Origin of the sequence: Acuticoccus sp. MNP-M23 (assembly GCF_031195445.1) — a bacterium.
GTDB lineage: Bacteria > Pseudomonadota > Alphaproteobacteria > Rhizobiales > Amorphaceae > Acuticoccus.
Genome location: NZ_CP133480.1, coordinates 1,916,523 through 1,974,193, shown reverse-complemented (window position 1 = coordinate 1,974,193; position 57,671 = coordinate 1,916,523). Strand labels below are relative to the sequence as shown.

Annotated in this window: 42 protein-coding genes and 8 pseudogenes (2 of these 50 cut by a window edge); 21 read left to right on the top strand and 29 right to left on the bottom strand. The window is 65.3% G+C overall.

The window, feature by feature from the left end; all coding sequences use genetic code 11:
- The 7 genes and pseudogenes from RDV64_RS09315 to RDV64_RS09285 all read right to left on the bottom strand — a co-directional run.
- A pseudogene (locus RDV64_RS09315) lies at positions 1-89 on the bottom strand (IS3 family transposase) (its annotated part extends 866 nt beyond the left edge of the window); the annotation flags it as partial.
- Between the two features lie 68 nt (positions 90-157).
- A pseudogene (locus tag RDV64_RS09310) lies at positions 158-1,028 on the bottom strand (integrase core domain-containing protein).
- A gap of 232 nt (positions 1,029-1,260) precedes the next feature.
- Positions 1,261-2,343, bottom strand: coding sequence for a formylglycine-generating enzyme family protein (locus tag RDV64_RS09305; protein ID WP_309198980.1), 1,083 nt, complete (start codon positions 2,341-2,343; stop codon positions 1,261-1,263).
- Positions 2,344-2,398: 55 nt separating this feature from the next.
- The gene (locus RDV64_RS09300; RefSeq protein ID WP_309198979.1) at positions 2,399-3,373 is read right to left on the bottom strand and encodes an HAD family hydrolase; all 975 of its coding nucleotides are present in this window, start codon (positions 3,371-3,373) and stop codon (positions 2,399-2,401) included.
- A 65-nt stretch (positions 3,374-3,438) separates the two neighbouring features.
- Entirely contained in the window at positions 3,439-5,025 is a 1,587-nt protein-coding gene (locus RDV64_RS09295) for an arylsulfatase (RefSeq protein WP_375143804.1), read from the bottom strand.
- Between the two features lie 421 nt (positions 5,026-5,446).
- Positions 5,447-6,073 (bottom strand): TetR/AcrR family transcriptional regulator, encoded by a 627-nt coding sequence (locus RDV64_RS09290; protein WP_309198978.1) that lies wholly within the window; start codon positions 6,071-6,073, stop codon positions 5,447-5,449.
- A gap of 37 nt (positions 6,074-6,110) precedes the next feature.
- The gene (locus RDV64_RS09285; RefSeq protein ID WP_309198977.1) at positions 6,111-8,093 is read right to left on the bottom strand and encodes an oleate hydratase; all 1,983 of its coding nucleotides are present in this window, start codon (positions 8,091-8,093) and stop codon (positions 6,111-6,113) included.
- Between the two features lie 175 nt (positions 8,094-8,268).
- On the opposite strand from RDV64_RS09285, the pseudogene RDV64_RS09280 reads away from it, so the two are divergent.
- Positions 8,269-8,406: pseudogene (locus RDV64_RS09280) on the top strand (IS5/IS1182 family transposase); the annotation flags it as partial.
- A 498-nt stretch (positions 8,407-8,904) separates the two neighbouring features.
- Positions 8,905-11,847: a hypothetical protein gene (locus tag RDV64_RS09275; protein WP_309198976.1), complete on the top strand. Its 2,943-nt coding sequence runs from the start codon at positions 8,905-8,907 to the stop codon at positions 11,845-11,847.
- Positions 11,848-12,098: 251 nt separating this feature from the next.
- Here RDV64_RS09275 and RDV64_RS09270 read toward each other — a convergent pair whose 3' ends face one another.
- Both RDV64_RS09270 and RDV64_RS09265 read right to left on the bottom strand, forming a co-directional pair.
- Positions 12,099-13,259 carry an amidase family protein gene (locus RDV64_RS09270; protein WP_309198975.1) on the bottom strand — a complete coding sequence of 387 codons (1,161 nt, stop codon included), beginning with the start codon at positions 13,257-13,259 and terminating at the stop codon, positions 12,099-12,101.
- A 1-nt stretch (position 13,260) separates the two neighbouring features.
- A complete protein-coding gene (locus RDV64_RS09265; RefSeq protein WP_309198974.1) occupies positions 13,261-14,073 on the bottom strand; it encodes a cysteine hydrolase in 813 nt (270 codons plus the stop codon).
- A gap of 170 nt (positions 14,074-14,243) precedes the next feature.
- On the opposite strand from RDV64_RS09265, the gene RDV64_RS09260 reads away from it, so the two are divergent.
- Genes RDV64_RS09260 through RDV64_RS09245 form a run of 4 tightly spaced genes read left to right on the top strand, consistent with a single transcriptional unit; the run spans position 14,244 to position 18,797 of the window.
- Positions 14,244-15,206 carry a BMP family protein gene (locus RDV64_RS09260; RefSeq protein ID WP_309198973.1) on the top strand — a complete coding sequence of 321 codons (963 nt, stop codon included), beginning with the start codon at positions 14,244-14,246 and terminating at the stop codon, positions 15,204-15,206.
- The gene (locus RDV64_RS09255; protein ID WP_309198972.1) at positions 15,203-16,840 is read left to right on the top strand and encodes an ABC transporter ATP-binding protein; all 1,638 of its coding nucleotides are present in this window, start codon (positions 15,203-15,205) and stop codon (positions 16,838-16,840) included. Before RDV64_RS09260 ends, RDV64_RS09255 begins: the two co-directional genes overlap by 4 nt.
- Positions 16,837-17,886, top strand: a complete 1,050-nt coding sequence (locus tag RDV64_RS09250; RefSeq protein ID WP_309198971.1) for an ABC transporter permease — start codon at positions 16,837-16,839, stop codon at positions 17,884-17,886. Before RDV64_RS09255 ends, RDV64_RS09250 begins: the two co-directional genes overlap by 4 nt.
- On the top strand, positions 17,883-18,797 hold the full coding sequence (locus tag RDV64_RS09245) for an ABC transporter permease (RefSeq protein ID WP_309198970.1): 915 nt from the start codon (positions 17,883-17,885) through the stop codon (positions 18,795-18,797). Before RDV64_RS09250 ends, RDV64_RS09245 begins: the two co-directional genes overlap by 4 nt.
- Positions 18,798-18,877: 80 nt before the next feature.
- On the opposite strand, the pseudogene RDV64_RS09240 reads toward RDV64_RS09245, so the two are convergent.
- From RDV64_RS09240 to RDV64_RS09230, 3 genes and pseudogenes are all read right to left on the bottom strand, one after another.
- Positions 18,878-19,412: pseudogene (locus RDV64_RS09240) on the bottom strand (LysR family transcriptional regulator).
- 287 nt (positions 19,413-19,699) lie between these two features.
- Positions 19,700-20,350, bottom strand: a pseudogene (istA, locus tag RDV64_RS09235) (IS21 family transposase); the annotation flags it as partial.
- Positions 20,351-20,831: 481 nt separating this feature from the next.
- On the bottom strand, positions 20,832-21,140 hold the full coding sequence (locus tag RDV64_RS09230) for an HWE histidine kinase domain-containing protein (protein ID WP_309198969.1): 309 nt from the start codon (positions 21,138-21,140) through the stop codon (positions 20,832-20,834).
- 54 nt (positions 21,141-21,194) lie between these two features.
- On the opposite strand from RDV64_RS09230, the pseudogene RDV64_RS09225 reads away from it, so the two are divergent.
- Positions 21,195-21,537, top strand: a pseudogene (locus tag RDV64_RS09225) (IS5 family transposase); the annotation flags it as partial.
- 337 nt (positions 21,538-21,874) lie between these two features.
- Here RDV64_RS09225 and RDV64_RS09220 read toward each other — a convergent pair.
- Positions 21,875-23,242 (bottom strand): annotated as a pseudogene (locus RDV64_RS09220) (PAS domain-containing protein); the annotation flags it as partial.
- Positions 23,243-23,683: 441 nt separating this feature from the next.
- Between RDV64_RS09220 and RDV64_RS09215 the strand changes: the two are divergent.
- The gene (locus RDV64_RS09215; protein WP_309198968.1) at positions 23,684-24,853 is read left to right on the top strand and encodes a glycosyltransferase family A protein; all 1,170 of its coding nucleotides are present in this window, start codon (positions 23,684-23,686) and stop codon (positions 24,851-24,853) included.
- On the opposite strand, the gene RDV64_RS09210 is transcribed toward RDV64_RS09215, so the two are convergent.
- Entirely contained in the window at positions 24,786-26,108 is a 1,323-nt protein-coding gene (locus tag RDV64_RS09210) for a bifunctional PIG-L family deacetylase/class I SAM-dependent methyltransferase (protein ID WP_309198967.1), read from the bottom strand. The genes RDV64_RS09215 and RDV64_RS09210 overlap by 68 nt on opposite strands.
- A gap of 181 nt (positions 26,109-26,289) precedes the next feature.
- Between RDV64_RS09210 and RDV64_RS09205 the strand changes: the two genes are divergently transcribed.
- The gene (locus RDV64_RS09205) at positions 26,290-27,465 is read left to right on the top strand and encodes a glycosyltransferase family 4 protein (RefSeq protein WP_309198966.1); all 1,176 of its coding nucleotides are present in this window, start codon (positions 26,290-26,292) and stop codon (positions 27,463-27,465) included.
- Here RDV64_RS09205 and RDV64_RS09200 read toward each other — a convergent pair.
- From RDV64_RS09200 to RDV64_RS09190, 3 genes are all read right to left on the bottom strand, one after another.
- On the bottom strand, positions 27,450-28,055 hold the full coding sequence (locus RDV64_RS09200; protein ID WP_309198965.1) for a hypothetical protein: 606 nt from the start codon (positions 28,053-28,055) through the stop codon (positions 27,450-27,452). The genes RDV64_RS09205 and RDV64_RS09200 overlap by 16 nt on opposite strands.
- 16 nt (positions 28,056-28,071) lie before the next feature.
- Positions 28,072-28,965: a hypothetical protein gene (locus RDV64_RS09195; RefSeq protein WP_309198964.1), complete on the bottom strand. Its 894-nt coding sequence runs from the start codon at positions 28,963-28,965 to the stop codon at positions 28,072-28,074.
- 62 nt (positions 28,966-29,027) lie between these two features.
- Entirely contained in the window at positions 29,028-30,074 is a 1,047-nt protein-coding gene (locus RDV64_RS09190; RefSeq protein ID WP_309198963.1) for a glycosyltransferase family 4 protein, read from the bottom strand.
- Positions 30,075-30,383: 309 nt separating this feature from the next.
- Between RDV64_RS09190 and RDV64_RS09185 the strand changes: the two genes are divergently transcribed.
- Both RDV64_RS09185 and RDV64_RS09180 read left to right on the top strand, forming a co-directional pair.
- Positions 30,384-32,372: an HAD family hydrolase gene (locus RDV64_RS09185; RefSeq protein WP_309198962.1), complete on the top strand. Its 1,989-nt coding sequence runs from the start codon at positions 30,384-30,386 to the stop codon at positions 32,370-32,372.
- A 3-nt stretch (positions 32,373-32,375) separates the two neighbouring features.
- Positions 32,376-33,230 carry a galactosyltransferase-related protein gene (locus RDV64_RS09180; protein ID WP_309198961.1) on the top strand — a complete coding sequence of 285 codons (855 nt, stop codon included), beginning with the start codon at positions 32,376-32,378 and terminating at the stop codon, positions 33,228-33,230.
- Positions 33,231-33,242: 12 nt separating this feature from the next.
- On the opposite strand, the gene RDV64_RS09175 is transcribed toward RDV64_RS09180, so the two are convergent.
- A complete protein-coding gene (locus tag RDV64_RS09175) occupies positions 33,243-34,412 on the bottom strand; it encodes a glycosyltransferase (RefSeq protein ID WP_309198960.1) in 1,170 nt (389 codons plus the stop codon).
- Between the two features lie 268 nt (positions 34,413-34,680).
- Between RDV64_RS09175 and RDV64_RS09170 the strand changes: the two genes are divergently transcribed.
- Complete coding sequence (locus RDV64_RS09170; RefSeq protein ID WP_309198959.1) at positions 34,681-35,853, top strand: zinc-dependent alcohol dehydrogenase; 1,173 nt, start codon at positions 34,681-34,683, stop codon at positions 35,851-35,853.
- A 331-nt stretch (positions 35,854-36,184) separates the two neighbouring features.
- Here the strand turns inward: RDV64_RS09170 and RDV64_RS09165 are convergent, their stop codons facing one another.
- The 3 genes from RDV64_RS09165 to RDV64_RS09155 form a co-directional block, all read right to left on the bottom strand.
- Complete coding sequence (locus RDV64_RS09165; RefSeq protein WP_309198958.1) at positions 36,185-36,592, bottom strand: NAD(P)H-dependent oxidoreductase; 408 nt, start codon at positions 36,590-36,592, stop codon at positions 36,185-36,187.
- A 419-nt stretch (positions 36,593-37,011) separates the two neighbouring features.
- A protein-coding gene (locus RDV64_RS09160) for an IS3 family transposase (protein ID WP_309195819.1) occupies positions 37,012-38,123 on the bottom strand; the annotation gives its coding sequence in 2 pieces (ribosomal slippage) (positions 37,012-37,874 and positions 37,874-38,123; 1,113 coding nt in all).
- A 27-nt stretch (positions 38,124-38,150) separates the two neighbouring features.
- Positions 38,151-38,564 (bottom strand): hypothetical protein, encoded by a 414-nt coding sequence (locus tag RDV64_RS09155; RefSeq protein ID WP_309198957.1) that lies wholly within the window; start codon positions 38,562-38,564, stop codon positions 38,151-38,153.
- Between the two features lie 289 nt (positions 38,565-38,853).
- Between RDV64_RS09155 and RDV64_RS09150 the strand changes: the two genes are divergently transcribed.
- A complete protein-coding gene (locus tag RDV64_RS09150) occupies positions 38,854-39,483 on the top strand; it encodes a trimeric intracellular cation channel family protein (RefSeq protein WP_309198956.1) in 630 nt (209 codons plus the stop codon).
- Positions 39,484-40,052: 569 nt separating this feature from the next.
- Here RDV64_RS09150 and RDV64_RS09145 read toward each other — a convergent pair.
- Together RDV64_RS09145 and RDV64_RS09140 are read right to left on the bottom strand one after the other, a co-directional pair.
- Complete coding sequence (locus RDV64_RS09145; RefSeq protein WP_309198955.1) at positions 40,053-41,426, bottom strand: amidase; 1,374 nt, start codon at positions 41,424-41,426, stop codon at positions 40,053-40,055.
- A gap of 1 nt (position 41,427) precedes the next feature.
- Complete coding sequence (locus RDV64_RS09140) at positions 41,428-42,609, bottom strand: serine hydrolase (RefSeq protein ID WP_309198953.1); 1,182 nt, start codon at positions 42,607-42,609, stop codon at positions 41,428-41,430.
- Between RDV64_RS09140 and RDV64_RS09135 the strand changes: the two genes are divergently transcribed.
- The 5 genes from RDV64_RS09135 to RDV64_RS09115 all read left to right on the top strand — a co-directional run bounded on the left by RDV64_RS09135 (position 42,608) and on the right by RDV64_RS09115 (position 47,321).
- Positions 42,608-42,856: a hypothetical protein gene (locus RDV64_RS09135; RefSeq protein ID WP_309198952.1), complete on the top strand. Its 249-nt coding sequence runs from the start codon at positions 42,608-42,610 to the stop codon at positions 42,854-42,856. The two genes, RDV64_RS09140 and RDV64_RS09135, sit on opposite strands and share 2 nt — an antisense overlap.
- Before the next feature lie 90 nt (positions 42,857-42,946).
- Entirely contained in the window at positions 42,947-44,008 is a 1,062-nt protein-coding gene (locus tag RDV64_RS09130; protein WP_309198951.1) for an ABC transporter substrate-binding protein, read from the top strand.
- On the top strand, positions 44,005-44,937 hold the full coding sequence (locus RDV64_RS09125) for an ABC transporter permease (protein WP_309198950.1): 933 nt from the start codon (positions 44,005-44,007) through the stop codon (positions 44,935-44,937). The genes RDV64_RS09130 and RDV64_RS09125 overlap by 4 nt, the downstream gene beginning before the upstream one ends.
- Positions 44,927-45,739 carry an ABC transporter ATP-binding protein gene (locus RDV64_RS09120; RefSeq protein WP_309198949.1) on the top strand — a complete coding sequence of 271 codons (813 nt, stop codon included), beginning with the start codon at positions 44,927-44,929 and terminating at the stop codon, positions 45,737-45,739. Before RDV64_RS09125 ends, RDV64_RS09120 begins: the two co-directional genes overlap by 11 nt.
- 40 nt (positions 45,740-45,779) lie before the next feature.
- Complete coding sequence (locus RDV64_RS09115; RefSeq protein ID WP_309198948.1) at positions 45,780-47,321, top strand: amidohydrolase family protein; 1,542 nt, start codon at positions 45,780-45,782, stop codon at positions 47,319-47,321.
- A gap of 73 nt (positions 47,322-47,394) precedes the next feature.
- Here the strand turns inward: RDV64_RS09115 and RDV64_RS09110 are convergent, their stop codons facing one another.
- From RDV64_RS09110 to RDV64_RS09095, 4 genes and pseudogenes are all read right to left on the bottom strand, one after another.
- Positions 47,395-48,147 (bottom strand): aspartate/glutamate racemase family protein, encoded by a 753-nt coding sequence (locus RDV64_RS09110; protein ID WP_309198947.1) that lies wholly within the window; start codon positions 48,145-48,147, stop codon positions 47,395-47,397.
- Positions 48,148-48,273: 126 nt separating this feature from the next.
- Positions 48,274-48,990: a GntR family transcriptional regulator gene (locus RDV64_RS09105; RefSeq protein ID WP_309198946.1), complete on the bottom strand. Its 717-nt coding sequence runs from the start codon at positions 48,988-48,990 to the stop codon at positions 48,274-48,276.
- A gap of 218 nt (positions 48,991-49,208) precedes the next feature.
- A complete protein-coding gene (locus tag RDV64_RS09100) occupies positions 49,209-49,469 on the bottom strand; it encodes a WGR domain-containing protein (protein WP_309198945.1) in 261 nt (86 codons plus the stop codon).
- Positions 49,466-50,046 (bottom strand): annotated as a pseudogene (locus tag RDV64_RS09095) (recombinase family protein). Before RDV64_RS09095 ends, RDV64_RS09100 begins: the two are co-directional and overlap by 4 nt.
- A 211-nt stretch (positions 50,047-50,257) precedes the next feature.
- On the opposite strand from RDV64_RS09095, the gene RDV64_RS09090 reads away from it, so the two are divergent.
- The gene (locus RDV64_RS09090) at positions 50,258-51,406 is read left to right on the top strand and encodes an alpha/beta fold hydrolase (RefSeq protein ID WP_309198944.1); all 1,149 of its coding nucleotides are present in this window, start codon (positions 50,258-50,260) and stop codon (positions 51,404-51,406) included.
- Positions 51,407-51,415: 9 nt separating this feature from the next.
- Here RDV64_RS09090 and RDV64_RS09085 read toward each other — a convergent pair whose 3' ends face one another.
- Together RDV64_RS09085 and RDV64_RS09080 are read right to left on the bottom strand one after the other, a co-directional pair.
- Complete coding sequence (locus tag RDV64_RS09085; RefSeq protein ID WP_309198943.1) at positions 51,416-51,958, bottom strand: IS5 family transposase; 543 nt, start codon at positions 51,956-51,958, stop codon at positions 51,416-51,418.
- Positions 51,959-52,043: 85 nt separating this feature from the next.
- Positions 52,044-52,643, bottom strand: a complete 600-nt coding sequence (locus tag RDV64_RS09080) for a TetR/AcrR family transcriptional regulator (protein WP_309198942.1) — start codon at positions 52,641-52,643, stop codon at positions 52,044-52,046.
- Positions 52,644-52,721: 78 nt separating this feature from the next.
- Here RDV64_RS09080 and RDV64_RS09075 point away from each other — a divergent pair, with 78 nt between their 5' ends.
- Both RDV64_RS09075 and RDV64_RS09070 read left to right on the top strand, forming a co-directional pair.
- Positions 52,722-54,239, top strand: a complete 1,518-nt coding sequence (locus RDV64_RS09075) for an MFS transporter (protein ID WP_309198941.1) — start codon at positions 52,722-52,724, stop codon at positions 54,237-54,239.
- Between the two features lie 562 nt (positions 54,240-54,801).
- A protein-coding gene (locus tag RDV64_RS09070) for a hypothetical protein (RefSeq protein ID WP_309198940.1) crosses the window boundary here: on the top strand, positions 54,802-57,671 show its 5' portion. 259 nt of this gene lie beyond the right edge of the window; the window shows 2,870 of its 3,129 coding nt (coding positions 1-2,870); it begins with the start codon at positions 54,802-54,804; its stop codon lies off the right edge, out of view.

Here is a 57,671-nt window from a genome sequence, read left to right as displayed (position 1 = left end):
TCCAGCGAGAGGTTCGCCACGAGCCGCTTCAGCTTCGTGTTCTCCTCCTCGAGCTGACGTAGCTTGCGCACCTCCCACGGCATCTGTCCGTCGTCAGAACATTCGGCGCAGGTCGGGGCGTAGATTGCGGAGTGTCGGCCTCGTCTGATGATTGATGTTAGGCGGCGAGCTTGCGGTGCTGCAAACGCCGATCTTCGATGGTCTGTCGCTTGATCCTCTCACGCTGTTTGATGATGGTAGCGGCCCTGCCGAAGTCGGCATCGGCGGGTGTCACGTTGTCCAGGCTCTCGTGGTGCCGCCGGTCATTGTAGTGCGCGACGAAGGCTGCGAACCGGCATTCGAGGTCGCCGGGCCGGAAGTCGTTTTCCAGCAGGATGCGGCTCTTCATGGTCTGGTGCCAGCGCTCGATCTTGCCCTGGGTCTTGGGGTGGAAGGGCGCACCGCGCACATGATTCATCTTGTGGGCCTCGATGTAATCGTCGAGATCGCTGGTGATGGAGCAAGGGCCATTATCTGGCAGCAGGCGTGGCCTGTGGTTCACGAGCGGCAGAAAGTTCGGCGCGGGATACCCAAATGCGCCAGCGTCTTGCGCGCCGGCAGGTGGGACTGCTCGACGATCCTGATAATCTCGAGTTTCTGGGTTCCGGGATACCTCATGCGTCGTCGCCCCCATCCGCGCTCCTGCTTTTGCGGAGCAGGCGGTTCTCGAGCGTCAGGTCGGCGACGCATTCCTTCAGCCCGCTGGCCTCGCGGCGCAGATCCTTCACCTCGCCGGTCGTGGCGGCACGGGCGGTGTCACCGGCAAGCCGGCGCATGCCCGCCTCCATGAATTCCTTCGACCAAGTGTAATACAGGCTCTGAGCAATGCATTCCTTGCGGCAGAGCTCGGCGATGCTGTCCTCGCCGCGCAGGCCATCCAGCAAGATCCGGATCTTGTCTTCCGCCGAGAAGTGCCGCCGGGTTGCCCGACAAATGTCTTTTACCACCTGCTCCGCAGGCTTTTTCGTGTTCGAGAGTTTGGATCTCATCTTCGTTCCTTCGTCAGGACGACGAGACCCAAACCCTCCTTAAATCACTATCTCAATTCTGGACCATAGGTGCTGACGGGGAACACTCACTAGCGGACGCCCCCGCTTCGACACCGACATCCCTCACCTCAATAATTGACCACGAGATGAGTAGTCTGGCGACGCATCTCAAATCTACTGAAGTGGGACAATACTAAACTGCTATTTCCGGCGCCGGACGCATAATGGGACGTTATGGGACATCGGTCGTTCGCACTCGACTGCCGGGGAGCCGCACGGTTCGAAAGCCGATGTGATTTGATCCGAGGGCGAGCTCCTGGGGCTGCCGGGCCGAGGGCCTGAAGCGCGCGCAATAGACGGGCGCACACAGCCATGAACCGCCCTTGACCGTCACCTGCGGGCCGAGCGCCGTGCCATGGGTCAAGGCTTCGCGAACGGTCGGGCCGAGGGGGTCGGTCGCAGCAACGGCAGGGTGGCCAGGCACCCACCAGTTCTGCGCATACTCCCAGACGTTGCCTGCCATGTCGTAAAGGCCATATCCGTTCGCCTCATAGCATCCGACCGCGGCCGTGCCGTGGGCACCGTCGATCTGCTCGTCGTTGGTCGGGAACGCGCCCTGCCATGTGTTCGCCTTGTCGGCGTCGGCCTCGTCGTAGGTGTTGCCCCAGGTGTAGCGCTTATCTTTCAGGCCGCCGCGCGCGGCGTATTCCCACTGCGCCTCGGTCGGCAGCGCGCGGCCGGCCCATTTGGCGTAGGCATACGCATCCTCAATCGAGACCTGCACGACCGGATGATGGTCCCGGTCCTCGATGGTGCTGCCGGGGCCCTCCGGATGGCGCCAGCTGGCCCCTTTCGCCCATCGCCACCACCTGGAAACGTCCGTGAAGTCGCCGACCGGCTCGGTGGGCGGGGCGAACACCATGCCGCCCGGCTGCAGCAGCGCGTCGGGCAGCTTTCCGCGACCGGCCGCGCCGATGCCGCGCTCGGCGATCGTGATGTAACCGGTTTCTTTCACGAACGCGGCGAATTCGGCGTTCGTCACCTCCGTCCGGTCAATGAAAAAGTCCGAGACCAGGACGTCGTGGGCCATTCGCTCCTCCGGCCGGTCGCTGTCGGAGCCCATGGTGAACGCGCCGCCCTTGATGAACACCTCTCCGGTGGCCTGGGGCCGTTCCGGGCAGGCGGCCGCGGCCAAGGCGACAGGAGCTGATTGCGCGAAGGGCACCGATGTCCCTTCGGTCGCGAATACGACCCCGGCGGCGAACCCCGTGGCACCGAGCGCGCAGAGAATAACGGCGGATCGTGTCAGTATCACTGCCCCTCCTTCGCGATTGCCTTGATCGCGCGAGTCTCTGGCGTATCCGGCAAGGTCAACGACTGCCGGGCCAGACTGTAGCCCAGTCGTCCTGCATGTCGACGAGGAGCCAGCCGCGCGTCCCGGCCTCGTCGAGACCGCGCGCGAGCTTGCCGACGGCGCCGTCGCGATCATAGGCGAACTCGCGCTCGGCATCGGTGTGGTGAACGATCAGGCCGAGCCGCGGTCCGTCCCCGGCGGTCGTCCATTCCAGCATCTGGAAATCGCCATCAGAATTGCCGGCAGCGAGGATCGGGCGCTTGCCGAGGCGGCTCTCGATTGCGACCGGCTTTCCCTCCTTGTCGTCGATGAAGAAGATGCCGGGGTCCTTCATGATCGCAGGCGTTCCATCGGCGACCTCGTAGCGCGCGTTGCCGGAGGTGCCGATAACCTGATCTGGCGGGATGTTGTAGGCCTCCTGCGAGAAGACGCGGATGAAGTCGATCCCGCCGCCCGAAACGATGAAGGTGCGGAAGTCCTCGTCGCGCAGGTAGGCGAGAAGCTCCAGCATCGGCTGGTAGATCATCCTGTCGTAGGCCATCCCGGTCTCGGGGTGGCGTGCGGTGTCGAGCCAGCTGCGGACGCTGGCCTTGAAGTCATCGGTTGCCATTCCCGAATGACTGACCATGGCAATTTCGAGCATCCCCTCCGTCCCGCTTGCGGCGATCGCCTTCATGTCGCCGGCGGCCGCCGATTTCAGCAGGTCCGATGTCAGGATCGAGGGGTCGGCGGCGGCCATCTCCTTCAGTTTGTCCAGCGCGTAGAGGAACTGGAAGTAGACCGGCTGCTCGGCCCACAATGTGCCGTCATTGTCGAAGACGGCGATCCGGTCGGCGGGGGTGACGTAGGTGTCGGCGGCGGCATCGGTGACGCTCTCGACGAATTCGACGATGGCGGCCTTGGCGTCCCCGTCGTTCCAGGAGGGAAGCGGATCCGCGTGGGCAAAGCCCGGCAGAGCGAACAGTGCAGCGAGGGCAAGGATGCGGCGCATTGCAGACTCCAACTGATGGGAGTGATCGGCCCGCGAGAAAAATTCCCCGCGGGCGCTCGGTGCTCTTACTGAACCATGCCGCTCAAAGTGTTCTCAAGCTGCTCCTGGATCTGGTCGACCGAGAAGCTCGCAGCCCGCTGCGACGGCGGATATTCCTCGAAGGTCGAGAAGAACCGCGCGACTTCCGCCTGAGCCGGCACCAGCAGGAAGGCGTGGTCCAGCACCCAGTCATAGTAGGTGTTCGAGGTCCGGTCGGCTCGCTCATAGGGATCCGAGCGCAGGTCGAAGATCTTCGGGACACGCAGCGGCGTGAACGGCTCGGCCCAGATGTTCAGCGTCCCCGTTTCGCGCTGCTCCTGGAACACGAACTTCCAGTTCTCGTATCTGAGGCCGACGATGACGCCATCGTCGTTGAAGTAAAAGAACTCGTTCCGGGCCGACTCGTCGGTTTCGCCGGTCAGGTATGGAAGCTGATTATAGCCGTCGAGGTGGACCTTGTACTCCTTGCCGTCGACAGTGGCGCCTTCGAGCAGTCGCTCCTTGATGTCGGCGTCGCCGGCGGCGGCAAGCAGCGTCGGGAACCAGTCGAGCCCCGAGAACATCCCGGTCTTGACGGTGCCGGGCTCGATGTGGCCGGGCCAGCGGAGCGCGGCAGGCACGCGGAAAGCACCTTCCCAGTTGGTGTTTTTCTCGCTGCGGAACGGGGTCGTGCCGGCGTCGGGCCAGGAGTTCTGGTGCGGCCCGTTGTCAGTTGAGTACATCACGATGGTGTTGTCCGCGATGCCAAGCTCATCGACTGCGTCGAGGATCGACCCGACCATCGCGTCATGCTCGATCATGCCGTCGGCATACTCGGTCAGCGCGGTCAGCCCGGGTTCGCTGCGATTTTCTTCCTTGACGTGGGTTCGGAAGTGCATTCGCGTGGCGTTCATCCAGACGAAAAACGGCGTGTCCTCGGCGACCTGGCGCTGCATGAACTCGATGGCGGCCGCCGAAGTTTCCTCGTCGACCGTCTCCATCCGCTCACGGGTCAGGGGACCCGTGTCCTCGATCTCGCCGTCTGCGGAGGCACGGATCACGCCGCGCGGGCCGAACTGCTCGCGGAAGCTCGGGTCGGTCGGGTAGTTGCGGTTCTCCGGCTCTTCTTCTGCATTGAGGTGGTAGAGGTTGCCGAAAAACTCATCGAAGCCGTGGTTGACCGGCAGAAATTCATCCTTGTCGCCAAGGTGATTCTTGCCGAACTGGCCCGTAGCGTAGCCAAGATCCTTGAGCGCGGAAGCAATGGTGACATCGTCTTCGCGCAGACCAAGATCGGCGCCGGGCAGACCCACTTTGGACAGGCCGGTGCGCAGCGTCGACTGGCCGGTGATGAAGGTCGACCGCCCAGCCGTGCAGCTCTGCTCCGCGTAATAGTCGGTGAACTTGATGCCGTCGTTGGCGATGCGATCAATGTTCGGCGTTTCGTAACCCATCAGACCAAAGCTGTATGTCGACAGGTTGGTCTGCCTGATGTCATCGCCCCAGATGACGAGAATGTTCGGCCTTTGATTTTGTTGGGACGTGTGTTGGGCCGCAGCATTTTCAAAGGCACCGGCAGTGCAACCGAGTGCGATTATGCTGCATATGAAAAATCTAAAAAAATCCTCCCACAATTATAGATGCAGGTTCCAGGAACCACTGTGGTTGAGCTTATGGGAGGAAATGGCAATCAAAAGGCGTTTTATATGGTAATTTCGCGCTAAGCGTGAGGCGGAGTGCCGCAGAGGTTGCGGTTATGCCGGCTGCGAGACGGAGCGGTTCGTCGCTGCCAGAGCTCCTGGAAAAGAGCGGTGGCAAGGCTGCCGTTCGGCGCGATTTCCGAAAATCCAAGGTGCCCGTCAATCTCATCGCGGAAAGAACGACACTGGTAAGCTCGCTGTCATTCGACGCGCTATCTGGCGCAGAATTTGAAAAATTATCTGGCATAGGCGCCGTGGGCAGCTTGCCGCCGAGCGTCCGAGCGCCTGCAGGGGCGCGAAGTCGCATGCCAAGGAGCGTGTCGAATTGTGCGCCAGATAATTCGGAAAACTACACTCAACCCTTCAAAGGTTTGGGTGACGCAATCAGTCCTCTGAAATAGGACAGAAGTATTTCCGCACGAGATGTCGCATCATCTCCCGCGCGAAACAGAACGAGCCCGGACCATAGGGCGTAAAGGCTGATCGCAAGCTGCCGTGTTGTAAGCTGATAGCTGAGCTTGAAGCGCGTTTTCAGCGTGTCCAGAACCGAGGCCAGAGCGTCATAGCTGGCATTGCGCGCGTGCGCGCACTGCGCGGCGAAATCGGGGTCACGCTGCGCCTGTAATTGCAGTTCGATCGCCAACAAGGACCATTGCGTTTGCTCCGCAATCGCCGTGAGGTGCTCTGCAAACCCTTCCAGAGCGTGATCGAGCGTATCGCTCGACGCGGATTTCACCAGAGCCTGCAGCAGGACCGCTTCCCGTTCGATATGACGTTGGAGAACCGAGAGCAAAAGGTCCTGTTTGCTTGCGAAGTTGGAATAGAAAGCACCCTGGGAGAACCCCGCCTTCTCGCACACGGTCCGAAGCGAGGTCGCATTGACCCCGCCTTCGGCGAACAGGCTTTCGGCCGCATCCAGAAGGCGCTCGCGCGTGCGCTGTTGCTGTTCCTGCCGCGACAATCGACGGGGGGCATCTGTCATGGCGAGGGTCTTCTGGCTGTGACTCCGGGTTCGGCGCTCATTCGCTCGAGAATCCTTTGCGGACGTTGCTGATCCAGCTCCCCACGGCCTTCAGCGCGGCGCCGCCTTTGGCGGCCAGACTATCGATTTCGGCCTCGAAGGCTTCACGGCGCTGGGTATCGGGTTCCGGCAGGGGCGGCAGGATATGCGCGTAATAGGTCTGATCCAGCAGCCGGTGCAGCAATCTCTCCCCCGGGAACGGCTTGCCGCTATTCAGCGCGCGCGCGCCCCTGAGGAGATTGCGGATGTCATACTGGGTCGGGCTGATATCGGGCGCCTGCTTGGGAATGTTCAGCAATTTGTAGACGCCGATCCGGGCGGTGCGGATAGAGGCCTCCATGGTAAATATGATGTCGTTGCGGGTTTCCACGAATTGCCCGATCAGACCCAGATTCGTGCATCCTTCCGGCACGACCCGAGGGCGGTCGCCGGCAGCGCGTTTCATGAATTGCGCCGTGATATAGGGCATCAGCGCGGTACGAACCTTGGTGCTCGCGACCACATCATCGATCTGGTCTTCAATTCCCAGATGATAGCAGAGTTCGCTCAAAATCTCCCGCCCCGTGCACTCCGGCAAGATCTTGCCGACATGATTGCCCGGCTGGTCCATCAGCAGGCCATAGACCCACAAGACAAGCGTGTCTTCCGGTTGATCGGGAAAATGGGGCTGCCGGTTGCACGTCACGCTCAGCAGCCAGTTTGAATCCGTGAATGTAATGATGCCGCCAGTCACCGTGCGTCCCGAATACGGGTCATTGACCGAAAGCGTCTTGAGCTTGTCGACCAGCGGCGAGGGTTTGCAGGTCAGGGTGGCGGACTCCCAGATCGACTGGTCGGTGTCGCCATAGAACTTCTCGGGATGGCCGAAGACATCAGACTTTTTCGCCAGGTTTTGCCAGAGCGTCCAGCCGCTGTCTTCGCCGGGCTCGTGTCGTCCGACCGTCAGTTGTGGCACGGTGTCCAGATCGCCATAGGCCGTGTTCTCCGTCATCGAACCTGTCAGCGCAAAGACGAGATCGGTGCCCCCAACCTCCAGTCGCCGGGGCTGACCTGAGACAGTTGAGACAATGCCGGTCACGGTCTTCTGAGCGCCGGTCTCGCTCAGCTCCAGATCCCGCACGCGCGTGCCGAACTGAAAGCGCACGCCTTTCTGGCGCAGCATGTCCGCCAGTGGTTTGATAAAGGTATCATATTGATTGTATTTGGGGAAAACGAGGGCAGACAAATCCCCGAAGCCGTCAACGGCATCCAGGAAGCGGTGCATGTACAGCTTGGTTTCCAGAAGGCTGTGACAGTTCTTGAACGCGAACATGGAGCGGAACAGCGCCCAGAAATTGCTGCTCAGAAAGCCTTCGGACAAGTATTCCTCAATGGTCAAATCATCGAGGTCTTCCTTCCTCTTCAGCATCAGACGGATCATTTCCCATTGATGGGATCTGGTCAGCCCCATATCGGTGAAATCGACGATCTCACCCTGATTGCGCATCAGGCGCGCCTTGGAATAGTTGGGGTCGTTGTCATTGAGCAGGCGGTATTCATCCAGGACCGAATAGCCTTCAGGCAGCTCCACGGCTGGAACATCCTGGAACATGTCCCACAGGGTGTCATAGTTCCAGTTCATCTCCCGCCCGCCCCGGATAAGGTAGCCGTCTTCGGGGTTGCCGGAGCCGTCCATTGACCCGCCCTCAATCTCCATCTCTTCAAGGATGGTGATATTGGCGGGCGGCATATGGCCGTCCCGGATCAGGTAAAATGCTGCGGCGAGCCCGCCAATACCGCCACCGATAATCCAGGCTTTCCGGTCTTCCACGCCGGGCGTGGGGAGCGGGCGATGCCGGGCATAGGGGCCAATGAAATCGGGTGGCGGCAAGGTGTTCTTGGCACGGTGGCTCCAATAGCCCGCCGTAGCGTCAGGCTCGTGCTCGAAACCAATCGGAGCAGTGGAAGGGCCGTCAAGGACGGCGTTTGCGCCATGGGTCATGTGAGGCTCCGCTATCTGTCATCTGGCCGCATCGAACGTGGCGGCCTTATGAACAAGAGATAGCAACTGATATTCGAATATCAACTGATATGCCAGTTTAGCGATGGTCGAATTTGGGTGACGGGGCCGATCAGACGCGCTCCGTGGCAAAAATCCCGCGTGGTAGCTGGCATGCATGAGCAGACCGATCCCGCGGACCGACAAGACGAGAAACCGGCCAGCCTATAACAAAGCGCTCAAGCGCCGCGGCTCGCTGACAATCAGGTTCGATCCCGGAATGAGCTGGGATGCTGCGCCGACAGGCAGGCGTGGCGGAGGGGCAGCCGTATCGGCGACGCACCTGTCCCTGCCCGGCCTGCTCAGCCAGATCCCGATCGGCGTACCCGTGACGGATGCTGTCGGATAAGCCTGTCCGGGGAAAGGGGGCCTCGGCCATCACCCGATTTGTGCAACGGAGCCAACCGTCGTCCATCGCATCCAATGGATCTTTAGAGCGTTTCGACTCGCTGTTCGAACTGCCAATAATTCGATCACCAGTGGAGCCCTCTGGAGAGATGACCAGCCTGATCATGCTGCTTTCGATGGAAGAGATCACCGCTGCATCGTGTAGTGCGAGCCCCGTTTGTGGCTGCAATACGCTCGCAATTTCGACCCGACAGCCCTGCGCGCCAAGAGTATTTTATTCTAGTTTAAATTTCTGCATACAAAATTGGATCCTGTGGTATGTGAATTTCACATAAGCGCCCAGACAACCTCTCCCGTCGCGAAGGTGAGCGCGTGGCTGGCACAAACAATATTGGAGTGCTCGACCATGCCCAAAATTATCGACCTGTCCGACTTCGCCGCCACCCAGACCGACGGCTTCATCATCCAGGGCGACACCGGCGGCGACGAAGCGGGGACCAGCGTGTCGGCGGCGGGCGACGTGAACGGCGACGGCATCGATGACGTCATCGTCGGTGCACCGAGCGGCGACGACGGCGGGACCTATGCCGGCGAGGCCTACGTGGTCTACGGCCAGTCCGGCGGGCTGGGGACCATCGACCTCAGCGCCCTCACTGCCGCCCAGGGCTTCATCATCCAGGGCGACACCAGCGGCGACTATGCGGGCACCAGCGTGTCGGCGGCGGGCGACGTGAACGGCGACGGCATCGACGACGTCATCGTCGGGGCAACGTACGGCTCTGACGGCGGCACCTTAGCCGGCGAGGCCTACGTGGTCTACGGCCAGTCCGGCGGGATGGGAAACATCGACCGCAGCACGCTCACCGCCGCCCAGGGCTTCATCATCCAGGGCGACACCGAATTCGACCAAGCGGGCAGGAGCGTGTCGGCGGCAGGCGATGTGAACGGCGACGGCATCGACGACGTCATCGTCGGGGCACCGTACGGCGACGACGGCGGGAGATATGCCGGCGAGGCCTACGTGGTCTACGGCCAGTCCGGCGGGCTGGGGACCATCGAGCTCAGCGCCCTCACCGCCGCCCAGGGCTTCATCATCCAAGGCGACACCGGCGGCGACCAAGCGGGCTTCAGCGTGTCGGCGGCGGGCGACGTGAACGGCGACGGGATCGACGACGTCATCGTCGGGGCACGGAACGGCAACGACGGCGGGTCACGTGCCAGCGAGGCCTACGTGGTCTACGGCCAGTCCGGCGGGGTTGGGACCATCGACCTCAGCGCCCTCACCGCCTCCCAGGGCTTCATCATCCAGGGCGACGCCAGCGGCGACCAAGCGGGCTGGAGCGTGTCGGCGGCAGGCGACGTGAACGGCGACGGGATCGCCGACGTCATCGTCGGAGCACCGTTCGGCGACGACGGCGGGTCCATTGCCGGCGAAGCCTACGTGGTCTACGGCCAGTCCGGCGGGCTGGGGACTATCGACCTCAGCGCACTCACCGCAGCCCAGGGCTTCATCATCCAGGGCGACACCTTCAACGACGCTGCGGGCTGGAGCGTGTCGGCGGCAGGCGACGTGAACGGCGACGGCATCGACGACGTCATCGTCGGGGCACCGAGCGGCTCTGACGGCGGGAACGCTGCCGGCGAGGCCTACGTGGTCTACGGCCAGTCCGGCGGGCTGGGGACAATCGACCTCAGCGCCCTCACCGCAGCCCAGGGCTTCATCATCCAGGGCGACACCGGCGGCGACGAAGCGGGCAGGAGCGTGTCAGCGGCGGGCGACGTGAACGGCGACGGCATCGACGACGTCATCGTCGGGGCACCGTACGGCGACGACGGCGGGATCTTAGCCGGCGAGGCCTACGTGGTCTACGGTTTCCGCACCGCGCCGAGCGCCGGGGCCGATACCCTCACTGGCACCGACGGCGACGACACCGTCATCTTCACCGCCGCCACGCTCACCTCCGGCGACAGCTACGACGGCGGCGCGGGTACCGACACCGTGCGGCTTGAAGGCGGCGGCACGTACGACTTCACCGGCGTCACGCTGACCTCCGTCGAGGCGATCGAAACCGACGGCACCAACGCCACGATCGTCCTGCCCGACGCGACCTATGCGCCCCTCATCACCGACCTCGGCGGCGAGGATGATACCGTTGTCCTTGGCGCCGCACCCAACCTCTCCGAGATCGTCAGTCTCCTCGACGCCGGGGCCGAGACCGTCACCTTTCCCGACGACGGCACCACAGTGACGGTCACGTCGTCCGCGGACGATCGCATCGAGATGGTCTACACGGACGCCTCAGAGCTCGGGGATGGCAAGCGTTATCAAACCCAGACCCGGCTTTTCGAGCGCGACGGGGACCTGCGCCAGATGCGCACTGACTTCGACGACGGCCGCTCCGCCACCGCCGTCTACGACGAGGACGGTGTCATCACCCGTTCGGTCATCACGGACGGGCCGGGCGACACGGAAAACTATACCTCGGTGACGAGAACCTATCAGGACGGCGTGCGCAGCCAGACCACCGTCGTCCGCGACAACTCGGTCACCGCCACGACGACCTACGCGGCGGACGGCGAGACCACCACACAGGTGCAGCTCATCGACGGTCCGGCCGATACGAAAAACTATACCATGGTGAAGAGCACCTATCAGGACGGCGTGCGCAGCCAGACCATCGTCGTCCGCGACAACTCGGTCACTGCCACGACGACCTACGCGGCGGACGGCGAGACCACCACACAGGTGGAGCTCATCGACGGTCCGGCCGATGCCATGACCTACGAGACCTGCACGTTCACCTACAATGCCGATGGAACCCTCGCCTCACGCACAATCGACTATGATGACGACGACCCGAACTTCACCGCCACCGAGTACGAATACGATACGAGCGGCGTGATCGAGTCCAAGACGCTGTACCTGACCGGCGGCGGCGTCATGGAAAAAAAATTCGTGGGCGGCGCCCTTGTGCTCCGGGAGCGCACGGACGCAGACGGCGACCGCACCGTGTTCGGCTTCGACGGAGACCAGGTCATCACCGGCGGGTCCGGCGACGATCTTCTGAACGGCGGAGCGGGCAACGACCGGTTCGTCTTCGCTGACGACACTCGCTCGGGTGGCTCATTCGGGACCGACTTCGTCCGCGACTTCGCCGATGGGGAGGACCGCCTCGACCTCACCGACTACGGGATCACCTCGCGCGAGTCGGCCGAGGCGAACGCCATCCTGCGCGAGGGCAACGGCAACGGCAACACGCTCATCGATCTCGGTGACGACGGCGCTGTCACCTTGAAGAACTTCGCCCTCGCCAACCTGACCGACGACGACTTCGTCGGCTTCACGTGACGCGCTGGCCGGAGCGCGCCCCCACGTGTTCCGGCCACACCGCACCCTACCGCCGTCACAGGCGGCCCGATCCGGCTTGATGCCAACGCGGTCAGGTCAGGGTCGCCGTAACCGAACGGGCGATGTGTATTAGTGGATGATGGTATCCGTCATCTGCCGGTCGCTTGACGGATAAAAGGTCTCTTCGGCGACTTCGCATTCTGGACGGTTTTGCGAGAGGCAGTCCGTCTGGCCTCCGCTTTAAACCGCACTCAAACGCCAACATACGCCAATCGATGCGCGAGGGTGAGGAGCGCGCGGTCGCTACCGGGCCGCGCGAGCAGTGAGACACCGGCCGGCCCAAAACGGGGGAGATGGACCTGCGGCGCACCCGCATGGCCGGCAACCGCGTTCAGCGCAAGCGCCCTTGCATAGAAGCTCTCCAGAAGCCCCTCGCGGCCGTCACGCGGCAGGCGGCTGACGGGCACAGTCGGCATGATGAGCGCAACGCCTTCCGGCACGAGAGCGAGAAACCGTTTGCGCGCCGCATTGCGGTAGCGCCTCGCTGGCGGGACCTCAGCGGGATCGGCGAACAGCGCACTGTCGAACCGCGCCTGCGCGGCGGGGCCAAGGTACGGCTGCCGCGCCTTCAGTCTCGGGCCGAGCGCCGTGCGGATATCGGCGTTCTGGACAGCGGCATAGGCGAGGGTGCTTTGCTGATAGTCGTCGCCGATCACGTCCACCGCCTCCGCCCCCGTCGCGCGGGCAACTGTCAGGGCGCCGAGCGCCGCGTCCGGCTCGCAGAGCGCCAAGGCATCGTGCGCAAGACGGAAGCGCCAGTCGGTGGCCGGCTGTGCTTGGGCAAGGAGGACGTCGCCGACCGCCTCCAGCATCGCTGCGTCCTGCGCGGACCAGCCAACGGTGTCATAGGACGGTGCAAATGGCGTCATCCCCTCGAAGGAGGTCGCGCCATGGCTTGGACGAATGCCGAAAATGCCGCAGAACGCTGCTGGAACGCGCACCGAGCCGCCGGTGTCGGTACCAAGCGCGATGTCGGCGTGACCACCTGCGACCGCAGAGGCCGAGCCGGACGACGAACCGCCCGGCAGTGCTGCGGGGTCGCGCGGGTTAAGCGGGGTGCCGTAGTGCGGGTTCTCGCCTTCGAGGCTGTAGGCGAGCTCGTCGGTGATCGTCTTGCCGACCACCCGAGCGCCGGCTTCGCGCAGGAGCCGCACCACCGCGGCATCCGCCGCCGCAGGCGCCTCCGCCGCGGCCCAGTCCGGCACCCCCGCCCCGGTCACCTCGCCCTCGATATCGAACAGATCCTTGACCGCCAGGCGCAGGCCATTGAGCCGGCCATGCCCTGTCGCCGGCCGCTCACACCGCGGCCCCGGCAGGAAGGCATCGTCCGAGCCCGCGCCCGTGAGGACCATGCTAGCTGCCGGAGCCGGTCGCGATTGCGTCGTTCACGTCCTTCGAATCGCAGACGAAGCCGAAGCATTTCTTGACGTTCCACACCGTCGCCTCGGCGCAGAAGTCAGGCGACGTCGTTCCGCAGCAGTCCGACACCATCACACAGCCGTAACCGAGAAAATTCGCGTCGGTGAGGGTATGGAGCACGCATTGGTCCGTGTTCACGCCGGCGAACAGAACGGTTTTGACGCCCAGATTGCGCAAGATGGAATCAAGCGGCGTGTCCCAGAACCCACTGATGCGATGCTTGTCGACCCTGAGATCGCCGGCCTCCGGCGCGAGTTCGTCGACCACGTCGGCGTTCCATGTGCCCTGCGCGAGCACCTTTTCGCCGCCGGGCTTGCCTGGCAGCGGCTCGGCGATGCCGCCCTCGCCGCCGTCGTTCTTGTAGAGGTGGATCTGGTTGGGCGGCAGGTTCGCCATGTCGGCCCGCACGCCCCAGTTCACCCAGATCACCGGAACGCCCGCTGCCCTCAGATTGGGCAACATGGCCAGAAGCGGCTCAATCGGCGCACGACCCGGCGAAACATCGACACCGAGGTGATGGTCGACCCACCCGCCGGGCGCGCAAAAATCGTTCTGCATGTCGATCACGACGATCGCAGTGCGATTGAGGTCGACGACGACGTCCTGCGGCTCTGCCGAGATGCGCACAGGCCGCGGTGGCGGCGCGGGCATGGCCATGTCCACGACGTCAGCGTTCGCCTGCCAGTGATAGTTACGGCCGACGCCGAGCTGGCCGCCCCCGTGTCGGTCGTCACGCCATGCATCCACGCTTTTTCTCCCGCCTTTCAAGCAATCGAAGGCGGATGCAAAAGCGACGCCAAAGGGGCGTCAGCGCGCCGGAATGGTCCGCTTTGGCACCTAACTTGCAGTTGCGGGAAAAAAATCCCCGCCGGGACAAAACCCGCGCAGTTCACGAACCGAGATCAAAGGATGCTCCCATGACCCTGACGAAGACCCTTGTTGCAGCGTTTGGCTGCGTTGCCCTGTTCGGCGCGACACCGGCGCTGGCTGATGCACTCAATGTCGGCATCCTCATTCCGGGATCGAAGTCGGACAAGGGGTGGATGGAATCCGGTTATGACGGCCTCGTCGCTGCGCAGGAGAAGCACGGCGACGAGATCGAAGTGCAGATGATCGAGAACATCAACTACGCCGACATGGAGCAGGCGATCACGCAGCTTGCCATGCAGAACGACCTCGTCATCGGCGTCGGCGGGCAGACCCAGGCTGCCGTCTTCAAGATCGCCAAACGCTTTCCGGACACGAAATTCTCCATCGTCGGCGGCAACGAGGGCGAGACACTGCCGAACGTTGCCGGCTACGACGTGAAGCAGGCCGAGATCGCCTTCGTGGCCGGCGCCGCCGCGGCGATGCTGTCGGAGAACGGCGCGGTCTCCTACGTCGGCGGCATGGAGATCCCATCCATCGTCAACGCAGGCACCGAGTTCGGTAACGGCGCCCGCTACATCAAGCCGGACATCAAGTACTTCGAGACCTACACCGGCGACTTTGACGATGTTGCCAAGTCCAAGGAGGCAACGCTCGCCGCCATCGCTCAGGGCGCGGACGTTCACTACCACATCCTCAACCTTGGCCTGCGCGGCATGGAGCAGGCGGCAAAGGACGAGGACACCAAGATCGTCGGCAGCTACACCGACCGCTGCGGCACCGACCCGCTCTACCCGGCCTATTCGGTGACCGGCGTCGGCTATCAGGTCCAGTACGCCATCGACCAGGCCACCGCAGGCACGTGGGAGGCCGGCTACAAGCCGTTCGGCCTTCAGATGGGGCCCGATGCGTCCGACATGATCGTGTGCGGCGCGACGGACGAGATGAAGACCAAGATCGAGGAGATCAAGGAAAAGATCCTCTCCGGTGAGATCGAAGTCCTCGAAGGTTGAGGGTCGACGAGGAGCACGGGGCGCGCGGCACGACCGCGGCGCTGCCCAACGTGGCTGATGGCGCGCGCGCAAGTGCGGCGCCGCTTTTCGAGCTGAATGACATTGGCATGCGTTTCGGCGCATTCGATGCGCTCGCCGATGTCGACGTGGCGTTTCGAACAGGCGAGATCCACTGCATCATCGGCGAGAACGGCGCGGGGAAGTCCACGCTTTGTAATCTCGTGTTCGGTATCCACCGGCCGACCTCGGGAACGATGATGCTCGCCGGTGCGCCTTATGCACCGACCGGGCCTCGGGACGCGCTGTCGAAGGGCGTGGCGATGGTGCATCAGCACTTCTCGCTCGCCGAAGAGCTCACCGTTCTCGACAACCTCCTCCTCGGCCTCGGCTTCGGTGCGCTGGACAGGAAGCGCGAGGCGGAGCGCGTGGTGGCGCTCGCACAGGGGTACGGCCTCTCCATCGAGCCGTTCCGCAAGGTGGGCGACATCTCCGTCGGTCAGCGCCAGCGCGTGGAGATCGTGCGCTGTCTGATGCGCGAGCCGGGACTCCTCATCCTCGACGAGCCGACCGCCGTGCTTCTTCCGGACGAGATCGACGGGCTGATTGCCACATGCCGCCGCGTGGCGGACGCCGGCGCTGCGGTTGTGCTCGTGACCCACAAGCTTGCCGAGATCCGCAGGGCCGCGGACAGAGCGACCGTGCTTGCCGGTGGCCGGATCGCCGCCACCTCCGAGCGGCCGGGCGAGGAGATCGACCGCCTCGTCGCGGCGATGATCCAGCGCGACGTCAACAGCCTCGACCCTGCGATGATGTCCGCCCTCGGCATGTCGGGCGGGGAGACAACCCCGGCCGCGTCCGCCACGCCGCCACGGGCGCGCGCCCATCAGGGCGAGGCCATGCAGGCCGATGCGCTGACCTACCGCGATGCGGACGGCAAGGTGCGCCTCGATGCGCTCACCTTCACCGTGGACCGCGGCGAGATCGTCGGGCTCGCCGGTGTCGAGGGCAACGGCCAGAGCGAACTCGGCATGATCCTCGCCGGGCTCGAGCGGGCCAGCAGCGGGCGCTGGTTCGCCGGCGACGTCGACCTGACCGAAAGCGGGCCGCGCGCGATCACCCGCGCCGGGGTCGGAATTGTGCCGGAGGACCGCCACCACGTCGCCTGTGCTGTCGAAATGTCCGTCGGCGACAACATGCTGAACAACCGCCTCGGCGGTTTCTCCCGCCACGGTCTCCTCGACCGCCGCGCGATGCGTGAGGAGGCTGCCGCGCTGATGTCCCGGTTCGACGTGCGCGCCACCGGCCCCGACGCGCGCTTTGCAAGCCTTTCGGGCGGCAACCAGCAAAAGGCGGTGCTTGGCCGCGAACTCACAACACCGAACCTTAAATTCCTGCTCGCAGCACAGCCCACCCGCGGGCTCGATGTCGGCGCCGTGGAGGCTGTCTATGGCCTCGTCCGCGAGGCCTGCGATCAAGGCGCTGGAGTGCTTCTCATCTCTTCAGAACTCGACGAACTCATAGCCGTCGCGGACCGTGTGCTCGTGATGTATCGCGGGCGGATTGTCGGCGCGCGGCCCGCCGTCGCGGGCGAGCGCGCCGCAATCGGTGCAATGATGGCGGGGCAGAAAGCATGACCCAGGCGCTGCGCGCTCCTCTCGTCGTCCCGGTGGCGGCCGTTCTCGTGGCCTTTGCCGCGGGCCTTCTCCTCATTGCGCTGATGGGCGCCTCGGTGCCGCGCGCCATCGAGGCGTTTGCCTCCGGCGCGTTCGGCTCGCCTTACGCGATCTCCGTGTCGCTCAACCGGGCGGTGGTCTATGCGCTCGTCGGCTTCGGCTTCGTGCTTGCCGCGCGGGCCGGCCTCATCAACGTCGGCGGCGAGGGGCAGATTGCGGTCGGCGGCATCGCGGCAACGGCGGTTGCGCTCCACGCCGGGGTTGATGTCCTTCCGCTCGGCCTCGCCTTCATCCTGCCGATGCTTGCCGCCACGATGGCGGGCGCCTTTTGGGGCGGGATCGCGGGGGTCCTCAAGGCGCGCGTCGGCACCAACGAGGTGATCTCCACGCTCCTCCTCTCCTTCATTGCGGTGTGGCTTCTCTACTGGTGCGTCCAGTCGCCGGACCTTCTGCGCCAGCCGATGACGTCGGCCGCGACGCTGCCCGAATCACCCGAAATCCCGATGGCGACGCAGATCCCGCTCCTCACCGGGTCCTACGCCTCCCCGGTGACGATCGGGGTGCCGATCGCACTGGCGCTCGCCGTCCTCACCGCCGTCGCGCTGAACCGGACCGCCTTCGGCTTCCGCCTCGCCCTCGTCGGCTACAATCCCGTCGCCGGCGCCAGGGCGGGAATCGCGACGGATCGGCTCACCGTCGCCGCGCTGATGCTGGCCGGCGCGTTCGGCGGACTCGCAGGCGCGATGATGCTCCAAGGCGAACAATGGTCGCTGAAGGCGGGCTTCAGTTCAGGATATGGCTTCGACGGGCTCGTCGTCGGCCTTTTGGCGCGCGGCAGCGTCATCGGCGTCATCGCCGGTGCGCTTCTCTTCGGCTTCCTGCGCTCGGGCGGAATCTCGATGGAGATGGCGGCCTCGGTGCCGGCCGCCCTGGTGCAGGTGGTGCAGGGGATCATCGTGATCGCGATCGCCGGTGCCGCGCTCTTCATGGGAAGGACCGTCCGATGAGCTGGGAGCTTCTCGCGGTCTTTCTGGGCTCCACGATCAGGCTCGCCACACCGCTCCTGTTCGCTGCGATGGGCGAATACGTCTCGGAGCGGGCGGGCGTCCTCAACATGAGCCTGGAAGGGATGATGCTGACGGGCGCGTTCGCCGCCGCGGTCGCAAGCTGGGCGACGGGCAACCCGATGATCGGCCTTCTCTTCGGCGTCTTGGCAGCGCTTCCCGTCGCGCTCCTCCAGGCGTTCCTCACCTGTACGCTGAAGGCCAACCAGATCGTCACCGGCCTCGGCATCAACATTCTCGTCCTCGGCGCCACGACGCTCGGCTATCGCGAGATTTTCGGCGCGCGCTCGCGCGAAACCATCCCGGGTTTCGACAAGTGGTCGCCGCCCGGCCTCGGCGACCTCCCGGTGCTGGGCTCGGCCGTGTTCGAGCAGGTCTGGCTCGTTTATCTTGCGATCCCCATCGCGCTGCTGATCTGGTGGGTAATGACCCGCAGCGGGCTCGGCGTCGCGCTGCGCGCCGTGGGGGACGCGCCCCGGGCAGCCGCCGGAGCGGGCCTCTCCGTGAACCGCCTTCGCTATGGCGCGATCCTCGTAACGGGGTCCATCGCCGCGCTCGGTGGGGCGTTCCTGTCGATCGGCGACATCCACACCTTCACCGAGGGGATGACGCGCGGCGCCGGCTACCTTGCCATTGCGGCGGTGATCTTCGGCAACTGGCGGCTGGGGCGCACGATCCTTGCCTGCTTCGTGTTCGGCGCGGCGACGGCGCTTCAGTTCCAGCTTCCGGCGCTCGGCATCGAGGCGCCGAATGCGCTTCTCATCATGCTGCCCTACCTTCTGGCCTTCCTCGCCGTTGCAGGGCTGGTCGGCCGCCAGAACGCACCGCGCGCGCTCGCCATGCCGTACCCATGAGGTGCCAGCCGCCGGATCATCTGCCATTGAGCCTCGGGTGCGGGGTGATCCGCGAGGGGCTTCGTGTCACCTGTGCGAGGCTACGAGTTCCCTGACTCAGCGTTAAACAGGGTCGCTGCGGTGTGGTCGATAAAGGCTCTCAGTCGAGGGGAGAGATGTCGGCTGGACGACCACAGGATGCTGAACTGGCCGGGATCCGCGATGTGCGCGTCCAGCACCCGGCGCAGCGTCCCCGCGGCGAGCGCATCCGTCGCCAGGAAGTCCGGCATATAGGCGATGCCGAGCCCCGCGATGGCAGCCCCGCGCAGGGCTTCCATGTTGTTGCAGGTCAACGGCGATGGTCTGCGGCCCGCCGGCGCGGCCCGAGACGAGCGCCTCGGCCTTGTGCAGGTCGTCGAGGACACGGCCGCAACGCTCATGAAACAGGGCGCCTTCGTCGGTCAGCGATATCCGTCTGGTCGTGCGGTGAAACAGCCGGGTTCCGAGACTGTCCTCCAACCGGGCGACGTTCTTGCCGACGGCGGATGCCGAAATCCCAAGCGCGCGCCCAGCCTTCACGAAACTCAGATGATCCGCCGCGTCCACAAACGACGCGAAGGTGCTGATGCGATCCATATCGCCGATTTAAGGACTTTTCGTCCGCAATCAACGGAACGACAGCCGGTTTATCGACCAAACCCTCCGCAATAAGTCTGCGCTGCGGCCTGAACCCGATGCCGCATGGAGGTGCAATCATGGTCGATCGGACAATCACCCACCCAGCCGGCAAGTCACAGGTGCTGTTCGCAGTCTGCCTCGCCGCATTGATCCTGCCGCTCAGCTTTGTCGGGGGCGCTGTCGCGACACCGTCCATTAGCGCTGATCTGGGCGGCACGCCGACGGCGCTCAACTGGATCACCAGAGCGGCGGTTGCAGGCGCGGTCCTTGCCGGCGAAGATCGCGTCCACCGCGGTCTTCATGTTGTCGTAGATGCCTCTCGTGCAGGCGACCTTGAAGAACGCGAAGCCCTTGTCGTGGGCGCCCTACACCATCTCCTGCGTCTCGCGCGGATAGGCGCGAACGAACGGCATGCGGCTATGGCACAACCGCATGTGCGCTCGCCTGATGGTGACGGTCGTTCCGCCGTTCGGCACTTGTCCGTGGCTCCAGTCGAACTGGTACGCCTCGCCGGGGTCGAAGCTCAGCGGGACGAATGCCGCCGCTGTTCCGGTGCCCTCGCGCCGTCGCCAAGACGACGCATAGCGCCGGACCGCATCGTCACCACCCTCGTAGCCGAGCCCGCGCAGTTCCTCGAAGATCCGCATCAGCGTCACACGCTTGGCGCTGCTGCGTGCCGCATTGGCACCGAGCAGCCGATCGAGCTCATCGGTAAACGGGCCGAGCTTGGGTTGCGGCTGGACGCTCAGTTCGTACGTGAACGCCGTCTCCTCAGACCGAAGGATTTTGCGCACCGTCTTTCGTGACAGGCGAAGCTCGCGGCAGATCTCCTTGATCGCCTTGCCCTGTACGAAATACGCGCGCCGGATCTTCGCAACCGTCTCCACCACCAGCATCCCAATCCGGCTCCCAGATTGTCCCTGGAAGCACCGTGACCCCTCGTCTCAGACGGGGTTCCTTTTGGACGCCGATCACCCCCGAAACGGGGTCCTTATTCCACGCTGATCCACAATCAAGGGCTTAGGATGCAAAGTGGCGGAGGGAGAGGGTCTGGGCGCGAACATTCTCCACGTCAACTTGCCGGAACCATAGCCTTTGCTGCGTTCTGCAGTGCCTCGGCCGTTTCACGCGGTCTAACACCCCTAATTCGAGACAGCGTCGACAGGGAAGCGAAGACACCATTGAAACCCGGTACGCGGGTAGTAGACGTCGACTGTCCCATTCAGCCCCGACGCGAGGAGCGCGCCTGTAATCATAGCGCCGAAACCCGTTAGGTTCGGTGGCTCAACAGACGGACCATCCTCTTCGCGCCACTGCAAGACAAAACAGGGTCCGGTCTTGCCCTCCTCGACCTTCCAGCTGATCCGGACGCATCCACTATCGTTCGACAGAGCCCCGTATTTGCTGGCGTTGGTCGCCAGCTCGTGAAACGCCATCCCGAGCCTTTCCGCCGCGGTGGGTATCGCGGCGATGGACTGTCCATGAAGATGGATGCGAGATGCGACGATCGAGGAGGTCCTCGAAATGAGCCAGCTGAGCGCGGATCAGGTTAGAAAGATCGGCGGACTTCCACTCTGACTTCACCAGCACGTCCTGGTTCGTGGCGAGCGCGCGGACACGTTCGCTGAACCGCTCCATGAAGTTCTCCGGGCTTCGCGATGCGGTTTGCCTAGGCTCAGGACCCATTAACACGATCCGTTAAGACGGATCTGATTCCACGATCTCCGAAGGGAGATCGCCATGAGCAACGCGCATTTCTGGCTGAGCGAGGCGCAGTTTGAGAGCCTTGCGCCACTTCTGCCGACCGACACGCGGGGTAAGCCGAGAGTCGATGATCGCCGGGTCATCAGCGGCATCATCCATGTCCTGAAGTCGGGTTGCCGCTGGAAGGATGCGCCCGAGGCGTGCGGTCCCCACAAGACGCTCTACAACCGGTTCGTTCGCTGGGCGGCGAAGGGTGTGTGGGTCGACGTCTTCCACGCTCTCGCGGTAGCTGGCGGACCACCCACGGCGATCCTGATCGACTCGTCCGCGGTGAAAGCGCATCGGTGCGCGGCCGGCGGCAAAGGGGGGAGCGTTTCTCGGAACCTCACGATGGCTTCGGACGCGAACGGCTCTCTCCAGATCAGCCGCACAACCTCGGCGAAATCTCGGCCGATCAGCGGGGATATATTCCCGAAAAATGCCTTCGCACCCCGGCTGACCTGCACCAGCCGGAAATCGGCGTCGACGGTGTAGGGGCCGAAGAGGGATTCCTCGATTATGTAACGAAGGGAGTGGTTTGCCGTGCGCAGCCGCTCCTCGACGCCCCTGCGGTCGGTGATGTCGATCCGGGTGCCGGTGACGCGCGACACGGCCCGTCCGGGGATCGATCGGCGCCAATGCCTCACCACGGTCCAGCACCCAGGCATGGTGCCGTCGGGCCTCACGATCCGGCACTCGAGCTCGTAGGCACCAACGCGGCGCTGGATCGCCGCCATCTCGGACTGGACCCGCTCGCGATCATCAGGATGCACCGTCTCGAGGACCTGCTCCAGATCCACCGGTCCATCGCCTGACGTTCCGAGGATAGCGTGCGTTTGCTGCGACCAGAGAGCCTCCTGGCGCGCAACGTCCAACTGGTGCACGCCAAATCCGGCCGCTTCGCTGGTCTGGCGCAACCAGGTGTCACTCTCGCGCAGGTGCATCTCGGCGACCTTGCGGCCGGCGACGTCGTAGTTCACACCGACCATCCGGTTGGCCTGGCCGGCCTTCTCCTTCACCACACGGCCATGACCGACAAAGTACCGCACGCCGCCGTCTTCGGTGAGCACACGGAACTCAGCCTCGAAAACCGATCTCTCGGCAATTGCGGTCTCGAAGGCTTGTCGCAGTCCGGCGACGTCTTCGGGATGGACCCTTTCGAAGAACAGATCCGGCGATGCCGGCGTCGATGGATCGATCCCCAGCAGGCCGTACAAACCTCGGGTCCAGTCGCTGCGACCGACCGTGAGGTAGATGTCCCATGTGCCTATCCCCGCGACCTCATGCGCCAGGGCGAGCCGCTCCTCGCTGTCCCGCAGTGCAAGTTCCGCCAGCTTGCGGTCGGTGATGTCGATTGCCGCGAGGACGCCGCGCTCGGGTCGACGCTCACCGTCGCAAGTATGAAAATAGAGGCGCTTCTGGACCTGCAGCCATCGCACTGTGCCGTCCGGTCGACGGATGCGATGCTCGCAAACCAGTCGGCCGCCCGTCTCCGGATCCTGCGCGGACTCGATCTGTGAGGCCAGGGCCGCAAGGTCCGCTGGGTGGACCGTGTCATGGACATGGCTGCGCGGCAGCGTCATCTCCCCCTCGCCCAGCCCATAGAGCCGCGCCGCGAAGCCGCTCAGCCTGACCAGTCCGGCGCGGTAGTCGATGTCGGCCAGAACCAGACCGTATGTGTCCAGCGCCGCGTCGACCCGAGCGTGCTGCGGCAAGGCGCGGATCGCGCCGGCTTCCTCCACTTCCAACGCGCTCGACTCTTCGTCCATCGAGCCGCGGGCAAGGTGCGGGAAATCGGTGACATCCATGTTCAGCCCGTGGATCTCGATCACCTTGCCGGCTGCATCCCGTTCAATCTTCGCCCTATCGATGACGTATCGGACGTTGCCGTCCGGCCGGACAATGCGGAAGCTGTGGCTGTAGCTGTCGGCCCCACCGGCGAGAAATGCTTCGGTCTCACCCTCGATCCGCAACCTGTCGTCACGATGCAGGCACGCCATGAACTCGGCTTCCGACGTCGGCGCGGACTTGCGCCCGTAGATCTGGACGAGGCCGGGCGACTACTCCAGGCTTCCATCCTCAGGCCGCCAGACATACCTGCCAAGGCCGGGATAGTCGTCGTCGTGCAGCTGTCTGGAAAGCGTTGTCCGGGATGGCATCAGACCCCCGCTGCCAGCGATCTGAATAAAATTTCCGCTTTTTCCCCGACTCCTGAGCGACTGAGTCCACCCTTTGGCGTTTGGGGGATGTTCCGCTTCGGCAGGCGTCATCACGCTGACAGGGATCGCGGTAGAGACATGCGCGGCGATGGGGGCGAGGCCGCCGAAGGCGCTGAACCCATTCCGGTTACGCTCAGGATAAACGGCACCGAGCACGGCCTGATGCGCGATGCGCGCACCACCGCGTGGTGGCCCTCGCCGGCTGATGGTAAGCATCAGTCCGCCCGCCACGCGCGCTTGGGCACGTGATACGGAGAACGCCAGCGCATGATACGAGACGATTACTTCGCGGATGTGCCTGCGTCGCATCACGCCGATGTTGCGCAAACGCATTGGCATGCGCGCGCCGCACACTCCGGCTGCGAGCTGATTGCATGCGTTCCGGCGCGAGACGAAGAGGATCGCATCGGGGATGCGCTGGCATCGCTCGCTCGAACGCTCAAGCCAAGCGATGGCATTGTGGTGGTGGTGAACGGATCGAGTGATGCCACGTGCGCGATCGCGGCTGCGCACCTTGCCGCCATCGCGCAACCTTCCTGCCTTGCCGAAGTGACGTTCGCCGAGGGCCGGGGGAGCGCGCCCCTTGCGCGCCGGATCGCGCTCGACGCGGCGCATAAAGAGGCACCCGCCGCCGCGCTCTTTTCGTTCGACAGCGACTCCCGCTGCGCGCCTGACCTCCGGTGCGCCTACGCCGTGGAACTCGCGCGGGGCTACGATCTCGTCTGCGGCACGATCGGGTTCGATCCCGAGGAGGCTGCGATGCTGCCGCCAGCCGACGCCGATGCCGAGACCCTGGTGCGCGAGGCGCGTCACCTGACCCGCGAAATTGCCGCCCGGATCGACCCGGACCCCTTCAACCCATGGCCCCACCACGGCAACATCGGCGGCGCGAACTTCGTCATCACCGGCGCGGCTTATCGCACGGTGGGCGGACTGCCGCTGCCGCCCTCGGGCGAGGATCGGGCGCTTTTGCGTCTGGTGCACGGGCACGGACTGGCGGTGCGCTACAGCGACGGCCCGCATGTCGTGACATCGTGCCGGATCGAGGGGCGCGCACACGGCGGCCTTTCCGACGACCTTCGCTTCTCGCGGTTGTGCGCCGATCCGGTGGTGGACGAGATGCTGGAGCCGGCCGAGACGCTGGTACTGCGCCACTGTGCACGCCGCGCCTTCCTCGCCGCCCGCGATCAGGCGGCGCGGGCCGAGATCCTGAAGGGGCTCGGCCTCGGCGCCGAAGAGATCCACGCTGCGCTGGGACAGCCGCTGCCCGGACTGATGTGGCTTGCCGCGGAAGACACGAGCCCGGCGCTGCGTCGCACGCGGCTGCGGCGGAGCGACCTTCGCGCCGTCCTGCCGGGGCTGAAGGCGCTCAAAACGGAGCTGGACGCAGAAGAAGCCGGTCGACACGGTAGCCTGGCCGGCGCTCCGTCATCGTGAGCTCCCATTTCTCCCCGACCATCGCGATGAAGAGATCCGCTGCCATCTCGCCGGAGAGCGGCGCGCTGGTATCGCCGAGCCAGTTCACCAGTACGGCGGTAGCGCCCTTGATTGCCGACTGCTCCATCCGGCGGATCAGCGCGGCAATACCGTTCTCGTCGAGGAAGTAGAGAACTTCGGACAGGACGAAGAGGTCGAACGTTCCCTCCGGGAACTGATCCGGCAGATGGGCGAGCGCGAAGGAAAGGTTGCTTTGGCCGGCGTGCCATGCGGCGGCGCGGTCGATGATGCCGGGGTCGACGTCGACCCCGAGCGCCCTGTCGCAGCGCTCGGCAAGCATTGCAGTAAAGTGGCCTTCTCCGCAGCCCATTTCCAGAAGCGAATTGTACCAGGCATCGCCGAGGCTCCCCGCGACGTGGGCGCGCTTGTCCCGCTCATAGGGCGCGGAGCGGACGTGCCAGGGGTCGCCGTCATCACCGTAGAGTTTGCGAAAATGCGCAGGGCCCGGAAGCGGGGCGCGCTTGCGGCTCCAGAACACCGGCTCATGCGGCGCGCTGTGGTGGGACAGGAACCAGTCCGGCAGCGTGAAACCGGACGGGTCGTCCGTCACCACTCCGCCGAGCTGCGTTGCGTGGCAGGCGAGTGCGGCGGATTTCTGCGCGGGGGTCTCAAGCCGGAACGGGATGAACGCGGCGCGCTCCGCGGTGGCATCGGCTTCGGGCTCGGTGCGGACGGACCAGATCGGGAAGGCGAGAAGCCGAAGGCCGGGTAGCATTTGCTCGACCTGTGCCGCGAGCGCCCAGGCGGCGTCATGGTCGGGGTGGTTATCGCGCGGGGGCGTGGTGGCGAGCGCGGTGGCGCCGATGCGTGTGCACAGCGCTGCCACACTTTCGGCGGCGCCGCCAAAGTCGGCGTGGTGCATTGATGCGCCGTCCGGCAGGCGAAGGCGCAGTATTTCCGTGCCGGGGGCGAGCACGTCCATCGCCGCCGCCTGCTCACGTTCCCGCAATGCGGCGAGGCGCGCAGGCGGGTGGGTCCTGGATCCCCTGTGCGACCCGTCACCGTCAGTCAGCGCAACAAGCGCGACCTTGCGGCCAGCCGCATGCGCGCCGGCAATGAGGCCCGACGCGCCGAGGGTCTCATCGTCCGGGTGGGGCGATAGAACGACAAGGCCGCCGTTGCCGATCAGCCGCTCCGGCCGGGCGACCGGCGCCTGTGCGATCATCGCGCGCCAGTCGGCATAGGTGAGGCTCATGCGGGTTTCTCCGGCTGGCTGATGGCGCCCGGCCTCATCCAAGGGGCGGCGGACGAGGCGCATTGTTCAACGAACTCAGCGCGGGCAGGTTCAACGCAGATTGATCCACCGGGTGCGGCACGAGCGACCATCTGCTAGCGGTCATCATGGCGCCTCGCCGCCGCAACCCGGAGACCCGTTCGTGCGCTGCGCCCTTCTCACTGTCGATTTCCCGCCGATGCCCTCCGGCCTCGGCCGCGCGGCGTTCGAAGTCGCCAAGTCTCTCCAGCAGGCGGGCTGCGACGTTACCGTGTTCGACGGTTCGGCGCTCTTCGGCGTCCAGACCCCGTGGGACGGCCTTGCCGTGGTGGGGTGCGCGCCGCCGCCCGACGGCATTGCGGCGTTCGTGCGGCGGCGCGCCGCGCTCGGCCACCTCGTCGCGCCGTATTATTTCCGCAAGGCGTTTCTGGCTGCGGACCGCGCGTGCCCGTTCGACGTTGTCGAGGCCACCAACTGGTATGCGCCGGCGGCGCTCCTTGGCCACCATTCCCCGCCGCTGGTGGTGCGCAACAGCACGCCTGCCATCGACGCCCTTCCCGCAACGAAGGGCGCGCGCGACCTTCTCGACCTTCGCGCAGCGCACTGGCTCGAAGCGCGCACCACCCGCAACGCCGCGGCAACCATCTCCAACACGCAAGGGCACCGCTTGCGCATCGAACGGGACTATCGCCTTGATGAGTGCGCCGACCATGCGGTCATCAGCCTTGCGCTCGATCCGGCGACGCTCGCCGCTGGCCGCAGCGCGCCTCCACCGCCCCTCGGCGCACCGCGGCTCCTGTTCGTCGGCCGGGCGGAACGGCGCAAGGGCTTTGCCGAAGCGCTGGGTGCGTTCGCCAAGGTGGCAGAGCAACGCGCGAGCCGCGGCGAGGTAGTCCCGGCACTCGACCTCGTCGGCGTCGACCCGGCGGCGGTCGGCGACAACGCACTCGCCCGCCATATCACCGTCTACCCGAAGATCGACGATCACCGCCTCCATGCGCTTTACGCTGGCGCGACGCTGGTCCTCGCCCCGTCGCGGTACGAGTCCTTCGGCCTCGTCTACCGCGAGGCGGCGGCATTCGGCCGGCCGCTGGTCGCCTGCGCGGAAGACCCTGCCGCTTGCGAGTTCGTTGCCGCGTCAGAATGCGGTGTGCTCGCCGCGGAATGCACGCGGGACGCCATTGCGGCCGTGATCGAGGACCTGCTTGCCGCGCCGGCGTCGTGCGAAAGGCTCCGCCGCAACGGGCTCGCGACCGCAGCAACCTTGTCGCGCGACACGCTCGGCCGTGAGACGCTGGCGGTGTACCGCCGCGCCATCGACCGTCACGCCCGCGCTTGAGCGGTGCCCGGCAAGGAGTGCCAGACGAGGCGGTCACCGCTGTGCCGCTCGACGAATTCCCGCTCGCGGTCGAAGGGGTGGCCCTCCCAGCCGTCGAACCCGAAACCGTAGAGCGCCAGCGTCGCATCCGCGGGCAGTGCGCCGAAGGCTGCGTAGATGGCGAGGAACCCTGTGCTCGGCGTCCTGCTGCCAGGTTTCAGGGGAAGTAGCCCAAGCGCTTCGCATGCGGCGCGATAGCGCGAGGCCGGCAGGACGCGGACCGCCTTGCCGGCAGCGCGGAAACGCGCGCACGCCTCTGGCGCGAAATTACGCGAATCCTCCCCCTCCGGCTCGTTGGAGGGTGGAAATAGGGCGCCGGTCTCGGGCGCGATGGGGAGCGTGATGCACCGCGTGGCGGCAACCACGGGGCGCGCAAGAAAGACCGCGTCGGCGAGCCATTCGCGCATCTGCCCGCCACTGTTGATGAGGTAAAGCTCATCGACCGCCGTGCCGGTCTCGCCACCGAAGCCGCGGGCGTTGTTGAACCGCACCACCTTGTCCGCCCCATCGACGGCGGCGGCGATGTCCCCGGTGCCGGGGGCATTGCCCACAAGGGCGATCTCCCGCCTAGCCACGGAACGGCGTGAGAAGCGCATCGTCGTCGCCCCTCCTGTCAGGATGCTGGCCGAGAGCGTCATACTGCGTGCGCCGCTCGGTGAGCCGCCCCGGTTGAATGTGGTGGTCGATGGCGCCGGTGAGCGCGATGGTGGTCTGCGGCCAGTGGCGGCACGCGTCCGGCCGCTCGTGGACCCGGCCCTCGAAGCGCACGTCGCGCCGCATCAGGCGGTACTGAACGTCCGGGAAAAGATCGCTGAATGCGCCGCCGACCATGTTGCGGCGGGGAAAGCCGACGGCCCGCAGTCCCGCCTCCTCCGCGCAGGCCGCGATATGGGGCAGGCATAGGGCGAGCTCGGGGCTGATCGTCTCGTCCGTGTCGAGGTGGAACACCCATGGCACGGACGCAGCGGCATTGCCCGCGTTGCGCTGTGCGGCGAAGTCGCCAGCGAGCGGGCGCTCGACGCGGCAGAGATTTTCGCGTGCGTCTATTGCGCCGTGGGTTTGCTCGACGACGAGCACGGTCTGCGCGAAATGGTCCGCATTGCGCGTCAGGAACGCGGCGCAAGCGGCGTCTTGCACGGGCGCAAGGACGACGAGAGCAACCGGCACCATGGGCGCCTCGGCGATGGGCCGCAGCGTGCCGCGCGGGTCCGCCTCGTCGTGGCCCGCTATGACGGGACCGTCCGCAGGCGCGAACCACAGGCCGCTGGCGGTGGCAGCGATCCGCGCCGTGTAGGCGTCCACGAACCAGCCGGCAGCGCCGAGCGGCGGCAGTTTTGCGCGGCCGGGCTTCAAACGCGCGGCAAGTTCGTGGCTCGCGCGTTCCGCCGCGGTCTCGCGGTCGCCGCGGAGCCAGGCGCCGCACCAGTCGCACACATGCCAGCCATCAGGGCGCGCGTCCACCGCCCGCGCGCCGCAACAGTAGCACCGCGTCCTGAAGGGGTGCCCGGCACAATGCGCGCGGATCACGGCGGCCCCTTGCGGTCGGCTGCGGCAATCATCCGCGCATAGATCGCCTCGTAGCCCGACGCCATCGTCTCGTCGGTAAAGCGGCGCAGGAACTGCGCGCGGACTGCGCGGCGGTCGAGCAGGCGGGCGCGGCGGACGGCCTCTGCCGCCTCCTCCACGGTGTCGACGACAAAACCCGTGACGCCTTCGTCCACGACCTCCACCGTGCTGCCGCGGCGGAACGCGACAACAGGCGTGCCGCAGGCCATCGCCTCGATCATGACAAGGCCAAACGGCTCCGGCCAGTCGATCGGGAAGAGAAGCACGGCGGCCTCGCCGAGAAATTCCTGCTTGTCCGGCTGCGCGACGGGGCCGACATAACGCGCTTCCGCGCCGAGCAGCGGGCGGACCTCGTTGTCGAAGTAGGTGGGGTTGCCGACGTCGATCGTCCCGCCGAGGCAGATCGGCATGCCCGCCGCCCGCGCGATCGCGATGGCAAGGTCGGGCCGCTTCTGGTCGGTCAGGCGGCCGAGAAAGACGCAGTCGCCCCGTGCGGCGCCACCCGGCGCGAACCGCTCCGCCGGAATGCCGTGGTGGACGACGCCGCTGCAGTTGCGGGCCGGAATGTCGCGCGACTGCGCCTTCGATATGGCGACCACGCGAAGCTTCTCGAAGTGGCGGAAATAATGCTGCCGGTCCGCTTCGTCCGCGCGCCAGTGGATGGTGCTGACAAGCTTGCCCGCGACCCCGCGCAGGACCGCGGCGTGGTAGAGTTCGGTGTGGCAGTGGATGATGTCGAACGCATCCGCCATCGCCGCCACGCGGTCGAGCATGACGCATTCCATCGCGGACGGCATCGACGGCGGTGCCCCGGCGATGGTCGAGACGGCCGGCCCCTGCTCCACGAGCGTTACTGCCGTCGTCGAACCGCTGGCCGCGAACAGCGTCACCTCGTGGCCGCGCCGCGCGAGGGCGTGGCACAGGTCATCGATTACCCGCTCAGTCCCGCCATGGTCACGCGGAGGAACGGGGAAGTGCAGCGGGCTGACGTGGGCAATGCGCATGGGTCCGCTCAGTAACGCGGCGCTGTCACGCTGAACAGCCGCCAAGGGGTACGCTGCCGCCGCGCCAGCCGGACATGGGCGCGCACGAAGTAGGAAAGTTTGTTCACGAGGTAACTTTCGAGCCTGCGGCAATATGGGGCCTGCCAAACAGGCAGGATACGGGAACGGTTCACCGTTTTTGCAGGTTCACCAAGAACAGCGTAGCGGGCCGACTTCTGCTTCGCAATTCGCGCCAGCGCGACATTATGGGACAAGTTTCTTCAATCTGGTGCGGCTGCAACTGGTGCGCACGGGTCTATCGGTGACGTCATGTTCATCTTGCATATTGCGCTCCAGGGCTGCGTCACAGGCAAGGGCGTTCCCTATGGGCTGACGCCGGACACCGGCGGCCACATCAAGTATGTCCTTGAGCTGGTGGCAGCGGCAGACCGCAAACCCAGCATCACGCGGCAGGAGATCGTCGTGCGGCGCTTCTGCGATGCCGAGCTCGGCACGACCTACGGCGAACCGCACGAGCGGCTGTCGGCCAAGAGCGAGATTGTCCGCCTGGCCGGGGCGCACGGGCGCTACCTTTCCAAGGAGGACATGCACGAAGAGCTGCCGGCGCTTGCCGAAGCGCTCGCCCGCCACATTGCGGAGCTGCCGATCCGGCCGGACATCATTCATGCCCATTATGCCGATGCGGGCGTGCTCGCCGCCGAGATGAAACGCCGGTTCGGCATTCCGTTCATTTTCACCGCGCATTCGCTGGGGCGCGTAAAAGCCCTTTGCCAAGGCACAGCGGACCGCACCGTCGTTGCGCGGCGCGTTGCTGCCGAGGAACGCGTGATTGCCGCGGCCGACAGGATTGTAGCGAGTTCGATAGACGAGGCCGAGTTCCAGTACGGCCTCTACCGGGCAAACGCGCCGCACAAGGTTCTGGTCAACCGGCCAGGCTGCAACCTTGCGGGTTTCGGCGGCGAGGCGGCAGGGAGTGTGGCCACCAACCTCGCGCGCTTTCTGACCGAACCGGACCGTCCCGTCCTTCTGGCGCTCGCCCGTCCGGTTCACAAGAAGAACCTTGCCGGCCTCCTCAGAGCCTACGCGTCGTGCCAGGCGCTTCGCGACAAGGTGAACGTCGTCATCTACACCGGAAACCGAGGTCCGGGCGCCGACAGGGACGCTGAAACCACCGCTGTCATGGCCGAGCTCAACGCGATCATCGCGCAAAACGATCTTGCAGGCTCGGTCGCACTGCCGGACCGGCACGGGCCGGACGAAGTCCCGGAGATCTTCCGCTACGCCGCCGACCGGCGCGGCCTGTTCGTCAACGTTGCGCTGAACGAACCGTTCGGGCTCACCTTCCTCGAAGCCGCTGCATCCGGGCTCCCGGTGGTCGCCACCAACAATGGCGGCCCCAACGACATTCTCGCCCGCTGCAAGAACGGCCTGCTGGTCGATCCCCGTGACACCGGCGCCATCGCCGCCGCGATGCTGGCCCTCATCGTCGACGACGCCGCCTGGCGGACGGCACGCGCAAACGGCCTTGCAAACTGCCACGAATATTCCTGGGATCGCCATTCCGAGGTCTACACGGCCGACGTCGAACAGATTTTAGCGCCACGGCAACTCAACGCGTTGGCACGCACACGGACGGACCGGCTCGTCGTCCACGCCATCGACGACATGCCCCCGGCCGCGGAGCCGCCGCGTGTTCTGCCCCATGCTCGAAGAAGTGCGCTCGCTTACGTGTCAGGCCGCAATCTGCACAGCGTCCTGCAGCACGAGGCGGACCTTGGACTGCCCCCTGCGCGCGCCTACGTCACGGCGGCGGGCGCGGAGATCTATTACCGCGACGAGCCGTCGGGCATGCTGAGGAGTGACGAAACGTGGGCCTTCCGCGCAGCGCTCGACTGGAGGCCCCGCGAGATCGCACGCGCCCTTGCGACCTTGCCGTTTCTCAAGCTGCAAGGGGCACGCGAACAGCGCCCGCTGAAGCTGAGCTACGTTCTCGCCGACCGCAGAAAGCTCGGCGCCGTCGAGCAACTGCTCGCAGAAGCGGATTGCGAGGTGACCATCGCGCTCCACAGCGGCGGGTATCTCGATGTTTTGCCAGCTGCCGTCTCCGTCGATGCTGCACTTGCCCATGTCGCCTCCACTCTCGGGATCGCGTCGTTCCAGCTTCCGGCGGCAGCGCTCCGATCCGACGACTTGCCCGTGCCGGGTGCGGACCTTGAGGGTACCGCGCCGCCGGTGGCGCCCGGAGCGATGCTGGCCGGCGTGGCACTCGCCGCGTCGCATCGTTCAAAATCGAGCTGATCCTTGACCGTCAGCGTGTGCACGATCGCAAGGGGCCGTGAGCGGCACCTCTGCAATCTAATCAACGGCCTTGCCGCGCAGAGCCTTGCGCCCGCCGAACTCATCATCGGGGCAATGCAGGAAGAGCCCTTTGGTAACCTCCCCGAGACCCCGTTTCCGATCCGGCAGGTGCCGGTGCCTGGCGAGCGCATCCCGCTTGCCGCCGCCCGAAACGTGATTGCAGCCTGCGCCCGCGGCGTAGTCTTGGTCTTCCTCGACGTTGACTGCGTTCCGGGCCGCGACCTCGTCCGTACCTACGCCGATGCGCTGGCAGCCGTTGGCAGCGCCTGCGTGATGGGTGACACGCATTATCTTGCCGAGCGCGACGACATCGCTGCGGAAGGGTTTGATGCGCTGTGGCCGGCCCTTGCCCATCCGGCGCGCGGGTTCGGCCCGGTCCGGCGGCGGATCGCCAACCCGATGGAATTCTGGAGCCTGTCGTTTGCACTGCCACGCGAGACGTTCGCGCAGCTCGGTGGGTTCGACCCGCGTTTCGAAGGCTATGGCGGCGAGGATACCGATTTTGCGATGACACTCGATGCAGCCGGCATTCCGCTCGTTTGGGCACCGGCCGCCGCGGCGCTCCACCAATGGCATGCGGTCCACATTCCGCCGCTCCACCAGCTTGACGACATCGTGCGCAACGCCAACCTCTTTCACCAGAAGCATGGCCGTTTGTGCATGGACTACTGGCTCAACCAGTTCGATGCAGCAGGCTTCATAAGCGGAATGCCGGATGGCCCGATCAGCATCAGGCGCCGCCCCTTGCCGGACGACCTTGCATGCTCGCTCCAGGACGGATCGGTCCGCTTCAGTTAAAGCGCCCCGGTCCTACCCGGCGGTTTTCGCAACCGCCTCGACCGGCATGAGGGAACGCGGATCAAGCCGTTTTGCCGGCGCCGCATCCGCAGTGCCCCAGAGCCGTTCGTCGAGCGAGACGAGGTGCTGCGCGATCCGCTCCGCCGCGTGCGGCTCGAAAAGCGACGTCAGCGCCTTGGCGCCGCGCTCCAGCGTGCTTGCGATTGCAGCGCGCCACTGGTCATTGCTGGCAGGCCAACCGGGAAGGACTGTCGCTGCACCGATCCGTTCCAGTTCCGCGGCCTTCGCACGCTGCTCGTCGTAGTAACGCCACTCCGGGATGCACAGGAACGGACGGCCGACCCGCGCAATCTCGTGAACTGTATTGTCCCCCGCGGAAGCGACCACAAGGTCGGCCGCGGCAATGTGGTCGACGGTGCTTTCGACCCAGCCGAGCCGCGTGAGGTTGGCGAACTCGGTTTCGTGCCCCTCCAGATGGACCGGGCCGATGGTGGCCCATTGCGCCTCCGGCAGCGCCCGCGCCGCCATGGTGAGTGCGGCATAGTTGGCGCCGGTCCCGCCCGCGCCGGAGAGGACGAGGATGCGTTGCCCTTCGGCCGGCAGGTTCAGCCGCTTGCGTGCTTCTGCCTTCGTCGGCACCGGATCGCGCGTGGTGCAAAGGCCGCCGGAATAGAACGTCTTCGCGCGGGCCCAGCCCGGATAGTCGGCCTGCTCGATCCGCGCGTCGAAGGGCGCGATCATCCCGGCGCACGCCTGGTAGGCGGCAATGTGGCTGGCGTCCGAGCGGTCGCCATGCATCCGGATCTTGACGCAGGGCACCGCGCAAAGCCGCGCCAGCAGCGCCCACTCGACCGAAACGTCGCTGACGAAGAGGCCCGGATTATCGCGCCGGAACACCTCGACGATCGCCTCGGCGTTCTGCTTCAGCCGGCGGGATCCCATCGGCACGCACTGCATCGCATCCGGCGTCTGCTGGGCGTGAAGCGCTTTGGTTGCGGAAGGGTCGCCTATTGCGTTCTGAAGGTGCACGAAGCGAACGCGATCGTCGAACGTGCCGAAGATCTCGCGAGCCGCCGAAATCACCGTGATCGGTCGATCGCCGAGGTGCTCCAGGATGGCCTCGCAGCGCCGCGCATGGCCGCGCCCCTGATGGTGGACGAAGAACGCAACGGATCTCGGCATATGGCAGGTCCCTCAACCGCGATAGAGATCGGACTTCAAGGACGGTGGGCCCACGCTGCGTTGGGCTGGATTGCACCACGTTCAGCCGATCGTATAGGGACGAAATGCTTTGCGCTCAGAATAGTTCATCCGCTGGCGTGCGTCATCGCAGCTCACCCCGCGCTGGAACGGCAGCAACGCAGCCACGTTCACCCGTTCAAGGCCACGGCGAATAGTGCCAAGCTCATTAAACTAGAACAATACGACCGAACGAACGAAAGGACTCGTCATGCGCGCAGTAACCTATCACGGCACCGGCGACTTGCGGGTCGATACAGTTCCCGATCCGACCATCCAGCACCCCCGCGATGCAATTTTGAAGGTTACGACAACCGCGATCTGTGGGTCCGACCTGCATATCTACGACGGCTTCCTCCCCGCGATGAAGACTGGCGACATCATCGGCCACGAATTCATGGGCGAGATCGTCGAGGTCGGCTCCGAAGTCAGCAACCTCAAGGTCGGCGACCGGGTCCTGATCCCCTTCAATATCACGTGCGGGCACTGCCACTTCTGCGACCGTCAGCTTTACTCGATGTGCGACAACTCCAACCCCGACAGCGAAAAACTTCAGAAACTGTATGGGCAGGCCGGTGCTGGCCTTTACGGCTACTCGCACCTCTTCGGCGGTTACGACGGCGGACAGGCCGAGTATGTCCGCGTCCCGTTCGCCGATACCGGCCACCTCAAGGTCCCCGGTCACCTCACCGACGAGCAGGTGCTGTTCCTGACCGACATCTTCCCGACCGGCTGGCAGGCGGCCGTCAACGCGGACGTCAAGGAAGGGTCCACCGTTGCAGTCTGGGGCGCGGGCCCGGTCGGTCAGTTTGCGATCAAGAGCGCGTTCCTGCTGGGCGCGGAGCAAGTCTTCGCGATCGACCGGGAGCCCGAGCGCCTGCGGATGGCGGAGGCCGCGGGCGCAACTCCGATCAACATGACCGAGGCGAAGCCCTACGACGTCCTGATGGAGAAGACGAACGAGCGCCTGCCGGAATGCGTGATCGACGCTGTCGGCCTCGAGGCGCACGGCGCCGGTGTGATCGACACGGTGTATGATCGCGTGAAGACTGCGACATTCCAGGAAACCGACCGCCCCCACGCATTGCGCGAGGCAATCATGTGCGCGCGCAAGGCCGGCACCGTCTCGATTGCGGGTGTCTACGCCGGCATGGTGGACAAGTTTCCGATCGGTGCGGCCTTCGGCAAGGCGTTGTCGTTCAAGATGGGCCAGACGCACGTCCTCAAACACATTCCCGATCTGCTGCAGCGGATCGAGCAAGGCCAGATCGACCCGACGTTCCTCATCACCCACCGCGGAACGCTCGACGACGCCCCGGCCTTCTATGAGCAGTTCCGCGATAAGAAGGACGACTGCATCAAATGCGTGCTGACACCGCACTGATCGCATTTTCCCAGCTCATTGCGTGCTGATAAACAGGCACAGTTTTCGTACGTGGCCGCAGCATGCGGCCACGTACGTTGTCGCGTCGGCTAGAAGCCCCGTCTCGCTCGGTTTCGCGACCGGGAGGAACGCATGAGCCGAACCATCGCCACGGTCAGTGCGCTCGCAAGGCTCGCACGCGCGCTTCGATTAGCCTCAGATTCCTGCGAACATGGCGAATTGTCCGCAATGGCGGGACGCTGATGCCTTTGTGCGGCACGCGATTGTCCCAGGTCCCATCGCTGTTCTTGGGTTCCACGTGCCCGAACATCGCTACAAAGTCCGACGACACTCAGCCAGCCAGCGGATCACCCGTCCCCAGAACACGCCGTAGATAGAAGCTGGCAAAGTCGATGCTGGAGCCCATAGCCGTCCCACGTGCGGCATAGACCACGATAGCGCGCTTGCCTTCGAGCAACCCTTTGGGCCCATCGGGTGTGTAACGGAACGTGCGCTGCGCGCGGCAAACCTGGTCGATCCACGCTTTCAACGACGCGGGCACCCCGAAATTGTAAACCGGCAATCCGATCACAATCAGGTCGGCGGCCTCCAGCTCACCAAAAAGCGCGTCAGACAGCGCCAGGGACTGTCGGTGCTGGTCCGTCCGCTCGGTCTCAGGTGAGGTGTTCGCCGCGATCCAGGCGGCGTCAACCTGGGGGATCTGCTCGGCCAAGTCGCGCAGGACGATGTGATGCTCCACCACCACCGCGACGCCAGCGCCTTGAACTCCCGCTCAAGCTCTTCTCCCAGAGCGCTGTCCCTGGCCTTTGCCCGAGCGATAAGATCCGTCAGACGCGACACGCCACCACCTCATTCCCTTAACCCGCCATTGCAGCGCAACTGTTAATGGCCCCCGCGCAACGTACAGCGCAAGGCATGCGCCTGCTGAACTGGAGCCCGCTTGTAAGTAGCCAAACTGCAGGCATTGCCGGCGCGGCCGTCCTCAACGTATGCCCTGTCAGGCGTCGAGCTAGTTACCGGACGCGCCGTCACCGACCTAAAAATATAGATCTATATACCCAGAATTAGCTATAATAAAAGAGAGGCCCAGTATGCTTTCGGGCTTGCGGAGAGTACTCTCCACTTTCGGGGCTGACGTTGCCCCAGAAGTGTCCCCGCTCATAGCTGGACTCTGTTCGTGTTGTGGTCCCATCGGGACCGGGTTGCAAACTCGTTCGGGGTGAGGCCGCCCAGGCTGGTGTGCGGCCTGTCGTGGTTGTAGTCGGTGCGCCATTCCTCAATGATGCGGCGAGCGCCCGGAAGGCTGCGGAAGAGATGCTCGTTGAGGCACTCATCGCGGAAGCGACCGTTCAGGCTCTCTACGAAGCCGTTCTGCATCGGCTTGCCGGGCGCGATGTAGTGCCAATTGACGCGGCGGTCCTCCTGCCATTCGAGGATGGCATGGGAGGTCAGCTCGGTGCCGTTGTCGCTGACGATCGTGAGCGGCTTGCCGCGACTGACGATCAGGCGGTCGAGTTCCCGTGCCACGCGAGCCCCCGACAGTGATGTGTCGACAACGAGCGTCAGGCACTGGCGGGTGAAGTCGTCGAGCACCACCAGCACACGGAAGCGGCGCCCGTCGCTGAGCTGGTCGGAGACAAAGTCGAGGCTCCAGCGCTGGTTTGGTCCTCGCGGCAAGGTCATTGGCGCCCGCGTTCCGATGGCACGTTTTCGGCCGCCGCGCCGTCGTACACTCAGCCTCTCCTCGCGGTATAGGCGGAACAGCTTCTTGTGGTTCACCTCGATACCCTCGCGCCGCAAAAGGATATGCAGCCGCCGATAGCCGAACCGGCGCCGTTCGTTCGCCAGCGTTTTCAGGCGTTGGCGCACCGTCGCATCGTCCGGCCGCTGCGACCGGTAGCGGTAAGTCCTTGGATGCATCCCGATCAGGGCACAGGCGCGCCGCTGGGAATACCCCTTCTTTTCAATCGCCCAACTCACGAAGCCTCTCCGTGCGCTGGGCGTCAGAAGTTTTTTCCCAGAGCGTCCCGCAGCGTCGCCACATCGAGCATCTGTTCGGCGAGAAGCTTCTTCAGGCGGCCGTTCTCATCTTCCAGCGCCTTCAGCCGCCTGGCTTCAGACACTTCCATTCCGCCGTAGCGCTTGCGCCACGTGTAGAACGTCGCGTCGCTGATCCCGTGCTTGCGGCACAGCTCCGACACACCGATCCCCGCGGCATGCTCCTTCAGGACCGCGATGATCTGCTCTTCGCTGAAGCGGCTCTTCTTCATCTCCGTCTCCTTCTGACGGAGTCCAGTTCAGACCGAGGACATTCCAAGGGGCAACGTCAAGCCTTTGGCTCTCATGCAGGCCTTGACGAGGTCAGCCTCTTCCAACCCTCGCCTGACACCGCTGGCCACGCCTTCTGAAACCAGGTCGCTCCAGGTCTCGGGGCGATTGTTGGTGCCAATCGTCGCCGTGGCAACGTCCGCCTCATACTGGCATTGCGACAGGGCCTGGTCGGCCTCAGACTGCGGAGTGTCGTTCCGCACCCATTGTTTTTCGCTGGACGTGCAAGCGCACAGAACAAGAGATACCGCCACCATCAAGGGTCCGCTCCGCATTAACATCGCTCTCTCTTTCTTGGATAAATGGTTTGGTGGGATCGAGACTGCTGCGAGGACTTCGATACGCCCTTGCCAGAAAGTGATCGCCCGGATTGACGCACGCATGGGCTGGTTTCGGCAGCCGATTTCTCTCACTGCGACTTGCCCAGTCCTCGATCTGTTTTGTGGTCCATGCCGGTCAACAATCCAAGGCGAGACCAAATCCGAGGTGCGAAATCCAATCGGAATCTGACAGGATGCGAATATCCTGGCAGCACCTTGCGCTGACATCACGGCGATCACGGCTACTGTGCGGCTGGCGATCGAGACGAGCAGAAGCGGAGCGGGTTGAGCTGATGGGCGATGCGCGATGGAGGGGCCCGGCCGTGCCGCGAACCGAGTGGCCGCAAAGGCCATGACATCTATTACGCTTTTTCATGCACTTTACGTAGCGGCGATTGCAGCAGAGGCGATGACGGCGGCGCTCGCGGCCGGCCGCCGACAGATGGATTGGGTGGGGGTCGCGCTTCTGGGGTCGGTCACCGCGCTTGGCGGCGGTTCGGTCCGCGACCTTCTCCTCGATCGACACCCGCTGACGTGGATCCAGCACCCGAGCTATCTTCTGGTGACGTCCGGTGCGGCTCTGGCGACCATCGTCATCGCGCGGCATATGAGGCAACTGCGCCGCGTCTTCCTGTTCCTCGACGCCGTCGGCCTCGTGCTCTTCACGTTGCTCGGCTGCCAGATCGCGGTGCGCCTCGAGATGCCGACTGTCATCGTCATCGCATCCGGCATGATCAGCGGCTGCGTGGGCGGTGTTCTGCGCGACATCCTGTGCGCCGAGGTTCCGCTGCTCTTTCGCGCCGAACTCTATGCCACCGTGTCGATGGTCACGGGCGGGCTTTATGTGGTCGGCGTCGCGTTGGGGTTGCCGAGCGATCCCATGATGATCGGTGCCCTGATCTTCGGCCTCGCGCTACGGCTTCTCGCGCTGCGTTTCAACTGGAGCATGCCGAAGTTCGTCTACACGCAAACGCTGCATTGAGACGGCGCGCGACGCGATGGGCTACATGTCAGCTGTAGCGTACCGAGGCTGCCCAGCCAGCGCTACCATCCCGACGATCGTCAGAACCCGGGCGCCGACGGTCATGCCTATGAGGTGCATCCCGTGGGCGATGCCGAAGGCAACGAGAACGCCGATCCCCACCGCATGACCCATGGGGTTCGCTGCGCCATGACACGATAGAACCAAACGTTGCCGCGGAAAAAGATCACCGGGCCTAGCGTCGCGCAAAGGATCATCAAATAATTCGGAAATTCACACGTTTGGATATGCGGTCACGGACGCAAAATCATATGATAATATCTTTCATCCAATGATCCATTATCATCAACCCGATGACGACCGCTTCCACCACCGTCGCGATCCCCATGGCCGGCATAGGCCCGGCGCTGCCAGACCACGAGGTTGGCCCACAGCAATCTGTAGCCAAGCCATGCGCAGAACTCGGGCGACAGCCAGTCCAGGCCGATGTCGGAGGTCTAGGCAATGGGTGGAACCACGGCCGTGGTTGCCGGAGGCCGAGGTGTACGCGTGAGACCTCAGCCCTCCCCTCACGAGGCGCCGAGGAGCGGCAGGAACGTCGCTGCGGCACGCAGGACGAAGTCGTCCGCGAAGCGCGGCCCGATGATCTGCAAGCCCAGCGGCAGACCGCGCTCCGTCTCGCCGCAAGGGATGCTGACGGCCGGTAGGAAGGCATGGTTCACCAACGGGGTCAGTGCAGCGTGGTCGCGTGGGCCAGCGGGCAAACCGCCGATCGTCGGTGGTGCCAAGAGCGCATGCGGCCACGCCGGGCACGGCGTCGTAAGGGATACTAAGAGGTCTGGACCGGTCGCGAAGAAGGTTGCGGCGGCGCGAGCAATCTCGCGGCTCATCGCATCGGCCCGTGCCACGGCGGTGCCGTCCAGCCGCAGCCCCGCTTCAATCTGGGACGCTATGTCGGTATCGAAAACCGTCGGGTCGGTCCGCCATGCCTCGCCCCATCGGGTCGCAAGAGCGGCGTGTTGCAGCGGCATCAGTGCCGGTTCGTCGGCGCCGCTCGGCCACTCGGGCGCCGCCGGCTCCAGCGCCACGCCGGCGGCCGAAAGGCGGGCTCGCGCCCGCTCGGCCGCCGCCGCCACCGCCTCGTCGAGGCGCACGTCGAGCCCCAACGTCGGCGCCCAGCCGATCCGCGTCCCCTCCAGCGAACGGCGGTCGGCTGGAAAATTGACGCTCACCGGGTCGGCCCGGTCGGCGCCGCGCAACGCCGCGAAGACCAGCATCGCGGTGTCGACCTCGGCGGCCAGGACGCCGAGCACATTGGTGTGGGACAGGATGTGTCCGCCGGGAATGGCGCCCGCGGAGGGCTTGAAGCCGATAACGCCGACGTGGGCGGCGGGCCGGCGGATCGACCCGCCGCCATCGCTCGCGAGCGCGAACGCGCACATGCCCGCCGCAACGGCCGCAGCGGCGCCACCGGAGGAGCCACCGGGGGTGAGAAGCGGGTCGGCCGGATGCCCGGTCGCGCCGTAGATCCGGTTGCTCGTGACCCCCTTGCAGCCGAACTCGGACATGTTGGTGCGGCCGATCAGGATCGCGCCCGCGTCGCGCAAGCGGGCGACGGCCGGGTCATCACGCTCGGGTCGGTTGTCCGCCAACAGCAGCGAGCCGCCAGTCGCCTTCCAGCCTGCGACGTGGATATGGTCCTTCACGGTGACCGGCAGCCCGGAGAGCGGCGGCCGCTCGCCTCTGGCAAGGCGCGCGCGAAGCCTATCCAGCTGCGGCTCTGCCAGCTCCGGATCGTGGTCCACGACCGCGTTCAAGACCCCGTTGTGCGCCGCGATAGCGTCCAGCGCACGAGCGACGCCGGCACCCGGATCGGTTCGGCCCTCGTGGATCGCGGTGACCAGGGTACGGCAGTCCCAGCGGACATCGGGCGCAAGCGGCATTTCAGATCTCCTTGCGCCCCGTGAGTGCGGACACGATAGCGGCGAGCACGTTCGCCACCCCCTCCGCCTCTACCCAGCGGATGACAGCGACCACACCCAGCGAGGGCGCGACCCAGACCACGGTGCTGCCAATGCCCATGGCAAACACGCTTTCGGCCGGCGCCTCGCGAAACAGCTTCTGCGCCCCGTTCAACCACCACAACCCGCCATAGACAGGCTGCAGCGGACAGGGCGTCAGGAGCACATCGAGCGCTTCGGCGGAGAGGGCGCGCTGCCCGGCAAGAACGCCCCGCCCAAGCACGATGCCGCCCAGCGCGAGATGGTGCGGCACCCCCGCCACCACCCCGCCGCCCCAGTGCCCGCCACCAACCGCAACCTCGGCCGCCCGCCCGCCCAGATCGATCGTCGAGCGGGCGCCGTAGCCGTGCCAGCGGAAACCGGTAGCGGCGCCGAACGCCGGGTGGAAGGAGGCCAGCGCCTCACCAAGCGGGCAGCCGTAGAGGCGCGTGAGGGCAAGGCACAGGGCGTTCACGCGGATGTCGTTGTAGTCCCAGTAGGTGCCCGGCGGCCCGAGGGGGGTGGCGCGGTCAAACCTCGCCGGGTCGTCTGTCGGTGCAAGCTGGCGGTCGCGGTCGACCGTGTCCGGCAGGCCGAACAACGTGCCTTCCCACTCGCTCGTCTGGTCGAGCAGCTGGCGCCACGTCACGGTCCTGTTGCGGGGCGAGGCGAAGGCGGGGTCGTCGATCCGCGCCGCCACCGGCTCCGCGAAGTCTGACAGGAGACCGCGGTCGAGCGCTGCGGCCGCGAGCAGGCCGACGTAGCTCTTGGCGACGCTGAATGCCATGTCGGCCCGCGCACCATCGCCCCACGTTGCGAGGACATCACCGCCGGCGACCACCGTTCCCGCCGGTTCGCCGCGCGGAAAGACAGGGCCGATGACGACGTTGAAGGGCGGCGGATCGAAGGTCTCGCCCTCAATCACGGCTCTGATGTCGGCCGGCCACCGGCACGGCCGCGCCAGTGCCGCCGCCTGGATCCGCTCCCCGGCCGAGGCTGCGGAACGGCTCATGCGCGCGGCCCCGTTGCGGGCATCGCGCAAATGCGTGGCGTAGGGCATGCGGACGTTGACGTGCTCAAGAGCGGCCCCCTTGGACGAATGCTGAATTGCCATCGAAAATGGCATGCAAATTTTCCAATACACCGGCAATGTAAGCGATGAAGAGGCACCCGGCAACGCCTGCTTCTTCCGCCCGGCGGACGGGGCCGACGCTCTCAAGGCATCTTGCCAACATGCAAGGTACGAAGCCAGCGACAGATTACGATGGCGCATGATTGCGCATGTCGCCTGCATCTTCGGCGACCGCGCATCGGCCTCTCCGGCAGAAGGCTCTAAAATGGCATGCCATCGTGTTGGCACGGTGCTTGCCTGAAGATATTCCGCAACTTCGCATCAGGCAGTTCGCTGCGACCTCGAGCCTCGCAAGAGCGGCGGCTCCATGATTCCAAGAGGGGACGACATCATGTGCGACCACCAAGGCATCGACCGTAACGCTCCGGCGCGGGCTTCCGGCCTCAGCCGGCGCAGCCTCCTGCGCAACGCCGGCGGGTTGACGCTGGCAATCGGCGTCGGCGGCGGGTTCTGCCGCGCCGCCCACGCCGCCGACACCACCTTGAAATCCACCCACGGCGGCGGGTTCTGCAACCTCAACCTCTTCCTCGCCCATGCCGAACAGCTCGCCGCCGATGACGGCCTGAACCTCCAGTTCGTCAACACGCCGACCTTTGCCGACCAGGTGACGTTCCTCGGCACCGGCCAGGTCGACGTCGGCCTCACGCCGTACACCTCGTTCCTCGCGCTGTACGACGCCGGGGCACCGATCAGGATCGTCGCCGGTGGGGGCATCGAAGGCTGCGCCGTGGTCGCCCAGCCGGGCATCGACAGCCCCGAATCCATGAAGGGCAAGGTCCTCGGCACGCAGCAGATGGATACCCTCGAGGTCCTCCCGTACGACTACCTGAAGAAGCGCGGTGTCTCGTTCGCGAACATCACCGTGCGCTACGTCGGCGGGCAGGCCGAAGGCGTCGAGATGTTCCGCGCCGGCGCCCTCGACATGTACGCCACCATCGAGCCCTACGCGTCCGCCGCCCTGGCCGACGTCCCCGGCGCAACGCTGCTGACCGACGGGATCGACCTCTACGGCCCCGGCTACACCGACTGCGTTCTCGCCGCCAGCACCGACGTGATCGAGAACAATCCCGAGGCCCTCAAGGCCCTCATCAAGGGGATGATGGAGGCCCAGGCGATGGCCGAAAGCAACCCGCAGGAGGTTCTCGATAAGGTCGTCGGCACCTACTACAAGACGTCGATGGACGCCGCCCAGGCCGCAATGTCCAAGCAGCCCGCCGTGGTCGACGCACGCGACCAGACCGAGTTCATCCTCGAGCGCGTCGCCAGTGTCGCGGAGATGGGCTACATCAAGGAAAAGCCCGGCCGCGAGGCGATCGACTGGAGCCTCCTCGAAGAGGTGATCGCCGAGAACCCCGACCTCTACGCATCGCTGAAGCGGAAGTCGGCGGCGTGAGGGACACCGCGTCCGACGTCAGGCCGGGCGTGAGCCTGCCGAAGAGGGTGACGGCGCTGGGGCGCGCCGGGCCCCTGGCGTCCCTGCGGCTCGGCGGCACGCTGTCGAGCCTTGCGTGGGGCGCCGCGTCGGTCGGCATCTTCTGCCTGGTGTGGGAGTTCTGCTGGCTCGTCGGCTTGGCGGACCCCCGCCTGCTGCCGCCGCCGCACATCTTCCTCGGCGACCTGCCCAACCAGGCAAAGTTCTTCAACACCGCAACCCGCTGGGAGGTCGGCGTCTCCCAGTCCGAAGCCCCCTCCGGCACGGAGGCGGTGATGATCACGGTCGCCGCAACCAGCGCGCGGGTGATCGCGGGGCTCGCCATCGCGTCTTTCCTCGCGATCACCGCCGGCATCCTGATGCGGTACTTCGCCCTGTTCGAGAAGCTGACGATGCCGACGGTCATGCTCCTGTCCGCCGTGTCGCCCGTCGCGTGGCTGCCGGTCGCGGTATTCCTGTTCGGCATCGGCAACGGACCGGCGATCTTCATGGTGGTGATCGCGCTGTTCTTCCACATGGTGATCGCCACTGTCGCGCATATCGACAATGTGCCGAAGAACTTCATCCATGTCGCCCGGACGATGGGGGCGACCAAGCGGCAGGTCTACGCCCGCGTGATCGTGCCCGCGATCCTGCCCCCCATGCTGATGGTGCTGCGCCTCAACCTCTTCGGGGCGTGGATGGTGGTGCTGATCGCCGAGACCACCGGCGTCGGCTACGGCCTTGGCCAGATCATCATGCTGGCGCGCAACACGTTCAATCCGCCGCTGGTGTTCTGCACCATCGCGCTGATCGGCGTGTTCGGCTTCCTCACCGACTGGTCACTCCGCACCCTGCAGCGCCGCGTCCTCTACTGGATCCCCAACAAGGGGGCCGCCCATGGCTTCTGATGCCCCGTTCTCGCGCCGGACCGCCCTCGTGTGCCGCGGCGTCGGCAAGACCTGGGCGGCCGGCACCCCTCGGGCGCACCAGGCGCTCGAGGGCATCGACCTCGACGTTAAAGCCGGCGAGTTCGTGGTGCTGCTCGGCCCCTCCGGCTGCGGCAAGAGCACGCTGCTCTACCTCATGGCCGGGCTGGAGGCCCCGACCGAGGGCGTCATCAACTATTTCGGCGAGCCGGTCACGGGCCCGTCGTCCGAGCGCAGCCTGATCTTCCAGGAGACGTCGCTGTTTCCCTGGCTGACGGTGCGCGACAACGTCGCCTTCGGCCTCTCGATCCGCGGCGCCTCCAAGGCGGAGCGGCGCGAGGGCGCGGCCGAGGCGCTGCGCGAGGTCGGCCTCAGTGCCGCAATCGACAAGCGGCCCGACGAACTGTCGGGCGGGATGCGCCAGCGCGTCGCCGTCGCCAGAGCGCTCGCGATGCGGCCCAAGGTGCTGCTGATGGACGAGCCGTTCGCCGCGCTCGACGTTCAGACGCGGCGCAAGATGCAGGACTTCCTGCAAAATGTGTGGCGCGACAGCGGGGCGTCGGTGCTGTTCGTCACCCACGGCATCGACGAGGCGGTGGCGCTGTCGGACCGCGTCGTCGTGTTCACCGCACGGCCGGGGCGGATCAAGACCATCGTGGACAATCCGCTGCCCCGCCCGCGCGACCCGTTCTCGCCCGAAGCGACCGAGCTCCGCCGCCATCTGGAAACCCTTCTGGCCGACGAGGTGGACCGCGCGTTCGCCGAACAGGAGGCCCTCGCGTGACCGTCCTCCCCGCCAACCATTCACGGAAAACAACACCCCAATGACCGCCAAGATCGTTCGCGGCCGTACGCTCTTCACCGGCGTCACGGATCGCTTCAACGCCGAACAGATCGAGGACGGCGCCGTCGTCGTCGAAGACGGCGTGATCACCGACCTCGGCACCTACGCCGACCTGTCCGCACGTCACAAGGGCGCCGCCGTGATCGGCAGCGGGGGAGACGTGATCCTGCCCGGCTTCGTCAACAGCCACCACCATGTGGGGCTGACGCCGGTGCAGCTCGGCTCGCCCGACATGCCGCTCGAATTGTGGTTCATCACCCGCCTCGTAACGCGCGCCGTCGACCTTTATCTCGACACGCTCTACTCCGCGTTCGAGATGATCGAGTCCGGGATCACCACGGTCCAGCACATCCACGGCTGGCTGCCCGGAACGCTGGACGAGGTGCGCGCGCGCTCCGAAGACGTGCTGCGTGCCTATGACGACATCGGCATGCGCGTCTCGTACTGCTACGCCGTGCGCGACCAGAACCGCCTCGTCTACCAGGCCGACGACGAGCTGGTCGCCAGCCTCCCGCCCGAGCTCAGGGACCCGATGAAACGTGTCTTCGGCGCCTTCAAGGCCGGGCTCGACGATCAGATGGCGCTGTTTCGCGACCTTCACGCCAAACACAACGCCAAGCCGCGCGCCCGCATCCAGCTTGCGCCCGCCAACCTCCACTGGTGCTCGGATCCCGCGCTGGAGGCTCTGGCGGAAGCGTCCGAGAGCTACGACGCGCCGCTCCACATGCACCTCCTCGAGACCGCCTACCAGAAGGAGTACGCGTTCCGGCGCGGCGGCGGGACGGCGGTGGACTATATCGAGAAGTTCGGCCTTCTCGGCCCGCGCCTGACGCTCGGCCACGGCGTGTGGCTGAACGAGAGCGATATGGACAAGCTGGCCGCCTCGGGCACGTGCGTGTGCCACAACTGCTCGTCCAACTTCCGCCTGCGCTCAGGCATCGCGCCGCTGAACGCGCTCGAGGCGCGCGGGATAAACACCGGTATCGGGCTCGACGAGGCCGGCCTCAACGACGACCGCGACATGCTAAACGAGATGCGGCTTGTGGCCCGCGCCCACCGTGTCCCCGGCATGGTAGACGCCGACGTGCCGACCTTCCCGCAGGTGTTGCGGATGGCGACCGAGGGCGGCGCGAAGACGACGAACTTTGGCGACCGGATTGGGCGTCTCGAAGTGGGGCGCGAGGCGGACCTCGTGATGGTCGACTGGGAAAGCGTCAGCTACCCCTATCTCGACCCGCTGACCCCTGTGCTGGACGCCGTGATGCAGCGCGCCAAGGTGGCGGGCGTGCGGCGGACCATGTGCGCCGGCGAGATCCTCTACGAGGACGGCCGCTTCACCCGTGTCGATCGCGCCGACGCGATGAAGGCGCTGCACGACGACATGTCCCGCGCCCTCTCCGACAACGAGGTGGAACGGCGCAACCTCTCCAAGGCGCTGCTGCCACACGTGCGCAAGTTCTACGCGGACTACATCGACCCGGCCCGTCACGAGCCGTTCTACCGCCAGAGCAGCCGGGTCTGAGACCCGCCGCCTCATGGCGCTGCGCGCAGAGAGCCCGCGCAGCGCCCGAAAGGCGACAACGCGTCGGTGAGGTCTACTCCGCCGCCTCCTGCGCGAACAGGCGGGCGAGCGACGGGGAAAGGCCGTTGGTCGGCTTGGGCAGCGGCCGGCCGGATCGCCGCGCAAAGCCCGCGCGCGGTGTCATCGACACCAGCGCCACCGCCTGCGCGATAGCCGCGCCGACGGGGTCGACGAGAAGCGCGCCCACCTCCGGCTGCAGCTCGGCGGCAAGGCCGGCAAGCGGCGCGCCGCCGAGGACGACAACATCGGCCCTGAGCTCATCCACCGCGCGGTGGCAAAGCCCCGCCAGCAGCTGACGCGTCGCGGGCGCCCCGGCGGGCGGCGGGGCAGCGTGGGACGCCGGAGCGGATACACCCACGAAGCGGTCGCCAAGCCCGGCGTTGCGCGCCGCATCCTCGTACCAACGCCGCAGCGCAGGCGAGAAAGTGGCGATCGCGATGCGGTCGCCGAGCATTGCCGCACTCACCAGGGCCGCCTGCGCCATACCCACCACCGGAAAATCGAAGATCTCGCGGGCGGCAGGCAGGCCGGGGTCACCGAATGCGGCGATAATTGCCGCGTCGGCGCTGCCTGCGTGGGCCGCAATCATCTCGAGCGCGATTGCACCGGCGATCTGCGCTTCCGCTCGGGTGGCAATGTAGGGAAAGCCACGCTCGGCGGTGAGCGGCACCACGTCGGCCCCTAGGGGCGCGACGGTGCGCGCGACGCACATCATTCCCTCGGTCATTGCGGCGGTGGTGTTGGGGTTCACAAGCAGAATGCGCATGGCTGTGTGGGTTCGCCCTCTCAACGTACGGGCCTGATCACGAATCCCGCCTTTGAACCGATATACGCCTATCCGCAGCAAATGGCATGCCATTTCTCGCCAGTTGTTGCCGGCGATGGGGACGGCTCAAAGCTTCGCGAGCGGCGCCGGTTCGGCCTCGACGGCCGGGGGTTCGGGCTTCAATGCCACGCCGGATGCAACGCCATCGAGCGCGGTCGAGACCGTCGCGCCGGTGTTGTCGAGGTGCATGCGCCATACCCGCGCCGCCGCCTCGGAGTCGCGGCGGCGGAAGGCGCGCATCACCGCCTCGTGCTCGCCAACCGCTTCGGCCCACCGCTCCGCGTCCATTATGGCAAGGAAGCGTCCCCGCCGCGCCCGCGCCACCACCCGCTTGTGGCTGTCGATCAGCTCCGGGTTGCTGGAGGCCGCAACGATCGTGTCGTGGATCTCGGTGTTGATGTCGAAGTAGGCGATGGCGTCGCCCGCCTCGTATCGGCGCAGCATGCGCCCGTGCAGGGTTTCCAGGCGGGCAAGCGTCGCGGTGTCCATGCGCGCCGCAATCCGCTCGGCCGCAAGCGCCTCCAGGACGGCGATCAGCTCGAACAGGTCGACCGCCTCGCGCGCACCATAGCCAACGACCTGCGCCCCCTTGTTCAGCGAAATCTCCACGAGCCCGTCCGACTGCAGGAGTTTCAGCGCCTCGCGGATGGGCGTGCGCGACACCGAAAGCTCCAGCGACAACGCGCGTTCCTTGAGGCGCGCACCGGCGGGAAGTGCGCCCTTGACGATCCGGTCGCGCAGGACCTCCGCAACTCGCTCGACCGAGGCGGACTGCTTCTTCATTATGCGTCTGTTCGCCTTGGCGTCTTTGCGGGAGCGGCGAGCATGGCGAGGCTCGTGCTCATGTGCAAGCGGGCGCGGACACGTCGCGCGACCTTCCGCCGTTTCTATTCAGCACCATGACAACCGGACTCGGCCCGAGAAGGGGCCGGGCCTGCCGACAGTAAGCGTTGGCCGGCGATCTCACCGATTGGCAGCTTTGTAGTTTTCGGCCACTCAGTTCAGCCCGTGCCGACGGTTTCGTATCTGCGCCGCACCTTCTTCCGGACAAGGTTGAGGAACGCATCGGTGGCGGGGCCGGCGGACGGATAGAGATCGCACCGCAACCGACAACTGACACCAATCCGGTCCCATTCGCGCACCAACGCCCATCCGCCGAACAACGTGCGCTGGACGGACAGTGCATAGAACCGCCGCTTGTTGTTGGCGGGATTAATGCACCACAGGCGGATACCGGTGTGGAAGAGCTCAAGCGGGTTCATGTTGGCTCCTTCCGTGTGATAGTTGCTCGGGGCGCGGGCAAGTAACGGTAGAACGTCGCCGGCGAAACGTTGAGGCGCTTTGCAACCTCGTCCACTGTGAAGCTGTCTTCGGCAAGCATGGCCTTCGCCGCTTTGAGATCCGCATCCGTCAGCCTCTTCGGCCGCCCGCCGGTGCGGCCCCTTGCCTAGGCGGCATCCAGCCCGGCGCGCGTGCGCTCTCGAATGATGGAGCGCTCGAACTCGGCCAGGGCGCCGAAAATATGGAAGACGAGCTTGCCGCCCGAGGTGGTCGTATCGATCGCCTCGGTGAGAGAGCGGAAGCCGATCCCTCGGCCTCAAGCCCTTCGACGGTCTCAATCAGCTGCTTCATCGACCGAGCCAGGCGGTCGAGTTTCCAAACGACGAGGGTGTCGCCCGGGCGCATGTAGTCGATTGTAGCCGCAAGCTGCGGTCGGTCGCGCTGCGCGCCGGACGACTTTTCGCGAAAGACCTTCTCGCATCCGGCAGGCTTCAGCGCATCGAGCTGAAGCGCGGGCTTCTGATCCTGGGTTGAGACGCAGGCGTAGCCCACGAGCATGCGGATTCTCTCATAACTCGTCTGAGTTTATCATATTTGAGAGGGTAGTTACAAAATATGGTTTTGAGAATCGGCGGTTCGCGGAATTCCTTGCTCGGACAACTGCGTCAAGGGTCGAACAGCCTACTCGCAAAAATGAACGCTTTCGAGATTCTAACCAAGGCCACGAAACGGTTCATTTTTCAGGGCGCGCGATTGTCCGCTGAGTGCCATGAGCGAATCTGCCGACTCTCTGGCGCAGCGCCCGCAATGCGGGACGAAGCTGACATCAGTTTGGAACCGCCAGTGCCCGCTATCAGCTCACCAGCCAAACCCATGCGTGGTATTTACCGCTTCGAGAAATCTGACCATGCTCATCTGGAGACCCGAATTGACTTTGAATATTCTGAGTTTCGCCGCGGTCTCAGTCGGAATTTACTTCATTATAGCGGTGGCCCTCATCGTCTCCGAACGCCCCAAAGCACTCGAAACGAGTGATGGGCTGTATTTTACCAGAATAACCGCATCAGGTGCTTTTGTCTCACCAGAAACACCCGAATTCGCCCGCAAGACCTATACCGCGCGTGATGGCGCGGAACTCTCGTATACCCACGTAAAGACGGAAGGCAGCGCAGGCTTGCCTTTGATCATCATGATCCACGGCTCAGGATGGTTTGGCGGCCAATTTGACCGTCTGGCATGGGCGCTCAGAGATGTGGCCGAGGTCAAGGCAATTACGCTGCGAGGACATGGGGACAGACCTGTGCGACGTGGTGATGTGGATTACATCGGACAATTCGAGGACGACATCGCAGACCTGATGGCCGACGACCCGCGTGAGGCTATCCTGCTGGGCCACTCTTCCGGTGGCGGGCTCGTGGTGCGTTTTGCAGGTGGCGAAAATGGCAGAAAAATCGGTGGCGCCATCCTTCTTGCGCCGTTTCTCAAGCATAATGCCCCTACAACAAGAATAAATTCAGGGGGCTGGGCGCATGTATTGACCCGCCGCATTGTCGGATTGTCGATGTTAAACAGCGCTGGAATCCATTGGCTTGACCACATGAAAATGATCCAGTTCAATATGCCCAAATCGGTTTTGGATGGTCCACTTGGCGACTGCGCGACGACGTCTTATAGCTGGCGTCTTAACACATCCTTCGCGCCGCGAAGTAACTATATCGCGGATGTGGCCGAACTTCCGCCATTCCTTTTGGTCGCAGGAGCACAAGATGAAGCGATGGAGGCGGATCGATACGGGCCCCTTATGAGCACTGTGACAGATAAGGGAAATTACCATGTCATCAACGGTGCCGCGCATCTTGATATTGTCGATGCCCCTGAAACCGAAGCGTTGATACGAGACTACTTAGACTCTGTTTGAGAATTGCGATCAGTGGCTGATGCGTCGGAGGAGCAGGCCACCCATTGCGACGTGGATCATGGCCTCGGAGACGTCGATGCGTTGCTCGAAATCGCGGACGAGGCGGCCATCGGTGTCGACGACAATGTGGCGCTTGCGGCCGATGATCTTCTTGGCGCCATCGAAACCGCGGGCGGCTCCCGCTGCGGGCGCTTTCACGCTCTGGCTGTCGAGGACGCCGGCACTAGGACTTGCTTCGCGATTGGATTGCTCGCGATCGATCATCAGCGCGACGTCGTGGATCGTGCGGAACAGCATCGGCCGGACGAAGCGGCGGAACCACCAATAGACCGTCTGCCACGGCGGAAAATCCTTGGGCAGCATGCGCCAGCCGCCGCCCGAGCGCGCCATGTAACGGATCGCGTTGAGCACCTCCCGCAGGTCAGTCGCGGGCTTGCGCCCCCTGCGACCCGGCTTTGGGAGCGCCGGTTCGATCCGCTCCCGCTCCGCATCCGTCAGGCCGCCCGGATATCGATTTGTCTTGCGTTCGATGGCCGCCATCCGGCCTCGCATTCGTTTGGTCCACGTGCGTCGTGTGAATCACGAACCCGCGCCAAACGGAATTCCTTTCTCAAACGGTCTCTTAGCGTAAGCCGCCTTATAAACCTTCGGTCGTTCCACTCGCGGAGGCGACAAGTGCAGTGATGTCGGCGAACATGTCCTGCCATTCGGCTTCATCAATCTCCATGAGGCCGAAGAAGCGCAACATATAGGCCCCTTCCGTGGCCAGGAAGGCGAGGCGGGCGCGCCGGTCGTCCGGGTTGGCGAGATCGAGCGAGGCGATCCGCTCGCGATACCAGCGGCGCGCGGGACCGAGCTGGTCGGGCGAGCGCAGGAGCGCCGCCATCAGCGCCGCAGACTTGGCGTGGTCCGTCGCGTCAGAGGCGAGCGTGGCCTCGACATGGCCCCGCAGCTGCTCCCGCGCCCCGGCCTCAGGCCCGACGATCGCATTGATCGCCGCCGAATAGGTCTCGCTCCAGCGCTCGAAAAGCGCTTCCACCAGCGCCTCCTTGGTACCGAACGCATATTGCACCCCGCCCTTTGTCACCCCGGCAGCCTTGGCGAGCGCATCGATCGTCAGGGCGGCGGCGCCCTCCTTCGTCACGATCTCCTCGGCAAGATCCATCAGCCGGTCGCGATCGATGGTGCGCGGGCGACCAGGCGAGCGACGCGGAGGTATGGATTTTTTATTTTCCATACGTATGTATCTAAATAGAGATCGGCAGGGATACAAGATGCGTCACCCGCCGGTCCAATCGGAACGAAAGCCTTCGCCATGACATCGCAAAAGCCCCGCAACCGCTGGCTTGTACTGGCGATCCTGTCCAGCGCGCTTCTGCTGATTACCATCGACGTCACAGTGCTCTACATCGCCCTGCCGCGCCTGACGGAGGCGCTGTCGGCCTCGGCGTCAGAGAAGCTCTGGATCGTCAACGCCTACCCGCTGGTGGTGGCCGGTCTTCTGCCGGGCCTCGGGACGCTGGGCGACCGGCTCGGCCACAAGCGGCTTTTCCTGGCGGGCCTGACCGTGTTCGGAGCGGCCTCGCTTCTGGCCGCCTATGCACCGGACCCGGCCATCCTGATCGGCGCTCGTGTGCTTCTTGCCGTGGGCGCTGCGGCGATGATGCCGGCGACGCTTTCCATCATCCGCCTCACCTTCGAAGACGAGGCCGAGCGGTCCTTTGCCATCGGCATCTGGGCGGCGGTCGCCTCCGGCGGCGCGGCGCTGGGTCCGGTCGTCGGCGGTCTGCTTCTGGAGCATTTCTGGTGGGGCTCGGTCTTCCTGATCAATGTCCCCGTCGTTCTCGTCGCGCTGGGGCTCGCCGCCTTTCTGATGCCGAACGGGCGCCGCCATGGCGCACGTCCCTGGGATCTGACCGGCTCGGCGCAAGTGCTGGTCGGGCTCGTCGCGCTCGCCTATGCCGTGAAGGAGCTCGCCAAGCGCGACGCTTCCCTGACCCATATGGCGCTGGCACTCACGGTCGGGATCGTTGCGCTCGTTCTCTTCAAGCGGCGCCAGGATCGCCTGACGTACAAGCTGATCGACTTCTCGCTGTTTCGCGATCGCGGTTTTTCGGCGGGCGTTGCCGCCGCTCTGGTCTCGATGCTGGCGATGATCGGCTTTGAGCTGGTCCTCTCCCAGCGCCTCCAGCTCATCCTCGGCCTGACGCCCCTGGAGGCAGGCCTCTTCATCCTGCCGATCCCGCTTGCAGCCTTCGTGACGGGACCGATCGCCGGTGCCCTGACGGGCCGCCTCGGCGCGATGAACCTCCTTTGGGGCGGCCTGTTCCTTGCCGCAGTCGGCCTCGCTCTATCGGGCCTCAGCTACGACGCGCCGCTCCTCTGGCAGCTCCCGGGCTTCCTCATGCTCGGCTCGGGCCTCGGCACCACGATGACGGCCGCGTCCGGCGTGATCATGGCGCGCGCGCCGGACGATCGGGCAGGGATGGCCGCCTCGATCGAGGAAGTATCCTTCGAGCTCGGCGGCGCTATCGGTATCGCGGTTCTGGGGAGTGTGCTGACGGCCGTCTACGGTGCCTCACTCAAGGCGTCAGGCGGATCGGACGTTTCGCCGTCGGCCCTCGACAGCCTCGACGAGGCGTTGGTCGTAGCTAGGACCCTCCCGGACGCCGTTGCCGACGCGCTGCGCGTGGCCGCCTTCGGCGCGTTCGACCAGGCGTTCCTCGCCGTGATCGCGCTCGCCGCCACGCTATCGTTCACCACCGCCCTTGCGATCTGGATCGCTGCGCCTTCCCGCGGGGGTCGGTCCAGTCGATGCAAAGGCGGACTTTGAGAGCGCCGGTGATGGTTGCCGACCGACGCTGAGCCATTTGCGCTCCCTACGAGCGAAACCAGTCTTCGCAATCAGTCTCGCTCTTTCCGTAAATCTACCTGATCGCGATACCGGCGGAGTTCTGAAAAACGTTCGTTTTTGAGGGTCAGAAGAGGGCCACGGAAGGGTTGGGTGCTGACGTCGCGCAGCTTGTGTTGCGGCATCAGACCCATTGTTCGACCAGCCCTCCACCATAGGCGCGAAGATGCAGTCGCGTGAAAACCTGGCGACCAGCATGGTCGTCACCAAGACTTCGCTACCGCGCAATTAAAATCATAATGTCTATTCGTGCCCAATTGCGAAATTTAGTTTCTTGACGGTGAATTTATACAATATTGCGGGCTGCCCTGGAGTCTTCCGGCATTTAGAGGTGGTTTAAAGTTGCGGCCTTTAAGCAACTTAGTGAGGTACATTTTACTGAAACAAAGTCGATCGGAGGCAATTTGCTGGCGTTAGATCTCGGGAAATCGAATGGGTGAATTCCCTCTCCGGGATGGAGCCGATCGTTTTTTGGAGTTTCGCAATGCGTTCAGTCAAAAAGTCTTTGTCCGAAGCGGGTGCGGTGCGCACGGTGGCGGTCATGCTGCTCGCCGGCGCTTCGATGGTCGCGATCGAAGCGGCGACACCCTCAGTCGCGTTTGCAGACTGTGTGCTTGCGATGCCCTCCTCCACCGGCAGTGGCAACAACCCGCCCTCGGGCTCGACGGTGAATTGCGCCAATAACCTCGACAATGACGGGGTCGTGAACGCAGGCGCCAACGACGTGACGGTCAACGTCGAAGGGCCGGCCGGCGGTATCTCCACCACCGGCGCGCCCGGAATCCTGCTCGGCAACGGCGCCACCATCAACGTGTCGTCACAATCCAACCGGCCGATCAATACGTCCGGCGACAGCGCGGGCGGGATCGACGTGCTCGACGATGCCAGCATCACGGTCGGCGGCCAGGTGACGACATCGGGCGAAAACTCCGAAGGCATCTTCACCGGCAGCGGCGCAATGGTCGAGGTCCAGTCAACCGGGCGCGTCAGCACCGGCGGCGGCAAATCGGCCGGCATCTCGGTCGGCGCCAACTCCACCGTCGATCTCCGCGGCGAGGGCGGCGACATCGGCGCCGTCGTGACCACCGGCAACTCCAATTCGGACGCCGTGGTGCTGGGCGGCGCCAACGGCACCCTCAATATCGAGAACGGTGCGCAAGTCACCACCTCGTCCGGCATGTCGAACCCTGTTCAGGTCGATGGGGAAAACGGCACGGTCAACGTCTCCGGCCGTGTCCAGTCGTCCTCCGGCAACGCGACGGCAATTCTTGGCACGGCACGCGGGCTCAACGTCACCGTGGAAGATGGCGGCTTCGTCACCGCGCAGTCGTCCGGATCCAACGCCATCGAGAGCCAGGGCCGCGGCGCGTCCATCACCGTTGCTTCGGGCGGCGAGGTGCGGATCTCCTCCGGCAATTCGGCCGGTATCGTCTCCGGTGACAATGCCATCGTTACCGTCGCCGGCACGGTGTCGGCGTCCTCTTCCGCAAGCCAGGGCGTCATTCTGGGCAACAATGCCGAACTCGTCATCGAAGATAGCGGCATCATCGAAACGTCGTCCTCGGAGAGCCAGGCGGTGCTGGTCTCATCGTCTGCCACCACAGCGTCGATTACCGTGAACCGGGCGGGCAGCATCGATGCGGTCGGCGCACAGGCGATTGTAGACGAAGGCGAAACGGAAACCACTGTCACCGTTGACGGCACGGTGTTCGGCGGCTCGTCCGACCCAGTTCTCGACATGGGGGCCGGCAACGATACGGTCACCGTGAACGGCACCGTGCGCGGCTCCAGCGCGAACCCGGTGATCGACCTCGGCGCCGGCAACGATACGCTGACCAACGCCTCCTCGCGCACCATTTCCGGCCCCGGCAAGCTGGTGGACGCCGGATCCGGCGGCGATACGCTCAACGTCTCCACCGGCAACTCGCAGCGCTCCTCGCGCTACTCCGGCTTCGAAACCACCAACGTGTCGCGCAATACCAACCCCAACGATCCGCAGATGGGGCAGACGACCACGTTCGTCGTCGACAACAACCAGAGCAACAACAACGTGAATGCCCGCGAAGGCGGCAATGCCAACGTCAACTCGGGCGGCTCGGTGCGGTCGCTGACGGCACGGGACGGCGGGCAGGCGAGCGTCAACAGGGGCGGGAGCGCCGGCAATGTCCGCGCACAGGGGACGGGGAGCGCCGTCACCGTGCAGAACGGCGGCACGGCCGGGGCGCGCACCAACGCTGCGTCCGGCGGCGGCTCGGTATCCTTCGCGCGCGGTTCGACCGCCAACATCGATGCCAACGGGTTTGCGGGCAACGGCCAGGGCGTCGACTACAACGGCGTCAACTTCGACCCCTCCACCAGTGTCGATCTCGGCAACCGCGCTTTCGTCAGCGCAGATGCGTCCGGCAGCGCCGTGACGTTCGGCTTTGCGCCCAACGTCTTCCGCCGCAACGGCAACACCAACAACACGCGCGCCGCAGGTGCTGCCATCGATGCCGCGCTCGTCCGCGATGCGTCCTTCCTCGACAACAAGCGCAACATCGCGCTGGCGCGCCAGGAGCGTGCAGTGCCGATCCTGTCGCGTGTGTCAGGCGAGACGGTGGCTGAACTCGGCGTCGGCATGGTCAACGCCGGATCGCTGTTCAACACCGCGCTGCGCGGTGGCGGCAGCGCGGCGGAACGCTCGTTCGTCTACGGCTACCCGGCGTCTTCGGCGCCTGTCGGAACGCCCTCTGGTGTCGCCATCAGCGCCGTGCCGGACAACCTTGAAAGCGCGCCACAGAAGCGCTTCGGCGCGGATCTCGCGCTCGAGCCGCTGCAGCCGATCCCCCCTGCACCGCGCTTCGGCGTGTGGGTCGCAGCCCTCGGCGGCTTCTTCGATATCGACAGTGGACCCTCGACAGGCGCCGATGGCTACACCGCGGGCGTCGCCCTCGGTGTCGAGCGCCAGTTCCTGATGGCGAGCGGTTCCGTCACCGCCGGTCTCGGCGTCGGCTACACTTACACCGAGGTCAACAACACGGTGTATGACAACGACGCGAACGGCTACCACGTCGGCGCCTACGTCAACGGCCAGTTCGATCTTCTCGATGTCAGCGCTGCGGCGTCCTACGCCTATTTCGCCAGCGATGTCGGCAACCAGAATGGCGATTCGCAGGTCGTGACCCTGGGCGCGGATGCTGCCTACAACATCGGCGGCCGGTTCGCCGAACCCTTGATCCTCGGCCCGGTCGGCCGGCTGCAGTTCAACTATGCCGATATCGGCCGGACCGGTCCGCTGGGGCCGCTCGGCACCACCGTCGGCGGCGACTTTGCGCAGCTTCTCGCCGCGGCCGGTGTCCGGATCGGGACGAAGTT

Coding starts and splice junctions, on each gene's coding strand:
- RDV64_RS09300 (WP_309198979.1), bottom strand. CDS start 3,373: ATGCGCCGCATCCTTGCCCTCGCTGCACTGTTCGCTCTGCCGGGCTTT.
- RDV64_RS09290 (WP_309198978.1), bottom strand. CDS start 6,073: ATGACAGATGCCCCCCGTCGATTGTCGCGGCAGGAACAGCAACAGCGC.
- RDV64_RS09285 (WP_309198977.1), bottom strand. CDS start 8,093: ATGACCCATGGCGCAAACGCCGTCCTTGACGGCCCTTCCACTGCTCCG.
- RDV64_RS09275 (WP_309198976.1), top strand. CDS start 8,905: ATGCCCAAAATTATCGACCTGTCCGACTTCGCCGCCACCCAGACCGAC.
- RDV64_RS09270 (WP_309198975.1), bottom strand. CDS start 13,259: ATGGTCCTCACGGGCGCGGGCTCGGACGATGCCTTCCTGCCGGGGCCG.
- RDV64_RS09260 (WP_309198973.1), top strand. CDS start 14,244: ATGACCCTGACGAAGACCCTTGTTGCAGCGTTTGGCTGCGTTGCCCTG.
- RDV64_RS09250 (WP_309198971.1), top strand. CDS start 16,837: ATGACCCAGGCGCTGCGCGCTCCTCTCGTCGTCCCGGTGGCGGCCGTT.
- RDV64_RS09245 (WP_309198970.1), top strand. CDS start 17,883: ATGAGCTGGGAGCTTCTCGCGGTCTTTCTGGGCTCCACGATCAGGCTC.
- RDV64_RS09230 (WP_309198969.1), bottom strand. CDS start 21,140: ATGGGTCCTGAGCCTAGGCAAACCGCATCGCGAAGCCCGGAGAACTTC.
- RDV64_RS09215 (WP_309198968.1), top strand. CDS start 23,684: ATGATACGAGACGATTACTTCGCGGATGTGCCTGCGTCGCATCACGCC.
- RDV64_RS09210 (WP_309198967.1), bottom strand. CDS start 26,108: ATGAGCCTCACCTATGCCGACTGGCGCGCGATGATCGCACAGGCGCCG.
- RDV64_RS09190 (WP_309198963.1), bottom strand. CDS start 30,074: ATGCGCATTGCCCACGTCAGCCCGCTGCACTTCCCCGTTCCTCCGCGT.
- RDV64_RS09185 (WP_309198962.1), top strand. CDS start 30,384: ATGTTCATCTTGCATATTGCGCTCCAGGGCTGCGTCACAGGCAAGGGC.
- RDV64_RS09175 (WP_309198960.1), bottom strand. CDS start 34,412: ATGCCGAGATCCGTTGCGTTCTTCGTCCACCATCAGGGGCGCGGCCAT.
- RDV64_RS09170 (WP_309198959.1), top strand. CDS start 34,681: ATGCGCGCAGTAACCTATCACGGCACCGGCGACTTGCGGGTCGATACA.
- RDV64_RS09155 (WP_309198957.1), bottom strand. CDS start 38,564: ATGCGTGCGTCAATCCGGGCGATCACTTTCTGGCAAGGGCGTATCGAA.
- RDV64_RS09150 (WP_309198956.1), top strand. CDS start 38,854: ATGACATCTATTACGCTTTTTCATGCACTTTACGTAGCGGCGATTGCA.
- RDV64_RS09145 (WP_309198955.1), bottom strand. CDS start 41,426: ATGCCGCTTGCGCCCGATGTCCGCTGGGACTGCCGTACCCTGGTCACC.
- RDV64_RS09135 (WP_309198952.1), top strand. CDS start 42,608: ATGCAAATTTTCCAATACACCGGCAATGTAAGCGATGAAGAGGCACCC.
- RDV64_RS09140 (WP_309198953.1), bottom strand. CDS start 42,609: ATGCCATTTTCGATGGCAATTCAGCATTCGTCCAAGGGGGCCGCTCTT.
- RDV64_RS09130 (WP_309198951.1), top strand. CDS start 42,947: ATGTGCGACCACCAAGGCATCGACCGTAACGCTCCGGCGCGGGCTTCC.
- RDV64_RS09120 (WP_309198949.1), top strand. CDS start 44,927: ATGGCTTCTGATGCCCCGTTCTCGCGCCGGACCGCCCTCGTGTGCCGC.
- RDV64_RS09115 (WP_309198948.1), top strand. CDS start 45,780: ATGACCGCCAAGATCGTTCGCGGCCGTACGCTCTTCACCGGCGTCACG.
- RDV64_RS09110 (WP_309198947.1), bottom strand. CDS start 48,147: ATGCGCATTCTGCTTGTGAACCCCAACACCACCGCCGCAATGACCGAG.
- RDV64_RS09105 (WP_309198946.1), bottom strand. CDS start 48,990: ATGAAGAAGCAGTCCGCCTCGGTCGAGCGAGTTGCGGAGGTCCTGCGC.
- RDV64_RS09100 (WP_309198945.1), bottom strand. CDS start 49,469: ATGAACCCGCTTGAGCTCTTCCACACCGGTATCCGCCTGTGGTGCATT.
- RDV64_RS09090 (WP_309198944.1), top strand. CDS start 50,258: ATGAGCGAATCTGCCGACTCTCTGGCGCAGCGCCCGCAATGCGGGACG.
- RDV64_RS09085 (WP_309198943.1), bottom strand. CDS start 51,958: ATGCGAGGCCGGATGGCGGCCATCGAACGCAAGACAAATCGATATCCG.
- RDV64_RS09080 (WP_309198942.1), bottom strand. CDS start 52,643: ATGGAAAATAAAAAATCCATACCTCCGCGTCGCTCGCCTGGTCGCCCG.
- RDV64_RS09075 (WP_309198941.1), top strand. CDS start 52,722: ATGACATCGCAAAAGCCCCGCAACCGCTGGCTTGTACTGGCGATCCTG.